Source organism: Streptomyces sp. NPDC001851, assembly GCF_040297165.1.
Taxonomy (GTDB): domain Bacteria; phylum Actinomycetota; class Actinomycetes; order Streptomycetales; family Streptomycetaceae; genus Streptomyces.
In genome coordinates, this window is sequence record NZ_JBEOYR010000008.1 from 281,548 (window position 1) to 337,061 (window position 55,514).

The following is a 55,514-nucleotide window of genomic DNA, read 5'->3' on the forward strand; positions in this document are numbered from 1 at the left end:
GAACGACTACAGCCAGTCGATCTACAACGACGCGAACGGCGGCCACCACAACTACGTGATCATGGGCTGCAACGTCAGGTACGCGGCGATGTTCCCGACCGAGGCCAGCCAGTCTGACGACGGCCCGACGGTGCAGGTCAACGGGTGACCCGACGCATCGCCACCAGCCTGGCAGCCCTCGGCCTCGCGACCGCCGGCCTTCTCGGCACGGGGGCCGGCTCGGCCCACGCTGCGGACCCGGGCTGCTCGGCCTGGGCCAAGACCGCGCACGGCGCGAGCTACCGCGTCTGCAAGGGGAGCAACGTCTTCTCCTGGCAGGTCATCACCGTGGGTGCGAGCACCGATGAGCGGTTCTACATCGGCGGCCACGACGACTGCGGGCACTCGTACTACCTCAACTGGAACGACCGCAGCCAGACGCAGCTCAACCAGTCGTACTGGGAAGCCGCCTGCAATATCACCTACGGCTACATCACCCCGACCGAGGCCACCACCGCGAACGACGGCCCTGAGGTCTACACCCCCTGACCCGATGCGTTTACCTGCCCGCCGACATCCACCGCACCGCGAAGGGCAGCACCATCTCCCTCGGCGCCTCTACTGTGGGGCAGACAGGCCACTGACAACGCCCCCCGAGGCCGGAGGGCGTTGTGGAAAACGGCTTTGGAGCAACGGAGGGAAGGAGCGGGGGGAGAGAACAGGGGGAGATCAGTGGCGCCCGGCGGCGCGCTCCTGCTTCTCCTTCTTCTGCTGCTTGACCCGCGCGCCTTCCTTGCGGACCTCGGCCTGCGTGGCGCGCTCCTTCTCCAGCCACTCGGGCCGCTCCTGCTTGAGCGCCTCGATCTGCTCGGTGGTCAGCGGCTCGGTGACCCCGCCGCGCGCGAGACCGGCGATGGAGACGCCGAGCTTCGCAGCGACCACCGGACGCGGGTGGGGGCCGTTGCGCCGCAGCTCGCTCAGCCACTCCGGCGGATTCGCCTGCAGCTCGTTCAGCTCGGCGCGCGAGATGACGCCCTCCTGGAACGAGGCGGGGGTGGCGGGGAGGTACACACCCAGCTTCTTCGCCGCGGTCGCGGGCTTCATCGTCTGGGTGCTCTGCTGCGAACTCATGGGGTCAAGGGTATCGGCCGCGTGCCGGCGGGCGGACCACGGCCGGTAACCTGGCCTGGTGACAGGCTCGGAGGAATCACCGTCGTTCCGGCTCGCGTACGTTCCCGGAGTGACGCCCGCCAAATGGGTGAGGACCTGGGGCGAGCGCCTGCCGGACATCCCGCTCACCCTCGTCCAGGTAGAGGCCGCCGAGGCGCCCGGGGTGCTGCGCGCGGGCGAGGCCGACGCGGGCATCGTACGGCTCCCCGTGGACCGTACGTTCTTCAGCGCGATCCCCCTCTACACCGAGACCACGGTGGTCGTCGTCCCCAAGGACCACCTGATCACGGCCGTGGACGAGGTGACCCTCGCCGACCTCGCCGAGGAGGTGCTCTTCCACCCCCTGGACGACGTCTTCGACTGGGACGGTCCGCCCGGGGAGCCCGCCTTCGAGCGTCCCGCGACGACCGAGGACGCGATCGAGCTGGTGGCCGCCAACGTCGGCCTCCTGGTCGTGCCGCAGTCCCTGGCCCGCCTGTACCACCGCAAGGACCTCACCTACCGCCCGGTCACCGACGCCCCCCAGTCGAGCGTCGCCCTGTCGTGGCCCGAGGAGGCCACCACCGACCTGGTGGAGGAGTTCATCGGCATCGTCCGGGGCCGCACCGTCAACAGCACCCGGGGCCGTACGAAGGCTCAGGCCCCCGCGCCGGCCGAACAGAAGCGGAAGCGTGCCGAGCCGGGCGGGACCCGGCAGAAGCCGGCGGCGAAGTCCGCGGGCCGCACGCCACGCGCGCGTGGGGCGGGAGCCAGGCAGACCCCCAAGCGGGGCAAGCCGCGCCGGAGGTCGTGAGGGCGAGAGCGGCACCACGCGGGAGAGCGCGGGCCGGCGAACGGAACCGTCCGGCGAGCCACGGTCACCCCAAGCCCCCCGGTTCTCCCAGCCCCACCTGTCTCGCGCCCCAGCTGCCCCGCCCCGCCTACGCCTCCTGCCGTGCAGGCTGCCTGGTCTGCTCGGGGTGGGGGCCGGCCCGGCGTTCCCGGAGGTCGGCGAAGGCCAGGCAGAGGGCCAGCAGGATGATGGCGACGCAGGTGAGAAGGCCGTACTGGAGTGCCGTGGCCGGGTCGCCGTGGTTGGCCAGGTGGGCGAAGAACACCGAACCCACCGCCGCGACACCGGCCGCCGAGCCGATGCGCTGCCCGGTCTGCAGCACCCCGCCCGCCGCTCCCGCCCGCCGCACGGGCACGAGGGTCAGGGTGAGCGTGGTGTTGGGGGAAGTCGTCAGGCCCGAGCCGATGCCGGCGAGCAGCATGGGAAGCGCGGCCGCCAGGGCCACGCCCTGGCCCGGTACCCAGTGGACGGCCGCGATGACGCCCAGAATCCCCACCGTCACCGTGCACAGCCCGGCGATGACCAGCTTGCGCCCGAAGCGCACGACCAGGCGGCCGCCGACCGCCGCACCCACCGCCGTGCCCGTCGCGAAGGGCATGGACGACAGGGCCGCCGCCAGCGCGCTGTAGCCCATTCCGTTCTGCAGGAAGATCGTGTAGACGAAGAACAGCGTCGTGAAGCCGCCGAAGTACACCAGGCTCAGCAGCGCGCCGAACGAGAAGGAGCGCAGCGCGAAGAGCCGCAGGTCGACCAGCGGAGCCCGGCCGCGCCGCTGCTGGCGCCGCTCCCACCTCCAGAACGCGGCCAGCAGCCCCGCGCCGGCCGGGAGCAGGGCCCACTTCAGCCGCCCGTGCCACTGCTGCTCCTGCACCAGGGGCAGCATCACGGCGAGCACACCCGAGCCGAGCAGCAGGACGCCCGGCACGTCGAAGCACTCGCGCTTGCCCGGTGAGCCGGGGGAGCGGGGCAGCAGCCGCAGGGCCGCGCAGAAGACGGCCACGCCGATGGGCAGGTTGACGTAGAACACCGAGCGCCAGCCGTCGACCCCGCTGGAGGCGTGGATCAGCAGACCACCCGCCAGGGGGCCGACCGCCGTGGAGACACCGATGGTGGCGCCCATCATGCCGAATGCGCGGGCCCGTTCAGCGCCCCGGAACATCTGCTGGATCAGCGCCGTGGCCTGCGGTGCGAGCAGCCCGGCCGACGCTCCCTGGACCAGCCGGAACAGCACCAGCCAGCCCGGGCCGGAGGACAGCCCGCAGGCCGCCGAGGCGAGGGTGAACAGGGCGAGCCCGGTCAGGAAGGTCTGGCGCTGTCCGTGCAGGTCGCCGAGCCGCCCCGCCGGGACCAGGACCAGACCGAAGGTGAGCGCGTAGCCGGACACCACCCAGGACAGGTCGGCCGGGCTGGCATGCAGCCCACGCTCCACCGAGGGCAGCGCCACGTTCACGATCGACGTGTCCAGCAAGGACATGAACGCCGCGGTCAGACAGACGGCGAGCGCCTTCCACCGGCGGTCGTCCTGGGCCGGCCCGGCCTGGTCTGTAGTCATGGGATCACGCTATGCAGCCGCCAGGTACCCCGCACGGCGGGAAGACGTGTTCCCTCCCCACCGGCCGGGTCCGCTCCCCGGCGGGTGACGTATGACGCCCTCGGTGCCGCCGCGACGTCCCCGACATGGACAAGCGGCGTGCCCTTGCTCCAATGGGGTGCCCCGGCTCACGCCGGGTCAGGCGCGGACCGCCCGGCCCACCGACTCCACCAGCGGCAGCAGCCGGTGCGGGACGCGCTCGCGCAACGCGACCTCCGTGCGGGTGCGCACGACGCCCGGCAGGCTGATGAGCTTCTGGATGACATCCTCCAGATGGGCGTTGTCCCGGCCCACCACCCGGGCGAGCAGATCCCCGCCGCCCGTGATCGAGAACGCCTCCACGATCTCCGGCACGGCGGCCAGCGCGTCCCCCACGTCGTCCAGATGCCCCTGGGTGACCTCGATGTGCACGAAGGCCAGCACCGGATGGCCCAGGGCGGCGGGGGAGAGGGAGGGGCCGGTGCCGGTGATCACGCCGTCCCGTTCCATACGGTCCAGTCGGGCCTGGAGCGTGCCGCGGGCGACGCCGAGGATGCGGGCGTACTCGCGCACGCTGGTGCGCGGCTGCTCCAGAAGCAGCCGCAGGATGCGGGTGTCGAGCTCGTCCACGGCCATGATGGACGACTGTACCAATGGCTCAGCGTGCTGGCGGCCGTGTGTGCCGTCCGACCTGGTCCGTTGGTATTCCGGTCGACATGGCCGCTCGCCCGGTGCTGTACCAATGGCTCAGCGATTCGGATCACACTTGAGCCAGTGACCTGGGTGATGCTCTCATGGAGCCGTCGATGGCGCTGCGGACCCCGCGGCGCCTTTTCTGTGCCGGTGTTCCATGGGGAGGGCAGCAGTGGTGAAGAGGATGTTCGTGGCTCCGGACCCGGGGCGGGCGCGGTTGCGCTTCGCCGCGCGGGCCGTCCTCGGCATCGGCCTCGCGGTCGTCGTCTGCCTCCTCGCCGGCCACTCCCTCGTCGGGGCGGTCACCGGAGGCCTCGCCGCGCTCCTCGCCCTGTTCACCGTCGCCGACCCGACCGTGCGCGGGCAGGCCGTCACCACCGCGCTGCTGCCCGCCGTGGGCCTGCCGGTGCTCGCCGTCGCGGCCGGGCTGCACGACGTCCCCGTCGCGCGCGACCTGGCCTTCCTGGGCGTCGTCGGCTCCGGGGTGTACGCGCGCCGCTGGGGACCGCGCGGGCACAGCCTCGGCGTGTTCGCCTTCATGACGTTCTTCGTGGCCCAGTTCCTGCACGCCACCCCGGCGCAGCTGCCCGAGCTGTACGCCGCCGTCCTGCTGTCCGTGCTCAGCGCGGCCGTGGTGCGCTTCGGCGTGTGGTGCTACGAGCGCCGGCTGCCCGCGGCCGCCGTACCGGCCCCGCCCGCCTGGCGCGGCCTGGCCCGGGTGACCACGCGGCAGGCCGTCCAGGCGACCGCGGGCGCGGGCTTCGCGCTCGTCGTGGGCCAGCTGGTGTCCGGACAGCGCTGGTACTGGGCCGTCGGCGCCACCTGGTGGATCTTCGTCAACACCGCCTCGCGCGGCGAGACACTGGTACGCGGCTTCCGCCGGGTCCTCGGCACGCTCATCGGTATCTGCCTGGGCTTCCTCGTCGCCGTCCCCGTGGCCGGCGCGCCGGTCCCGACGGCCGTCCTCGTCGCCGTCGCCGTCTTCGGCATCTTCTACACGGCCGCCGTCTCCTACACCTGGATGATGCTCTGGGTGACCCTGCTCGCCGAACTGCTCTACGGCCTCCTCGGCGTCCTCAGTCCCGGCCTGCTCGCCCTGCGCCTGGCCGAGACCGGCGTGGGCGCGCTGGGTGCCGTACTCGCCGTGCTGTTCGTCCTGCCGGTCACCACCCACGCCGTCACGGACGCCTGGATCCAGCGTGCCCTGCGCTGCGTGCACGCCTGCACGGCCGAGGCCGCGGCACGTCTCGCCGGCTCCCCGACGGCGGACCCGGCGCCCCGCGTGGCCGAACTGGAGCAGTTGCTCGGCCGGGTGCGGCTGTCGGTGGCCCCGCTGGTGCACCCGCTGAACCCGATGCCGGCCCGCAAGCGGCGCGCCCGCAGGGTCCTCGCCCTCCTCGACGACTGCGCCCGCGAGGTCCGCGGACTGGTGGCGGTCGCCGCCGATCCCGAGGCCTCCCACGACGCCCGCCTGGCCGCTGCCTGCTGGCGCGTCGAGACCGCGGTCGAGGCGCTCACCGCGGGCCGCCCGGAACCTGTCCCCAGCCCCGCCGACCCGCCGTCCGAACCTGCCCTGGCCCATCTGCACGGCCTGGAACGCGCCCTCGCCGAGCTGGCCGAACCCCTGCGGACACCGTCGGGTTCGCGGCTGGTGGGGGCGTGAGCGGTCACCTTCGGGGCTGACCGGCAGCGAGCCGAGCCGATCCCGGGGCGCGGCTGGTGGCCGCCCGAGTCCGTACACCTGAGGGACCCGAGTCCGTACCCCCTGAGGGAGGGGTGCGGACTCGGCGTGTTGAGGGGCGTGACAAGAACCCTCCAGCACGCCCGCGCCTCTTGGTCTAGACCGGCATGGTCGGCTGCTACCGTCGGGCCGGGACGGGCTCGACCGAGGACCGAGAGGGGACAGCGGTGGCAGAGGACGGCAGGCCCGGAAGACCCGGCAGGCGCCGGGCGTTCATCGGCTCGTTCACGGCAGCGGGCGGCCCCGGCCTCGTGACCGCCGAGGTCGCGCCGGACAGCGGCGCCCTCACCCTCGGCCCCGCCGTGAACGACGTACCCGACCCGTCCTACCTGGCCCTGTCACCGGACGGGGAGACCCTCTACGCGGTCAGCGAGACGGCCCAGGGCGCCGTCGCCGCCTACCGCGTCAACGGCGGCCGGCCGGTACTCACCGGCCCGCCCGTGCCCGTCGACGCCAGCGGACCGGCCCACCTCGGCCTCTACGCCGGACACGTGCTGACCGCCAACTACGGCTCCGGCACCGTCACCGCCGTACCCCTGCGCCCGGACGGCACGCTCGCCGCCAAGCCCTCCGGGCGGCTGCAGCACACCGGATCCGGCCCGCACGACCGGCGCCAGCGCGGCCCGCACGCCCACCAGGTGCAGGCCGACCCGAGCGGCAGATGGGCCGTCAGCGTCGACCTCGGCACGGACTCGGTACGGATCTGCACCCTCGCGGACGGCGCCCCCGCCCTGCACCGCGAGTTCGCGCTGCGCCCCGGCTCAGGCCCCCGCCATCTGGCCTTCCACCCGGACGGCGCGCACGCCTACGTCGTCAACGAACTCACCCCCACGGTGACCGTGTGCCGCTGGGACGCCGAGGCCGGCGCCCTCAAGCCGCTGACCGAGGTCCCCGTGCTGCCCGGTGCGCCCGCCGGCGACGCCTATCCGTCCGGCATCGTGGTCTCGCCCGACGGTCGCTTCGTGTGGACCGCGACCCGCGGCGAGGACGTCCTGTCCGTCTTCGCCGCCGAGGGCGAGACACTCCGGCTGACCGGCACGGTTCCGTGCGGCGGGCACTGGCCGCGCGCCCTCGCCGAGCACGACGGCTTCCTGTACGCGGCCAATGAGCGCTCCGGCGAGGTGACGTGGTTCGCCGTGGACGAGGCGACGGGGGTGCCCCGGTACGACGGTTCGGTGCCGGTCCCCGCGGTCTCCTGCATCGTCTTCGGCTGAGGGCTTCCCGGCGCAGGCGAAGGGCCCGCTCCGTGGTGCGGAGCGGGCCCTTCGCCGTACGGGTGCGGGTGCCGGCGGGTGGTCAGCGGACCGGCATGCCCTGCGGCTGCTGCGGGGCGATGCCCAGCGCCGTCGTGTACTTGGCGAGGGCGAGCTTGCCGATCGCCGGGTACGCGCCGAGCGCCTCGGCCGTGGCGCAGCCCGCCTCCTCGGCGGCCGCCGCCAGCAGCGCCGGGTCGATCTCCGGGCCGATCAGATACGGCGCCAGGGCCAGCTGCTGCGAACCCGAGGAACGCAGCTGCTCGGCCACGGAGGAGATCGAGCCCTCCTGGTCCAGGGCCGCCGCCATCACCGGCACCGCCAGGCGTGCGGCGAGCAGCATGCCGGTGATCCCGGCCGCCTGTACGGCCTCCTCGCCGCCCACGGACGCCAGGATGATGCCGTCCGCGGCGGTGGCCACCGTGAACAGGCGCGCGCGGTCGGCACGGGCCAGACCCGCCTCGGACAGCCGCACGTGCAGCGCCTCGGCGAGCAGCGGGTGCGGGCCGAGCACATCGGTCAGCTCGGCGGCGACCCGGCTGTCCATCACGGACTGGCGGATCTGCCGCAACAGGGCGCTGTCCGGTCCTGCCAGCAGCGGGACGACGACCGCGACCGGGCCGTCGGGCTCCTTGACCCCATCGAGCCCGGCGGCGACGGCCTGCTCGTAACGGGCCGTGCGCTCGTCGGCGGCGTGCGCGAGCACCGACCGGAGCGAGGGGAACTCGGCGTCGTCCCCGTCCAGGTATCCGATCCGGGCGTCCAGGCCGGGCAGCTCGGAGCGGGCGATGCTCACGACCTCTTCGGCGAGGGCGCGCGCGGCGGCGCTGGGCGCACCGGGCACCGCGAGGGCGAGCGCGGGCGCACCCTCGGGAGCCACCAGCGGTTCCGGTCGGCGGTGCCGTCCGGGCTGGCGGGGTCGCGGCATTCGTACTGGCAGGCCGGACTCGGGCCCAGTGGGGGTGCTCATGGCGCCGCATGTTACTGGCTTCGGGGGTTCCTCCGTTCGGGGAGGGTGCAGGTGAGCGGTTTCCGTCCGGTTTTGTCTGATGAGTGACAAGCGGATGACACATGTTCGGAGCACGTGCCGAGAACATGGGCTGACAAAAGGCCGGCAAGGGGACAGCAAGGGAGCGGCGGGGGAGCGGCAAGGGTGGGAGAAGGGAGCCATCCGCTGTCGCGGGAGTCCTCAAGCGGCTTGTGCCGGGACCACCAGGAGCATGGTCTTTTCACCCGGCAGGGTGAGCCGGCCGGCCGCCAGGTCGGCCGCGATCCTCACCGCGCCGTGCAGCGGATCGCCCTCGGCCGGCACCTGGCGGGCGTACGGCAGTCTGCCCGCCAGCTCCTCGCGCAGGGGGGCGAGGAGCGAATCGCCGAGGCGGAACAGACCGCCGGTGAGCGCCACTTGGGGCGTGCCGTCCGCCGGGCACACGGCCGCCGCGGACTCGGCCATGTGCCGGGCCGCCGCGCGCAGGATGTCCGCGGCGACCGGGTCCCGCGCGGCGCAGGCGGCCACCCGGGGTGCGAAGGAGGCCAGTACGGCGGGCCGGTCGGAGCGGGGGTAGAGCAGGCCGGGCAGACCGCGCACCGGCCCGAACTGCTCCTCCGCACAGGCCAGCAGCGGTGCGGAGCCGCCGTCCCGGCCGTCGTGGGCGCGCAGCGCCGCCTCCAGCCCGGCCCGCCCGATCCACGCGCCGCTGCCGCAGTCCCCGAGCAGATGGCCCCACCCGTCGGCCCGGCGCCAGGCGGTGAGGTCGGTGCCGACCGCGATCAGCCCGGTGCCCGCTGCGAGCACCGCGCCCGGGCGCGGCCCGAGGGCGCCGACGTAGGCGGTGACGGCGTCGGCGGCGAGCGCCACCTGCCGTGCACCCAGCTCCCGGGCGAGGGCGCCCGGCAGTTCGGCGCGCAGGGCGTCGCCCAGGCCGGCGAACCCGGCGGCGCCGACGACGGCCGTCTCCAGCCGGCTGATCCCGGCCTCGACGGCGGACGCCCGGGCCAGTGGGACGAGCTGGGCCATCAGATGGGCGGGATCGATGCCCCGCGCACCCGTGCGGACCGGTTCCCGTGACTCCCGCCGGGCGGCGGGCGCCCGGCCCGGCACGCCGACGGCGACCCGCAGACCGGAACCTCCGGAGTCCACCGCCACGTACCCGGGGACGCTCACAGCAGTCTCCGGTCCACCGGCAGCGGGCGTACCTCGGGCGCGACCGGGAAAGACGGGCGGTTCCTGACCACTGGACGGAACAAGCTCCCCTCCTTCCCGGTGACCGGCCCCGGTGACCGGCTGCCTTCCCGGTGACCGGCTGCGTGATCTGCTCGACCGGCTCGAAGATCTCGACGAGGAGGAAGGGTAGCGCCCGAGGGATGGCCCGGTACGGAGGCTTCCCGGCGTATGCGGGGTGCCTGTGTGTGCCAGTAGAGTGACGCGCCGTGGCACCACGACCCTTGCATGAACTTGTCGAACCGGGCTGGGCGAAGGCTCTTGAGCCGGTGGCCGAACGCATCGCCGCCATGGGGGACTTCCTCCGGGCCGAGATAGCTGCGGGCCGGACCTACCTGCCGGCTGGACCGAATGTCCTGAGAGCCTTTCAGCAGCCCTTCGACGACGTCCGCGTCCTGATCGTCGGCCAGGATCCCTACCCCACGCCGGGCATGGCGATCGGGTTGAGTTTCGCGGTCTCCCCCGAGGTGCGTTCGTTGCCGGGCAGCCTGGAGAACATCTTCCGGGAGATGCACTCCGACCTGGGGCTGCCCAGGCCGTCGAACGGCGATCTGACGCCGTGGACGCAGCAGGGTGTGCTGTTGCTCAACAGGGCCTTGACGACGGCCCCGCGCAAGCCCGGGGCCCACCGCGGAAAGGGGTGGGAGGAGGTCACGGAGCAGGCGATCCGGGCGTTGGCCGCGCGCGGCAAACCGCTGGTGTCGGTGCTGTGGGGGCGTGACGCGCGTAATCTGCGGCCGTTGCTGGGGGATCTTCCGGCGATCGAGTCCGCGCATCCGTCTCCGATGTCGGCGGACCGGGGCTTCTTCGGTTCGCGTCCCTTCAGCAGGGCCAACGACCTGCTGCTGCGGCAGGGTGCCCGGCCTGTGGACTGGCGACTGCCGTAGCACCACCGCCCCCGCCGCGCCCCAGCGGACCTGCACCCTCACTCACCGCAGACGCGAGCGGGTCGAGGGTGTGGTTCGTCGGAGGAATGCGGCCCGTCCACGCGGTTCAGCCGATCACCGCCGCCCGCACGCACAGCACATCCGGCAGATGGGCCGCCAGCTGCTGCCAGCTGTCGCCGTCGTCGGCCGAGGCGAACACCTCGCCGTTGCGGTTGCCGAAATAGACCCCCGCCGGTTCGGCGTCGTCGGTGCACAGGGCGTCCCGCAGCACCGTGCCGTAGTGGTCCTCCTCCGGCAGCCCCTTGGACAGCGGATCCCAGGTGCGACCCGCGTCCGTGGTGCGGAAGACCCGGCAGCGGTGCTCGGCGGGCACCCGGTCCGCGTCGGCGTTGATCGGGAAGACGTACGCCGTGCCGGCCCGGCGCGGATGCGTGGCCACCGCGAAGCCGAACGTGGACGGCAGATCCGCCCCGATGTCGGTCCAGTGCGCGCCCGCGTCGTCGCTTCGGTACACCCCCCAGTGGTTCTGCAGATACAGCCGGTCCGGGTCGCCCGCGTCCTTGGCGATCTTGTGGACGCACTGGCCGAACTCCGGGTTCGGATCGGGCAGGAACACCGCCGACACACCCGAGTTGGACGGCGCCCAGCTCGCGCCGCCGTCGGTGGAGCGGAACACCCCGGCCGTCGAGACGGCCACGGTCACCGCACGGGGATCGCGGGCGTCGGTGACCACGGTGTGCAGTCCCTCACCGCCGCCGCCCGGCACCCACCGGGAGCGCGTCGGATGCTCCCACAGCGGCCGGACCAGCGCGAAGCTCTCGCCGCGGTCCTCCGAGCGGTACAGCGCCGCGGGTTCCGTGCCCGCGTAGACCACGCCGGGCTCGGCGGCGGCCGGGTGCAGCTGCCAGACGCGCTCCAGGGAAGCGCCGGTGTCCTTGGGGAACTTGACGGCCGGCTGCGGCGGTTCGGTCCAGGTGCGGCCGAGGTCGTCGGAGTGGAAGACCGACGGACCCCAGTGCGCGCTGTCGCCGCCCGCCAGCAGCCGGGGCCGGTCCCCCCGGGTGTCGATCGCGACCGAGTAGACCGCCTGCGCGTTGAAATACGGACTGTCGTCGAACTCCCAGGCACCGCCGCTCCTTCGGCGCCCGATGAACAGACCTTTGCGGGTGCCCACCGCCAGCAGAACCTCGGTCATGCCGATCACCTCCGGGACGCCGTCGTCCAGGTAGTCGCGAGTCAGGTAGTCGTCAGTTATCGGCCAGTGTGCACCCCGCCACTGACACTCTTCCTCGAAGAGTGTGTTCGTGCAGGCCACAGCGGTGTCGTGAGCCCATGACGAAGATCGGCGGGGGCCCGTTGCGGCATGCGCCTGCGCGCACGGGGTGTCTCGTGCGACCGTCGGGAGACGGCTCGTCCTGAGCAACGGAGCGGTCTCCCGCGTATGGGAGGGCGGTCCGGCCGGTCGGTGCGCTCGTGAGGAGGATGCCTTTGAAGGCGTTCCGTGGTCCGAAGGTGTGGCTGTGGCGGTGGCGGCGCAACCCGCTCAAACGCCGGGCCGACATGGTGGAGGCCTGGGTCGTGCTCGGCGCCTGGCTGCTGACCGTCCTGGCCGGGGTCACGGCCGGACTCGTGGCGGCCCGGTCGGTGGAGCACGGACTCGCCGGGGAGCGGGCGGCCTCGCGCCTCGTCGTGGCCCGCGTCGAGGCACGGGCCCCGGGAAGCCCGCCCGCGCACGGCCACGCGTCCTCCGGTGATCAGGTCTGGGCCGAGGTGCGCTGGACGACGGCCGACGGCTCCGCCCGCACCGGTCGGGTCCGGGTCGAGCCCGGTAGCAAGGCCGGCACGCCGGTCACCGTCTGGACCGACCCGCAGGGCCGTCTCGTCAGCCGCCCCGCCTCCGCCGCGGAGGCCGCCTTCCGTGGCAGCCTGATCGGCTGCCTGGTGGGCGTGAGCACCGCGGCCGTCCCCTTCATCGGCGGCCTCGCCCTGCGCGCCCGTCTGGAACGCCGCCGCATGGACGCCTGGGACACGGAGTGGGCACGGCTCGGCCCGCAGTGGGGGCGCACGGTCTGACCAGGGCCGCAGGTCGGCTTCCGGTACGGCCGGGGATCCGCGCCGCGGTGCTGCCGCCGGGGGTCCGGGCCCGCGGTGCTGCCGACACCCGAGCCGGCGTGGCCGAGCCGCGCGTTGCGTCCGGCGCCGTGTTCCGCGCGTCCGCCGGGAGGACAGACGGGAGATCGGCCGACTCTCCGGCGTACGGGGCGAGCAGCCCGGCCCGGGTGAGGAGGAGGCGGCAGCGCAGCCCCCGACGGGCGGACCGCGTCGCCTGTGCCGCGACCACCCTCGGCGGGCGTGAGAGGCCCCCGGCGGCCCCGGCGCGGCACGGAACCCTCCGGGCGTCTCGGGTGGTTGGCGGCGATACGGCTCTGCAACCGAGTGTGGGGCAGGGGGCTCAGCCGGGCATCGCCTGCCGCCGGCATGCCGAGAGCAAGGGCGAGGCCGGGATCCATGTCGCCGACGCCGCCGATACGACCCTGAGGGGCCGACTGGGACCCCCGGATCGCCGCAGGGAACGGCCTGGCACCGCTCGCCGACGCCGATCCTTCCCGGACCCGTCGGCTCGGGCCTGTGCCTGCCCGGATCCCCTACATCGTCCCCAGCGCCTCCCGGCACGCTCTCAGCAGCGTCTCGTCCTCCGGTACGGCCTGGCCGCCGCGGCCTCCCGGTCGGGCCGGAAGGCGGCGCGGAGCGGCCAGTTCGGCCGCCACCAGGTGGCGTAGCGGGGCGGCGGCCGGACCCATCTCGGTGAGGCACCGCGCGATCGGGGCGCGGGTGTGCGGGGCGTCCACCCAAGCCGCCCGGAACGCCCGCAGGACCGGCTCGGGATCCGCGTCGACGCGCCACAGCGCGCAGGCGGCCGACACCCGCTCCTGCGCCGGCCACGAGCAGGCCATCCGGCGCAGCGCGGGCAGCGCGGAGCGCGCGGCCGGCCCCAGTCTGCCGAGTTGCCGGGCGGCCCGGCACCGGCGCTCCGGATCGGTGTGGGCCAACTCCCGCAGCAGCACGGGGAGTACGGCGGAGGCGTCCTGGTGCGCCGACCAGAGTGCGCCGGCCGCGGCGGCGGCGTGCCGGGTGTGCAGCAGTGCGCGCAGGACGGGTATCGCCTGCGCGGTGGCGCCCAGCGCCTCCAGCGTCTCGACGGCCTGGCCCGCGACCGCGTCCCGTGCTCTCAGGCTGTCGGGAGCTCCCGTCAGCAGCCGCAGCACCTCCGGAACCGCGTCCTCGTCCCCGATCGCGCCGATCGCCGCGAGCAGCGGGGCGGCGAGCCGGGCGGCGGAGGGAGAGGCCGGCGGGATCCGGCCGAGCCGGTGCCGTACCGCGGGGGCGAGGGGGGCCGCGGCGGCGCCGAGGCGGATCAGTGCGAACCCCAGGTCCACCGGCGCGGCCGGGCCGGCCAGTAACCGGGCCAGGGCCGGAACCGCGCGCGGATCGCCGCTCCCGGCCAGCGCCTTGAGCGGGCCGCCCAGCGTGGGGGAGCCGCGCTCGATGCGGTGCGTCCACAGGTCGGGCCGGGCGCACACCAGCGCGTGCAGCTCGTCCGCGGCGGGCGCGGCCAGCGGTCCCAGCTCCGCCAGGACCGCGACCGCCGCGTCCCGCAACCGGTCCTGCTCCGCGGCCAGTTGGACGCCGAGCAGCCGGACCGTCGCGCTGTGGTCGCCGCGCCAGCCGCGCAGCAGTGCCGCCGCCATCCACACGGCGTTGCACCGGTCCACCGGATCCGGGCTGGTCAACTGCCCGGCCAGGAGGGCGGTCCGGTCGTCCACGCGGTCGCCGAGCCCGGTGTGCAGGGTGCGCAGCAGCCGGGAACCCTCCTCGTCGGACGGGCGCAGCCGCCGTAAGCGCCCGACGAGCGTGTCGGCGGAGGGCTCGGGGATCACGGCACGGTGTGCGGAGCGCTCCCGGAGCAGCCGGACCGCCGTCGGCACCACATCGGCGGGCAGCCGGTCGGGCGCGACGAGCGCGAGCTGGCCGAGTGCGGCGAGGCGCAGCCCCGGGCCATACGGCGGCGCGCCCTGCTCGGCCAGGAGGTCCAGCGCGGCGTCGGCGTACCCGGGGTACCGGCGGACGAACAGGCCGAGCGCCTCCGTGAGGGCGGGCAGCACACGGTCGTCCCGTTCGGCCCGCAGCCGCTGCCGCAGCAGCTCCAGGACCCGCGTCGGTGCGGACAGGAAGTGCACGAGGGCCGCGGCGGTGGCCCGGCGCACCGCCGGGTCCGGGTCTGCGGCGAGCGGGACGAAGACCTCGGCGCCCGCGCACACCGCCTCCCGTGCGCGCGGGTCCCCGTCCGCGCTCTCCGCACCGATGCCGACCAGCAGGTCCACGACGCCGGACCGGTCCGGCAGCTCCTCCCGGGCCACGAGCGAGAGCAGGAAGGGGACGCAGGCCAGTGTCGAGTCGTACACGCGCCCCTGGTGGTGCAGCGCGCCGTACATCCCGTCGAGCGCGGTCGCCCGCTCGGCGGTGTCCGCGGACGCCAGGGCCCGTAACCATCCGGGCACGTCCTCCGCCGTGCCGTGCGCGTGCCGCAGCGAGGCCCAGTCGACCTCGTCGATCCCCGTGCCCACGTTGTCCTCCCCAGACGAGTGCCACCTGATCGCGAGTGTGCACCACGGCACTGACAACGGTGGGGAACCGCGCGCTGACTGTGTGCGATCCGTCGGCTGTCACCAGCCAGGGAGCGAGCGGTCGCCGGGGGCGCGCGGGCGGCCCGCGCGCCCCCGGCGGGAGGCGTCAGTTCAGGCCGGGCAGGGACCGCTCCAGGATCGCGTCGAGGCTCGCCCCGCCGGACAGGGTGCCGAACGCGTGCCCCCAGTCACCGCCCAGCCGGCTCGCGCAGAAGGCGTCCGCGACCGGGTGCGGGGCGTGCCGGACCAGCAGGGAGGCCTGGAGGGCGAGCGCCATCCGTTCGACCAGCCGGCGTGCGCCCACCTGGTCCGTTTCGGCCAACTGGGCCTTGAGCCCGGCGACGGTCGCGTCCAGGCGGGCGTCCGCCCCGCGCGCGAGGGCGAGTTCGGCGAACAGGGCCTCGGCCGTGTCCGGTTCCCGGCCGAGCGCGCGCAGTACGTCGAGCGCGTTGACGTTGCCCGAGCCCTCCCAGATCGACAGCAACGGCGCCTCCCGGTAGTGCCGGGGCATGCCCGAGTCCTCGACGTACCCGTTGCCGCCCAGACACTCCAGCGCCTCCGCGGTGAACGCCGGGCCCCGCTTGGTGACCCAGTACTTGCCGACGGCGGTCGCGATCCGTCGGAAGGCGCGCTCCCCGGCGTCCCCGCGCACCGCGCGGTCGGCGGCTCCGGCCAGCCGCAGCGTGAGGGTCGTCGCGGCCTCCGACTCCAGCGCCAGGTCGGCCAGGACGTTGCGCATCAGCGGCTGCTCGATCAGCCGGGCTCCGAACGCGCTGCGGTGCCGGGCGTGATGTCCCGCCTCGACCAGCGTCCTGCGCATCAGGGTCGCGGAGGACATCACACAGTCCAGCCGGGTGCAGTTGACCATCTCGATGATGGTCTTCACCCCTCGGCCCTCCGGCCCGACCAGCCAGGCCACCGTACCGTCGAACTCCGGCTCCGAGGACGCGTTGGACCGGTTGCCCAGCTTGTCCTTCAGGCGCTGGATGCGGAAGGTGTTGCGGCTGCCGTCCGGCAGCACACGCGGCACCAGGAAACAGGACAGTCCGCCGGGAGCCTGTGCGAGCACCAGGAAGACGTCGCACATCGGCGCCGACGTGAACCACTTGTGCCCGCGCAGTGTGTACACACCCGGCTCCGCGGTGGGCGTGGCCGCGGTGGTGTTCGTCCGGACGTCGGAGCCGCCCTGCTTCTCGGTCATGCCCATCCCCGCGAGCAGCCCCGGCTTCTCGGCCGGCACGCGCAGCTCGGGGTCGTACTCCCGGCTGGTGAGCAGCGGTTCGTAGACCTTGGCCAGATCCGGCTGGGCGCGCAGCGCGGGCACGGCGGCGTACGTCATCGACGTCGGGCAGCCGTGGCCCGCCTCCGTGTGCCCCCACACCAGGCCGCCCGCGGTACGGGCCACATGGGCGCCGGGCCGCTCGTCCGCCCAGGGCGCTCCGGCCAGGCCCTCGGCGACCGCCGTCCGCATCAGGTGGTGCCAGCCGGGGTGGAACTCCACCTCGTCGACGCGGTGGCCGTAGCGGTCGTGGGTGCGCAGGACCGGCTCGTGCCGGTTCGCCAGCTCGCCCCACTCCTGCGCCTCCACGCTGCCGGCGCGCGCCCCCAGCCGCCGGATGTCCTTCTCGGCCCACCCGGCGCCCTCCCGGCGCAGCCCCTCCAGCAGGGCCGGGTCGTCGGAGGAGTCGTACGGAGCCAGGGGCGGGGCCTGGTTGGTGACGTCGTGCGTGGCGTACTGCTGCCGGGACCGCGGCTGCGCAGGCGACTGCGCGGGAATCGAGACCATGGAAGCATGTTGCACTCTCGCTGCGGCCGTAGCAATACTGCAACAAGGAGGTGCACGTACAGTACGTGTCCATGCCCATGAACGTCTCGCCCGCGCCGGAGGAGGCAGGCCTGCGGCCGCTGTCCGCGCGGTCGGTCGTGCTGAGCCTTCTCCTCGGCGCGCACCCGGCGGAACTGACGGTGAAGGACCTGGTCCGGCTGGTGGAGCCGTTCGGTGTCGGCGGCTCCACGCTGCGCGCCGCGCTGAGCCGGATGGTCACCGCGGGGGACCTGCGCCGAACCGACGCCGTCTACCGGCTCAGCGACCGGCTGCTGGCGCGCCAGCAGCGCCAGGACGAGGCGCTGCGGCCCGGTACGCGCGCGTGGGACGGCGACTGGGAGATGCTGGTGATCACGGCCACCGGTCGCGGCCCCGCCGAACGCGCCGAGCTGCGCACCCGGTTGACCGCCCTGCGCCTGGCCGAACTCCGCGAGGGCGTGTGGCTGCGCCCGGCCAACCTCGACCGCGGCCTGCCGGAGCGGCTGCACTCCGTCGCCCGGACGTACACCGCGCGCCCCGACGAGCCCGGGCGGGACCTGGTCGCCCGGCTCTGGCCGCTGGAGGCCTGGGCGGCCACCGCGCGGACGCTGCTGGCGCACACGGCGGCGGCCCGCAGCCCCGCGGACCGGCTCACCGCCTACGCCGCGGCCGTACGCCACCTGCTCACCGACCCCGTGCTGCCCCCCGCACTCCTGCCGCCCGACTGGCCGGGGGAGGCCCTGCGCACGGCCTACGCCGGCTATCAGCGGGAGTTGGCCGCCTCGCTGGGACCCAGGGAGCGTGCCGCATGACGGCGCACGCCCTCGAACGGTTCCTGCGGGCCCGGTTCCAGGAGGAGGAGCGGGTGGCCCGCGACGCGACCGCGGGGGCGCCCGGCGCGGTCTGGGGCGTCATGGCGGACCACATCGAGCAGGTGCTCACCTCCCAGCACCGCGGGACCACACACACCCCGCTGGTGCAGTTCGGCGCCGAGGACCCGGTACGGCTGCTCACCCATGTGGCCCGCCATGATCCGGCGCGCGTCCTGCGGAACGTCGAGGCGGGCCGGGCGCTGCTGGCGGAGCACCGGCCGGCGGCGGACGGCCGCTGCCGCACCTGCGCCGCAACGGCCCGAGCGAGCCGGGCACCGGCCCCGTGCGCGACGCTCCGGCTGCTCGCGCTGCCGTTCGCCGGGCATCCCGAGTACGACGAGGCGTGGCGCCCGTAGCCGGCACCGCTCACTGCGCCGGCGAGAGGCCGGATGCGCGGCGGTGCGGGTGGCGCCGAGCCACTCCGAGGAGTTCCCTGGGAAGAGTGGCGCCCCCGGCCGGAAACGGGGGATGACCAGCGCGGTGGCGGGCACTCGGTGGGGCACGTAGGGCGAACTCACCCGAGGAGAGTCATGGCTGAGCAGAAGTCGTCGTCGGCCCTCATGGCGCCCGTGCACGGCGCGGCCTCGGTGCTGCGCAGGGTGCCCGGCGCCGGGATGGTGAGCAGGGCCGCCGAGGGGACGCTGGACAAGGTCGGCGCGGTGTCACCCCGTGGGCGGCGCATCGCCGTGTACGCGGGGGCCGGAGTGCTCGGTGCCGCGGGCGTGGTGGAGTGGCCCGTGGCCCTCACGGGCGCCGCCGTGGCCTGGCTCACCCAGCCCCGGCCCGCGCATCCGGCCGAGAGTAGGGCCGGGCAGGAGCCCGAACCAGCCCACGACCTCGGCACCGCGGCCCTCAGGTCCGGCCACGGCACCGGGTCGGAGGCCGCCGCGAGCACCGAGGCAACCAGTGGTGCCGGGACCGCGGCCGCCGGTGGTACCCGGGCGTCCGCAGGCCATGCGGCATCGGCATCCGGTGGCAGCCGGAGCCATGGCGGCAGCAGGTCGTCCGGCAGCGCGCGGACCTCCCGGGGGGCCGAGGGCTCGGAGGCCAAGCCGTCCCCCGGCCCGCTCGGTCCCACGGCGCGGCCCGACCGCACCACCCTCTGAGGAGGGACACGGTGCTCGGAGTGCTGGCGGCGCCCTCGGCCGCCGTACGACTGCTGCCCGCCGCGCCGCGGCTGCTGGCGCGGGCGGCCGCGCCCGCGGTCGGGATGGCCGCCGGTGCCGCCGCGGGAACGGCGCGCGCCGGAGTGCGCGGCGCGGACGCCGCCGTACGGGCGGCGCGGGTCGCACGCAACGCGCTGCCCGGGGACGACCACTGGCGGGCCGGCGCGCGCGCCCACCTGGCCCTGCGGCCCCTGGACCGGGGCGCGGGCGGCACGGCGCATCTGGCGCGCCGGATGGCCGAGACGCTGGCCGAGCGGCCCGACGTGCTCGTCGCCTACTGGGACCAGGGGCTCGCGCGCCTGGTGGTGACAGCGACCGGCGAGGAGGCCGCCGACCGGGTCGTGGAACACGCCGCCGAACTGGCCGAGCGGCACGGGCTGGTGCTGTCCGCCGACGATGTGGAGGAGACCACGCATCCCGCCGACCCGGCCGGGGTGCGCGCGGCCGTGGCCGCGCTCGCCGCCGACGCGGTGGGCATCGGCGCCGCGCTCACCGCCTACTCGCTCCGGCTGCCGCCCTCCCCCCGCGTGGTCACCGCGGTGGTGACGCTGCTGCGGGAGAACCCGCGCTTCCGCTCCTGGCTGCGCGCCCGGCTGGGCGACACCGGCATGGATCTGCTGCTGGCCTGCGCGAACGCCGCCGCCCACGGCGCCGGGCAGACCCCCACCTCGCTCGTGCTCGAAGGTGTCCTGCGGGCCTGCCAGGTGGCCGAGACGGTGGCCCGCGCCGCCGCCTTCGACGCGGTGCACGACCAGCTGTGCGCGCCGGGCCGCGTCAGCCTCCCGGCGGACGGCGCCGCCCGACCGCCGCTGCGGGAATCCCCGGCGCAGGAGTACGCCGCCCACGCCTCCGCGGGCAGTGTGCTGGGCGCCGCGGCCACCCTCCTGGTCAAGCACGACGGCAGCGAGGCGGCGGAGGCGGTCCTCGCCGGCTCGCCGAAGGCCGCCCGCTACGGCCCCGCCGCCTTCCACGCCGTCCTGAGCGCGGCGCTCGCCCGGACCGGCGTGCTGGTGCGCGCCCCGGAGCGGCTGCGCCAGCTGGAGATGGCCGGCACGGTCGTACTGCACCCCAGCGTGCTGCGCACCGAAGACGGCGAGGCGGACCCGTGGGCCGAACCGGTGCTGGACGCGGCACGCCGGGCGGGCCTGCGGGTGGTGCTCGTGGACGATCCCGCCCTGGAGGACTTCACCGGCCTCGCCGACCAGGTCGTGGACGCGCGCCGGCCGCTGGACGACGTGGTGTACGAGGCGCGCGGCGACGCGGGTGCGGTGCTCGCCGTCGCCCGGGTGCGCTCCGCCGACGAGCACGGGGTCCTGGCCGGGCTGCGCGCCGCCGACCTCGCCCTCGCCCTCACCGACCGGGACGGAGCGGTGGTCTGGGGCGCGGACCTGCTGGCCCTGCACGGGCTGCCCGATGTGTGGCGGGTGCTCACCGCGATACCGGCCGCCCGCACGGTCGGCCGGCACGCCCAGACCCTCGCCCGCTCCGGCGCCGCGCTCTCCGGTCTCCTCGTCGCCATCGGCGAGTCGGGCGGCGGTCACGGACGCCTGGCCGCGCTGCCGGGGATGCGGCACGCCCCCGTCGACGCCGCCGCCGTGTCGGCCCTGCTCTCCGGTGGCCGGGCCGCACTCGGGGTGGCGGCGGCCCGGCCACCGCACCCGCGTCCGCGCGTGCACTGGCACGAGCTGGACCCCGAGCAGGCCAGGGAGCGGCTGGAGCACGAACCGGACATCGAGACCACCGAGGCCGAGGGGCTGACCGCCCGCGTGCGCAACGCCGCCGCCGGGGTCGCCCGGCACCCGCTCGCCGCGCCCGTGCGCTGGTCCTACCGGCTCGGCGGCGCTGTCCGCGGCGAACTCCACGACCCGCTCACGCCGGTGCTCGCCGTCGGGTCGGCGGCGTCCGCGATCCTCGGCTCGGTCGTGGACGCCCTGCTCGTCGTCGGCGCCCTCGACCTGAACGCCCTGGTCGGCGGCGTCCAGCGGCTGCGCGCCGAACGGGCGCTGTCCGGACTGGTCGCCGAGCAGCAGCAGAAGGCGCGTCTCGTGCCGCCGGAGGGGGAGGCGCCGGCCGGCGGCACGCGCACCGTGGAGGCGGGCGAGCTGCATCCGGGTGACGTGATCCAGCTGAAGGCGGACGACGTGGTGCCCGCCGACGCCCGGCTGCTGTGGCAGGACGGTCTGGAGGTCGACGAGTCGGCCCTGACCGGAGAGTCGTTGCCGGTGGAGAAGCAGACGGATCCGACGCCGCACGCCCCGGTCGCCGACCGGCGCTGCATGGTCTTCGAGGGGACGACGGTGGTGGCGGGCCAGGCCCGGGCCGTCGTGGTCGACATCGGTGAACGCACGGAGGCCGCCCGCGCCGTCCACCTGGCCGCCCGTACGCCCCCGGCCGGCGGTGTGCAGGCCCGGCTGCAGGAACTCACCCGCAAGGCCCTGCCGTTGACGCTGGCGGGCGGCGCCGCGGTCACCGGACTCGCGCTGGTGCGCGGCACCCCCATCCGGGAGGCGGTCAGCGGTGGTGTGGCCGTGGCCGTGGCGGCCGTACCGGAGGGGCTTCCGCTCGTCGCGACGGTCGCGCAGCTGGCCGCGGCCCGGCGCCTCAGCCGCGGCGGCGTCCTCGTCCGCACCCCGCGCACGCTGGAGGCGCTGGGGCGCATGGACACCATCTGTTTCGACAAGACCGGCACGCTCACCGAGAACCGGCTGCGGCTGGTGCGCACCTCGGGCGCCGACGGCACGGTCCGCCCGGCGGACGACCCCGGGTCCGCCGGTGTCGTCCGGTCCGCCGCGCGTGCCTGCCCGCAGCTCAACGGAGGCAGCGACCGCCCGGTGCACGCCACCGACGAGGCGGTGCTGGCCGCGGCCGATCCCGACCCGGACTGGACCCAGCTCGCGGACCTGCCGTTCGAGGCGGCACGCGGATACGCCGCCGCCGTCGGCCGGAGCGGGGACGGCCCCCTCGTGCTCGTGGTCAAGGGCGCCCCGGAGACCGTGCTGCCCGCCTGCCCGGGTCTCCCGGAGCACGCGTCGGAGGCGGCCCACGCGCTGGCGGCGGACGGCCTCAGGGTGCTGGCGGTGGCCGAACGGCGATTGGACGCGGCCGATCAGGAGGCCGATGACGTGCTCGAACAGCCGCTGCGGGAGCTGGAGTTCACGGGTCTGCTGGCCCTGTCCGACGTACCGCGCGACACGTCCACCGCACTGGTGGAGGGGCTGAACGAGGCAGGCGTACGACCGGTCATGCTCACCGGCGACCATCCGCAGACCGCTCGGTCCATCGCCGCCGATCTGGGCTGGCCCGAGGATACGGTCGTGGTCACCGGGGACGAGCTGGCCGCGGCGGACCGGGCGGCCAGGGCCCGGATGCTGCGCGACGCGGGCGTGGTGGCCCGGGTGGCACCCGAGCAGAAGCTCCAGGTCGTCGAGTCGCTGCGGGACGCGGGCCGGGTCGTCGGCATGGTGGGCGACGGCGCCAACGACGCCGCGGCCATCCGCGCCGCCGACATCGGCGTCGGGATCAACGCCCGCGGCTCGGCCGCCGCGCGCAACGCCGCCGACATCGTCCTCACCGACGACGATCTGACGGTCCTCATCGACGCGGTCGGCGAGGGCCGGGCGCTGTGGCACAGCGTGGCCGACGCCATCGCCATCCTCATCGGCGGCAACGCGGGCGAGGTCGGGTTCGGCATCCTCGGCACCCTGCTGTCCGGCCGGGCGCCGCTGTCCACCCGGCAGATGCTCATGGTCAACCTCTTCACCGACCTGTTCCCGTCGATGGCGGTGGCGGTGACCGAGAAGGACGACGAGCCCGGCGGCACCGTACGCACCCGCAGCGGATCGCCCGAGGACGCCTCCGCCGTGCTCGGCGCGCCCCTGCTGCGGCAGATCCGGCACCGCGCGCTCACCACCTGCCTGGGCGCGGTGACGGCCTGGCTGATCGGCCGTTTCACGCCCGGCACCGCGCGCCGTTCCGGCACGATGGCGCTGTGCGGGGTGGTCGGCACACAGCTCGTGCAGACGTGGCTGGACCGGCGTGACAGCCGGCTGGTGCAGATCACCTGCCTGGGTTCCGCCGTGGCGCTGGTCGCCGCGGTGCAGATCCCGGGGGTCAGCCACGCGGTCGGCTGCACACCGCTCGGCCCCGTCGGCTGGACCGGTGTCCTCGCGGCGATCGCCCTGGCCCTGGCGGGCCAGCGGGTGCTGCCCCGCCTGGAGGAGACGGTCGGCCGCCTGCTGCCGGGCTGAGCACCCTGGGACACGGTCTGCCGACTGCGGCGCTAGCACCGGGAAGCCGGCCGGTCGGCCGGCACGGGGGTGGGCGGTGCGGGGCGGCGCCGGGCTGGGCGGTGGAGGGGCCGGTTTGCCGACTGCGGAGGAGGCGGGGGCCGGGGCCGACTGGTCGGCTGGGGCCGGGGAGGAGCCGGTCGGTCGGCTGGTGCCGGGTGGGGCGGCCGGGAGCTGGCCCGGCCCGCTGCCGGGCAGTAGCCGACCGGCCCGCTGCCACCCCGCAGTGGGGCAGGCCGTGGTCAGACCGACCTGTGGTACTGCTCCGGCACCCGTACCTCACCGCCCAGTTCGCGGGCGGCCTGCCGAGCCCAGGACGGGTTGCGCAGCAACTCGCGGCCCAGCAGGACGGCGTCGGCCTCGCCGTTCGTCACGATCTTCTCGGCCTGCCCGGCCTCGGTGATCAGCCCTACGGCCGCGACGGGCAGGGGGGTCTCGGCCTTCACGCGGGCGGCGAACGGCACCTGGTAGCCGGGGCCGGCCGGAATGGTCACACCGGAGGCATTGCCGCCGGTGGAGACGTCGAGCAGGTCGACGCCGTGGGCGTGCAGGTCGTGCGCGAAGCGGACCGTGTCCTCCGTGGTCCAGCCGCCGTCCTGGAGCCAGTCGGTGGCCGAGATGCGGAAGAACACCGGCTTGTCCCCGGGCCACACCGCGCGTACGGCGTCCACCACCTCAAGGGCGAACCGGGTGCGGTTCTCGTACGAGCCGCCGTAGGCGTCGGTGCGGTGGTTGGAGTGCGGGGACAGGAACTCGTTGATCAGGTAGCCGTGGGCGCCGTGGATCTCGGCGATCTCGAATCCCGCGGCGAGCGCCCGGCGGGCCGCGGCGGCGAACTGGCCGACGACCTCCTCGATCTGGGCCACGGTCAGTTCGGTGGGCACGGGGTGGCGCTCGTCGAACGGCACCGCGCTCGGAGCCAGCGGCTGCCAGCCGTACGCCTCCGGTCCGACCGGCCCCCCGCCCGTCCAGGTTCGGTCGGTCGATGCCTTGCGGCCGCTGTGCGCGAGCTGGACCGCCGGCACCGTGCCCTGGGCGGTGAGGAAGCGGGTGATCCGGCGGAAGGCCTCCACCTGCGTGTCGTTCCACAGGCCGAGGTCGTAGGGGGAGATCCGGCCCTCCGGCGAGACCGCGGTGGCCTCCACGATCACCAGGCCGGTGCCGCCCGTGGCGCGTGCCGCGTAGTGCGCGAGGTGCCAGTCCTGGGGGGCGCCCGTGAGCGGACCCTCAGGCTCGGCCGAGTACTGGCACATCGGGGGCATCCACACCCGGTTCGGGATGGTCACTTCGCGCAGGGTGATGGGCTCGAAGAGCGCGCTCACGACAGACTCCGTTCGTCACGGGACCGCTGATCGACTCGTACGATAGCCCTCGTACTACGAGAAATGTCAAACTACGAGGACCCTCGTACAATGCTGGCAGCCGAGGAGTTCCGCGACGAAGGGCAGCCGCCGTGACCGACACCGCCACCACCGGCCGCGCACTGCCGCACCCGGAGCGCGACGAGATCCGGCTGGAGTCCGTGCTGCACGCTCTGTCCGACCCGATGCGGCTGCTGATCGTGCGCGAACTGGCCACCACCGGGGCGGAGTTGACCTGCTCGCAGTTCGAGCTGCCGGTGACCAAGTCCACCACCACCCACCACTTCCGGGTGCTGCGCGAGAGCGGGGTCATCCGGCAGGTCTACCGGGGCACGGCCAAGATGAACGGCCTGCGCCGGGACGATCTGGACGGGCTCTTCCCGGGGCTGCTCGACAGCCTCCTGACGGCCGCCGACCGGCAGGCCGGCCGGCTCGGTGGCAGCGTCTGAACCAGCTTTCGCCGGAACGGAGTCGACGGCCGGAAGGCGGGTGGAGACGGTCTGCCGCTCATGTCACCAGTTCATGCCACCGAGCGGCCGGGCCGTGGCGCTACGCCGACCGGGCCGCCGTCAGCAGCGTGTCCCAGTCGGCCAGCTTGACCACGCTCCGCCCCAGTCGCGCGCCCAGCGCCGCCTCGGCCTGCTCGATCGCCAGCCACCCCGCCCAGGGCACCGGTTCGATCCCGGCCGCGCGGAGCGTCGTCAACGGATCCTCCGGCAGTTGCCTGCCGCTCAGTGCGGGAGCGTCCGCGAGCAGGGACGTCACCGTCTCCTTGGCGCAGGGCCGGTTGGTGCCGATGACTCCCGTAGGGCCGCGCTTGATCCACCCGGCGACGTACTCGCCCGGGCAGGGGACACCGTCGCGTACGACGCGCCCGGCCGCGTTCGGCACCGTGCCGCTCACCGCGTCGAACGGCAGCCCCTCCAGCGGTACTCCGCGATAGCCCACCGAGCGCAGCACCAACTGGGCGGGCACGTCCTCGAACCGGCCGGTGCCTGTCACCCCGCCGTGCCCGTCCGGTGCCGTCCGCTCGAAGCGCACGGCGCCGACCCGGCCCCCGTCCGCGAGCAGTTCCACGGGGCGCAGGAAGAACCGCAGGCCGACGCGCCGGACGGCACCGGCCGCGGGTCGGGCGGCCCAGTCGCGCAGCACCTCCAGATTGCGGCGCTGTACGGCGGGCAGCGCCGTCGGGTCGGCCGGATCCAGCGCCAAGTCGCCCGGATCCACGGTGACTTCGGTACCGGGCAGCGTGCCCAGCTCGCGCAACTCCTTGGTGGTGAAGCGGGCCTGCGCGGGACCACGCCGGCCCACCATGTGCACCTCGGTGATCCCGCTCGCCGCCAGCGCGTCCAGCGCCGCCTGCGGGATGTCCGTCGGGCGCAGCTCCGTGGCACTTCGGACCAGCATCCGCGTCACGTCCACCGCCACATTGCCCACGCCGATGACGACGGCCGACCGCACTCCGTGCAGGAAGCCCGTGTCGGCCGCGTCCGGATGCGCGCTGTACCAGGCCACGAAGTCGGTCGCGGACCAGCTGCCCGGCAACTCCTCGCCCGGGATCCCCAGCCGGCGGTCGGTGGCGGCGCCCACGCAGTACACCACCGCGTGGTAGGCCTCCCGCAGCCGCTCCACCGGCAGTCCGCCCGGGCCGCCCACCCGGACCCCGCCGAGGAAGCGCACCCGCTCGTGCTCCAGCACCGTTCTGAGGCTGCCCTGCAGCGACTTGATCTTCTCGTGGTCCGGAGCGACGCCGTAACGGACCAGGCCGTAGGGGCACGGCAACCGGTCCAGGACGTCCACGCACACTCCGGGGTCCCCCTGAACGAGGGTCTGGGCGGTGTAGCACCCGCTCGGCCCCGAACCGACGACGGCGACACGCAGCACGGCGGTACTCCTTGCCCGAAGGAGGGGTGTGCGGACGGCTCCAGCATGGCATCCCCGGGCCCGTGGCGGCAGGGGCCGGCGGGGTGACGCCGACGCGTGTCCGTTCGTATGGAATGCGATCATGCGGTTACGTTGCGTGTGTGCTAGAAGCATCCTTTCTTGATCTTTCTGATCGGAACGCGGAGGACGGCGCCGTATCCGTGTGGCCCGCGTGGAAGGTGCGGGAGCACGGCGGCACGACGTCCTGGTACCAGGTCCTGCTGGCCTTCCCCGACGGCGCCCGCGTCGAGGCCCTGGCCGTCCTGCGCGACGGGCGCGTCTCCATCGAGGACGTCAGCGCACAGCCGGCCCTGTCCCTCACCGACCTGGCGGTCCTCGCGAAATGGATCGAGGCGCCGCTGCTGGAGTCGTGCGGGGTGGCGGCGGAGCGGTCGTACGAGGGCGGCGGCGACCGGCGGCCGGACGAGCGGGAAGCCGCCGGCACGGCACGCGCACCACAATCGGCCGCCACGGAGCCCGTCCCGGAACCCGGCGGCATGGAGCGAGACCCGCACGCCGCCGCGACGGCGCCCGTCCCGAGAGCGGGCGGCATGGAGCCCTTCCCGCACGCCGCCGGCGCGGCGCCCCTCCAGCAAGTCGGCGGCACGGAGCACTCCCCGCGCCCCGCCGCCACGGAGCCCGTCCCGGAACCCGGCGGCATGGAGCGAGACCCGCACGCCGCCGCGACGGCGCCCGTCCCGCAAGCCGACGGTATGGAGCCCTTCCCGCACGCCGCCGGCACGGCACGCGCACCACAATCGGCCGCCACGGCGCTCGCCGCCGCCACAGCGCATGGCGCCGCCACGGCGCACGCCCCGGCAGTCGGCGGCATGGAGACCTTCCCGCACGGCGCCGCCACGGCGCACGCCCCGCACCCCGGCGGCATGGAGCGTGCCCCGCACGCCGCCGCCACGCGGCACGCGCCCGAAGCCGACGGCATGGAGAAGGCGCGGCCGGAAGCCGTTGGCGCGGAGCGAGGCCGGGGCGCCGCCGTCACGGAGCGCGAACCGCGAGTCGACGGCAAGGTGGGGCGTGAACCAGCAGCCGACGGCCAGCAGGAGGACGCGCTGTACTACGCGGGGCAACGCCGCGCCCGGCCGGGCTGGCCGCGGGGCAACGAGGGCCGGCGGCTCGTCGCGCAGGAATACCGCGCCGCCCAGGAGCAGGGCGCCGACCCGGTGCTCGCCGTGATGAGCGCGACCGGGCACAGCCGTCGCCGCTCCCTCAGGCTGATCGCCCAGGCACGGGACGCCGGATACCTGACGCCACGCCATGTGCGCCGCGGCTGAGGCGAGTTGACGCAGCCTCAGGGCTGACCGGGACGGCTCGGACGCTCTTCCGTGGCGAAGAACCGGGACAGGTCCTGCTCCCGGGCCTCGCCGCCCGGCACGCTCTCCGGCGGCACCCCCGACTCCCAGTCGAGCCCGTACCGCTGGAACAGTTCGGCCCGCAGCGCCGGAACGGGCATCGGCACCCCCGGGATCAGCGCCGAGTACACCGCGCCCATCAACAGGGCCCGCAGCAGCGGATAGTCGGCGAAGACGTCCTCGGAGCCGTACCGGGTGACGGTGTCGCGGAGCAGCTCCGCCAGCCGGCGTTGCTCCGGGCACTGCACGAAGCCCTCGGCCTGCAGCAGCCCGGCCATGTGCTGGCGCATCAGCACCGGCCGGTCGCGGGCCAGCCCCAGGATCGCGTCGATGGCCCGGGCCAGCCGCTCCCGGCCGTCCTCGGTGCGCGGTTCCCGCTCCAGCGCCTCTTCCAGGGTGCGGTGCATCAGCCGGTGCACGGCGGACTGCACCAACTGGCGCTTGCCGGGGAAGTAGTACGACACCAGCCCGCGCGCCGATCCGGCCCGGTCCGCGATGTCACCCAAGGTCGTCGCCTCGTAGCCGCGCTCGTCGACCAGTTCCACCGCGGCCTGCAGCAGCCGCTCCCGGGAACGTCGCCGCAACTCTTCATTGACCGAGGCGCTGCGCGGGGACATCCTGTAACTCCTGCGTTGACTGGCTGCCAGCCAACTATACTCATCGCAGGGGGCGTCGCCCTGCGCGGGGCGCCCTGTTCCAGGGTTGCCGGCCGTCTGGGGCGACGCGGGGGATCGTCTCAGACGGCCGGCACGGGAGCCAGCCTTTTTCGCCGCGTTCCAGCGCCTTCTGTTCGATGCCCAGACGCCGGGGCGGCCGCAGCGCGCATTCGACCAGGGTGAGGAACGCCGGGGCCGACCGCTCCGCCGACGCCCTCCGGGCCTCAACCCACCAGGTCCAGCACGGGAAGCAGCGCGTCGGGGCGGTCCGTCACCGGCAGGTGGTCGACGAAGTGCACCCGGCAGCCGAGCGCGGTCGCGCCACCGTCAGCCTCCTTGCTGTCACCGACCATCAGCACCTGCCGCGGATCGGCGCCCAGCGCCGCGCAGGCGACGGAGAACAGCCGCTGGTCCGGCTTCTGCACGCCGTGCTCGTACGACAGCACATACGCGTCCACATACGGGTCCAGGCCGTGCTCGCGGAACACCGGCCGCAGGTCCCAGCCGATGTTGCTGACCACGCCCACGCCGATCCCGCGCTCGTGCAGCGTGCGCAGCACCTCGGCGGCGTCCGGGTACGGGGCCCAGGCGGCGGGTGTCATGTGCCGTTCGTACAGCGCGTCGTGCAGCCCGGGGTCGGGCAGCGGCACCCGCCGGGACAGTCCCGTGTAGGCGGCCCGGTGCAGCTCCGCGCTCTCGTCCCGCACGGCCCAGACCTCGGCCAGGTCCTCCGGCAGCTGCACCGGGTCCGCGCCGCCCGGGAGCGCGCCGGCCTCCTCCAAGGCCCGTGCGGCAGCCAGCAGTTCGGGTCGCGGCAGGGTGTGCCCCGTCTCGGCCAGCACCGTACGCAGCCAGGACTCGGTGGACTCGACGCGGAACAGTGTCCCGGAGAAATCGAACAACACGGCAGTCATGCGCCCGACCCTATCCGGGCCCGCCGACCGGCGTACCGGGGGAGTGGCGGCGGTCCGACCACTCGTGCACCACCACGGCCAGGGTGACGAGCAAGGCCCCGAACAGCCAGCCGCCGAGCACGTCCGAGGGCCAGTGGACGCCCAGCCACACCCGGGTGACGCCCACCCCCGCCACCGAGACCACGGCCGCCGCCACGGCCGTACGCCACCGGCCACGGCCCGCGCCGAAGCGGCGCAGCAGCCACAGCAGCAGTCCGCAGACCACGGTGGCCGTCATGGCGTGACCGGAGGGAAAGGCCGCGTAGTGGGCGGAGTCCACGGGGTCCGGCCACACCGGGCGCGGCCGGCCGACGGCGTCCTTGACCGTCTGCTGCACGATCCCCGCGACGGCCACGGTGGCCGCCAGCCACAGCGCCGTCCACCAGGCGGCGTACCGGCACACCAGCCACACCGCGGCCACCGCGCCCACCAGACGCATGGTCAGCGGGTCCCAGACCCAGTCCGTCAGCACCCGGAAGACATGGGTGAGAACGTGGTCGCGGACCGCCCAGCGGTGGGTCGTACGGGAGATGTCGCCGTCCAGGCCGAGCAGCGGGCGCCAGTGGACGACGACCAGAACCGACAGCAGCCCGCAGCACATGCCGAGGGCGGCCGCGACGAGCGCCGCGGTGCGCGCAGTACGTGCGCGGGGCCGGAGCGGGGCGGAGTTGTGGCGCATACCGCGATCCTCGTCGATCGGGCGGCCCGTGGCCATCAACCGGCCGGCTCGTGCTGCGTCGCGTACGGCCGGGCTCAGCCGAGCGCCCGCAGGCCGGGAACCAGGGCCACCACCACCGGGATCGCCGGCACCAGTGCCGCGACCGCCGTCAGACGCAGCCGGCGCAGTGCGGGGAGCCGGTCCGGGGCCGTCAGCAGTCGGTGCACACGCTGCGGCACATGGGCCTGCGGGGTGGGGCAGGGTCCGAACACGCCCCGGTCCTCGTTGAGTTCGACCAGCGCCAGCGCGGTCGTCAGCCGGCCGAAGCGCCGGGAGGCCATGTCGTCGGCGGCGAGCTCGACCAGCCGGTGCATCTCGTCGCGGAACGCGGCGAACACCGGCACCTGCGGGAACCCGTCCGCCAGCGCGGCCGAGCAGTGCAGCAGCCAGTCGTGCCGGGCCTGCGCGTGGCCCTGCTCATGAGCGAGGAGCGCGTCCAGCCGACGCCCCTTCAGGCGGCGCAGCGCGGCCGTCGTGACCACCAGCCGGGGTGCCGCACCGGGCAGCCACCAGGCGTCGGGCCGTTCGCCCTCCAGCACCACCAGCCGGCCGCCGGCCGGCTCCTCGCCCGGCAACAGCGGGGCCCGCACGAGGAGTTCGGCCCGCCGTGCGCGGCGCCGGGCGCGGGCCCGTACGACCTCGCGCACCAGCATCGCGAGGCTCCACAGGCCGCCGGCGGCGAGCAGGACGGCGGTGGGCGCCGCCCAGGAGCCGGCCGTGCCCAGGGCGTAGGCGTCCACGACGGCGCGCGGAGCCCGGGCGAACACCTGCCCGCGCACCGCCTGCCAGGCCGCCGACGCGCTGAGCGTCATCGACAGCAGACAGCACAGCAGCACGGCCGCCACGACGCACTGCCACACCCACAGGGCGACGACCGGTTCGCGGTCCGGCCAGTCGGCCCGGGCGAGCAGCCGCGGGGCGACGACGGCGGTCAGGGCGCCGAGCAGCAGCAGGGTCGCGGGGACCATCATGGTCAGCACCCTATGAGCGCGAGGCAGCTCACGGGTACGGTCCGCGCCACCGAAGTGACGCAGACAACGCACCAGCCCCAGCACCCGCACCCGCGCGGACGCGCATGGCTCACCTCGCTCACAGGGTGAGCAGCATCGCCACCATTCCGATCCCCATGGACAGCCGGCAGGCCCGCGCCAGCTCCGGCCGGTCGCCCCAGCCGGCCGGGCCGCCACCCGCCCCGGCCACCGCGACGGCGGCGGGTACCAGACGGGCGCCGGCGAGCAGGACGTACCCCGTGAAGTACGCGAGCAGCGTGCCGGTCAGCACGGGCACCCCGGTGCCGCCGTGCGCGTGGTGTGCGCCGGGCGGGGCCGCGGCCATCGCCGCCGCCATGTAGGCCATGGCGGCGGCGCCCACCAGGTGGTGCAGATGGTGCCGGGCGGCGCGCGCCGTCCACAGCGCGCGCAGCGCCGCCGCGCCGAACACGGCCGCGTACACCGGCCACGCCCACCTCGGGGGAGTGAACACCGCCGCCGGTACGGCCATCACGGCCATGCCGAAGCCCATGAGCGCCTCGCCGCCCGCGGCCCGGCGCTGCTCCTCTACACCGCTGCGCATCCGCAGCAGGCAGTAGGCGCCGGTCGCGGCGCACAGTGCGACCAGCAGCCACGCTGCCGGCACCGGTCCGTGCACACGCACCTCCCCGCTCGACGGTGGGTCGAGGATGCGATGCCCACGCCACGCGGAGCGCACGCGAGCGCAAGGGTGTACACGGGGAGCACTCCCGGGAGCGAGGCTGCTGAACGGGCTGCGGGGGGTGCCGTGGAGCAAAGAATTTTATAAGTAAAACACATGCTAAATTGATGGTATGAGCAGCGCGACCCCCCACCGACTCCCGCTCGCCGGAGTGCTCCGCCTCCGGCGGCCCTCCGACATCTGGTTCAAGCCCGCGCTGAGCGTGGTCGCCGCGGTCGCCCCGCCCAACCTGATCCTGCTGGCGCTCGGCCGCCTCGACCTCGCGATGTACACGATGGCCGGATCACTGTGCGCTCTGTACGGCCACCACCGGCCCTACGCCGCCCGCGCCCGCGTCCTCGCCTGGGTGGTGCTCGGCATGGTCGGCGGCCTCGCCGTCTCCCTGCTCGCCGCGTCGCTCACCTCCGATCCCTTCGTCCTGGTCACCGTCGGCGCCGTCATGGCGGCCGTCCAGAAGACGGCGTGCGACGCCACCCGGCTCGGACCGCCCGCGAACGTGGTCCTGACCTTCATCAGCTCCGCCTCGCTGTTCGCACCGCAGACCCTGGGCCAGGTGCCCGGCCACCTCGGGCTGGCCCTGGCGGCCGGCGCCTGGGCCTGGCTGGTCGGCATGGCGCCCGGACTGCTCCGCCCGAACGGCCCCGAGCGCCGTGCCACCGCGCAGGCCCTGAACGCCGCCGCCGGGTACGCCGGCACGCGCGGCGTGGCCGACGACCACGACCACGACCGGGCCCGGGACGCGGCCGCCGCCGCGATCCACGCCGCCTGGCAGTCGCTGCTCGCCGCCGGCGCCCGGCCCGACCGCACCCGGCGCGCCCTGGAACGGCTCCTCGTCCGCGCCGAGGTCGCCCTCGCCGCCCCGGCCGACACCGACCCCGCACGGCTGCGCGCCTGGGCCCGCGCCCTGCGCGGCACCGGCAGGGTGCCGCGCGTCGACTCCCCGCGCGAGTCCGCCGGTGAACTCCTCGGTGCGGACACCGGACTCGCCCTGCCCCGCCCCCCGCTGCGGCACCGCCTGACCCCCCTCGCCCCGATCGCCGCGCGCACCGCGATCGGCTGCGCCCTCGCCGGATACGCCTCCCTCGCGCTCGGGGCCGGCCGCCCCTACTGGGCCCTGGTCACCGCGGCCTCCCTCTACCAGGCCAACGTCACCCTCACCTTCAGCCGCGGCGTCCAGCGTGTCGTCGGCAACGTCGTCGGTGTCCTGCTCTTCGCCGCACTCGCCCCGCTCGCCCACCTCCACCCGGCCGCCCTGGTGCTGTGCACCCTGGCCCTGAACTTCGGCGCCGAGGCGCTGATCGGCCGCAACTACTGGCTGGGCAGCGTCTGCGTCACGCCCATGGCCCTGCTCGTCACCGAGTTCGCCCGCGCCCAGAACCCGGCCGAGCTGATCACCCAGAGGGTCGTCGACACCCTCGTCGGCGCGCTGGTCGGCTGCGTCGCGGCCGTCGCCGTCACCAACCGGCGCGCGGGCGACCGCCTCGACCACGCGCTGACGGCCGCGGAACGCGCCCGCGAGCACGCCGCCCGGCTGCTGGCCGAGCCGCACCCGGCCCCCCACGCCCTGGAGTCCGCGCGGCGTGCCCTCGCCGCCGCGCTCGTCGACCTGCGCGCCACGGCCGACGCCGCGTCCGGCGAGTGGTGGCAGCGCGCCCTGCCCGAGGAGCGGGTCGTGCTCGCCGAACGGTCCGGACACCGTACGCTCGCGGCGACGGTACGACGCCAGGGGTTCGTGCCGCGGATCCAGGACCAGGAACGGAACCAGGACCAGGAGCAGGGCCAGAACCCGGGCCGGTACGGGGACCAGGGCCGGGCTCAGGGCAGGACGACGGAGGACATACGGCCATGACGGCGACGAACGGCGAACGGACACCGGCGGACGACGCGTCCGGCACGGGCCCCGCTCCCGGCGGGCCCACGCCCGGGGCCGCCCCCCGCACGGGTACCGGCAGCGGCGCTGACACCGCCGGCCGCCGTGACACCGTCGCCGCCGTGGTCCGGCAGTGGCAGGCCGTCCACCCCGAGCTGGACACCGGGCCCATGGAGGTCATCGGCCGGATCAACCGCTGTGCCGCGCTGCTCCAGCAGGCCGAGGACGCGCCGCTGCGCCGGGCCGGGCTCAGCCGTCCCGAGTTCGACCTGCTGGGGGCGCTGCGCCGCACCGGGCACGAGCTGACCCCGGGGGATCTGGCCCGGGAGACCTTCTCCTCGGGGGCCGCCGTCACCAAGCGGGTCAAGCAGCTGACCGAACGCGGTCTGGTCGAGCGGCGCGGCGACACCCGCGACCGCCGCGTCGCCCACGTCCGCCTCACCGACACCGGCCGCGACCTGGTCGACGGCATCATCCCGGAGCAACTCGCCTACGAAACCACCGTGCTGTCGGTGCTGGCCCCGGAGGTCCAGGCGGAACTCGCGGGCCGGCTGGCCGAGTTGCTGAGCCGCCTGGAGGGCCACATGGGACCCGCGTGGCGGGCGGGCCGACGCGCCTAGAGCACGTCGTGCGCCGTACGCCGATACGTCGACCGGCGGTCCCGGATGTCCGGCCAGCGGTCGCCGTACACGTTGCGTGTGACGGGCGGCTCGCGCAGGAAGTCGTGCGGGAAGCCCAGCGGGACCGCGCTCACCTCGTCCAGCCGCTTCATCGTGTCCGCGTCCAGCCGTACCCCGGTGCTCGCGAGGTTGTCGGCCAGCTGCTCCGGCTTCGTGGCGGAGATGACCGGTACGACGTTCCCGGGCCGGCCCAGCAGCCAGGCGAGGGCCACCTGCGCCGGGCTCCAGCCGCCCTGCTCGGCGACGTCCAGGACGACGCTGATCACGTCCTCCTCCGCAGCCGTCGGCCGCTCCCCCAGCACATCCAGCCGGCCCCGCTCCCCACGCCGGTACTTCCCGGTGAGACTGCCCGCCGCCAGCGGTGCCCAGGCGAACACGGCGAGGTCGAAGGCCCGGGCCTGCGGGAGCAGTTCACGCTCCGGGGTGCGCTCCAGCAGGCTGTAGCGCAGCTGCGAGCCCGCGAAGGGCGTCCAACCCCTCAGTTCGGCAAGGGTGTTGGCCTGGGCGATCTCCCAGGCCGGCCAGTCCGACACCCCCACGTAGAGCACCTTGCCGGCGCGCACGACGTCGTCCAGGGCGCGCATCACCTCCTCCACCGGGGTGAAGTGGTCGCGGGCGTGCACCCACAGCACGTCGAGCCGGTCGGTGCGCAGTCGGCGCAAGCTCTCCTCGACCGACTGCACGAGGTTCTTGCGGTGGTTGCCCGCGGCGTTGGGGTCGCCGTCGTGGGTGCCGCAGGTGTACTTGCTCGCCAGCACGAACCGGTCGCGGCGTCCGGCCAGCAGTTCGCCGAGGATCCGCTCGGAACCGCCCGACGTGTAGTTGTTCGCGGTGTCGACGAAGTTGCCGCCCGCGTCGGCGTACGCGTCGAGGATCCGGGCGCAGGTGTCGCTGTCGGCACCCCAGCCCGATTCCTCCCCGAAGGTCATCGTGCCGAGCGCCAGCTCGCTGACGCGCAGACCGGTCCGTCCGAACAGTGTGTACCGCACGTGTGTCTCCCTTTCCGGCAGGTGGTGCGTGCGAAGCTATGAGCTGGAGCGCTCTCGAAGGCAAGGGCGCCGCCCAGCCCTCCGCACCGGCCCGCCCGCGCCGCGGCCCGGGCCGGGGGACCACGGGCCGGGTGCCCGAGGACGGGGCCGAGCGGCAGGGTGTCAAGGAAGGTCCTGGATCCCCGGCCGGTATCGCAGCGGATGGTCCGAAGGGACCTCGACCAGGACGATGCGGGTGCCGTCCGGGTCGGCGATCCACATCTCGACCAGGCCCCACGGCTCCCGCACCGGCGGCCGGACGATGCCGACGCCCTTCGCGCGCAGCTCCTCGTGCGCGGCCGTCACGTCGTCCACCTGCAACCACAGCCGTACCGCGGGTGACGGCGGCGTCTCGGACCTCCCCGAGACCTCCAGGAAGCCGCCGCCGAGGAAGTAGACGGTCCCGCGCTCGGGACCCGTACCGAACTCGCGGTAGACGGCGAGCCCCAGCCGCTCTCCGTAGAACGCCCGGGAGCGCTCGGGGTCGGTGGGGGTGAGCAGGGTCCGGCTGCTGAGTACGTGCACCATGCAGGCGGAGCCTAGGGCAGGGTTACGCTCGACCCTGGCTCAGCCACGCCCGAGACCGAAAGGCCGCTCATGGAAACCGCCCCCACCCGACCCGCCTTCCGCGACGCGACCGACGCCGACGTCGACGCGCTGGTCGCGCTGATCGAGTCGGCCTACCGCGGGGACGCCAGCCGGGCCGGTTGGACCACCGAGGCGGACATCCTGGAGGGGCAGCGCACGGACCCCCAGGGCGTGCTGGACGTGATCAAGTCGCCGGACAGCCGGCTGCTGACGGTGGAGCAGGACGGCCGGATCGTCGCCTGCTGCCAGCTCGAACACCGTGGCGACCACGCCTACTTCGGCATGTTCGCGGTCAGCCCCGCCCTGCAGGGCGCGGGCCTCGGCAAGACGGTCATGGCGGAGGCCGAGCGCCGGGTCCGCGAGATCTGGGGCGTCACGGAGATGCGCATGACGGTGATCTCCGTGCGTGACGACCTGATCGCCTGGTACGAGCGCCGCGGCTACCGCCGTACGGGAAAGATGAGCCCCTTCCCGTACGGCGACGAGCGTTTCGGTATCCCGCAGCGCCCGGACCTGCAGTTCGAGCTGCTGGTCAAGAGGTTCGGGTGACCGTCAGGCCGTGAAGCGCGCCGTGCGCTTGATCTCCGGGAAGTCGGTCGTCGCGCCGTCCAGCTCCAGGGCGCGCACCAGCCGCAGATGATCCTGGGTGTTGACGACCCAGCCGATGATCCGCAGCCCGGACGCGCGGGCGTGCTCGACGACCTCCAGGGTGAGCCGGCGGATGTCGAGGCAGACGGTCGCCGCGCCGACGGCGACCGCGCGCTCCACCACGTCCGTGCCGTAGTGGCTGGCGACCAGCGCCGTGCGCACACCCGGCACCAGCCGCGCGATCTCGGCGACCGCGTCGTCATGGAAGGACGCCACCTCCACGCGCCCGACCAGGTCGCGCTGGTGCATCACCGTCGCCAGGGCCCGGGCCGCCGCCACGTCCTTGATCTCGGCCTGCAGCGGCGTGCGCACCGCGTCCAGCACCTCCTCGAACACCGGCACCCGCTCGCCGCGGCCCGCGTCCAGGGCGCGCAGCTCGGCCAGGGTCTTGTCGGCGATCGGTCCGGTGCCGTCGGTCGTACGGTCCACCTCCGCGTCGTGCATGACGACCAGGGCGCCGTCCTTGCTCAGATGCAGATCCAGTTCGATCAGGTCGAGGCCGGCGTCCTGCGCGGCGACGAAGGAACGAAGGGTGTTCTCGGGCTCGACACCCATGACCCCGCGGTGACCGATGGTAAGGAAGTTCAAGGTTCAACTCGCTTCCGTCGACGGCGGCTCGGCGCGCGCGGGACGGGCGGACGCCGTCGTCCGCGCGGGCAGAGTCGCAGCCTAATGGCCGGGCCCCGCGATGAACCCGCATGTGCACAAGGCATCCGGGTTGTCGGGTCGCTGGCGGCTGGCCGGTATCCGCCCCTGCCGTCACCCTGTCGTGGGCGAGTCCCCGCACCGTTGACCGCCCCGCTCCGCCGCGCGCGAGAGGCGGGCGCTGCCGACGGAAGTGAGCGCCGTCACGGTGTACGGCAGGAAAAATGTCGGCGTCGAAGGGTGGAGGCAGAATAATTTCCTGAGCTTGCCTCTTGCTGGCTGAAACGGGGTATGCATACGGTGTCCTTACGCGAGCTTCTCCCGTGGAGGATGGGACATGACGGAAATTCTTGTGCAGGCGGGTGCGGAGGGACAGGTTTCTTCGCTGACCAGGGTGGTGGAGCACCCGGCCTGGCCCGTGCTCAAGGATGCCGTGGAGCAGATCCGGCCATGGCAGTCCAAGGACGGATCGATCGACTTCGAGGCCGAGGGCGCCCCGGCCCCGGCGGACGTCGAGGCCGCCGTACGGCGTGTCGTCGACGCGGTCGAAGAGCTGTCCCCGCTGCTCCCGCACGACGAGGCCTACCACCGGGCCCTCGTGAAGGACCTGCACCGCTGGGCCGACGGCGGCTTCCAGGTGCCGGACTTCCTGGACTCCCTGCTGGCCTTCCAGCCGGCCGCCAACCGTGCGGACGGCCTGCAGCACCTGGTCGTCTTCCCGATGTACACGCAGAACGGCAACCTGGACCGCAACCTGGAGGCGGTCGTGCTGCGCATGGTCTGGCCCGACTGGCTGGCCGAGCTGGAGCGCACCCGCTACGACAACCCGCTCTTCTGCGGCATCACGTTCGAGGACTTCACGGCCGGGTACGACACCAACTCCGCCGTCCTCTTCCCGGAGACCATCGCCGTGCGCGAAGCGCCGGAACGATTCTCCTGGGGTGGCATCTTCTGCGACCGCGAGGCCGCCCGCTTCCGCCGGGTCACCGCCGCGGCCGTCGACATCCTGGGCCTCCAGCTGCCCGAGGACATCGCCGCCATGGTCCACGACCAGAAGCGCTGCGAGGAGGCCTTCGTGCTGTGGGACATGGTCCACGACCGCACCCACAGCCACGGCGACCTGCCGTTCGACCCGTTCATGATCAAGCAGCGCCAGCCGTTCTGGATGTACGGCCTGGAGGAGCTGCGCTGCGACCTCACCGCCTTCAAGGAGGCCGTGAAGCTCCAGGCGGACGGCGTCCCGCAGGCCCGTGACGTGCAGTACGCGGTGCTCTTCGACCGCATGTTCCGCTTCCCGGTCACCGGCGACCGCAACCGCAACTACGACGGCCTCGGCGGCCAGCTGCTCTTCGCCTACCTGCACAAGCACGACGTCCTGCGCTGGACCGACAACAAGCTCTCCATCGACTGGGAGCGCGCCCCGCACGTCACCAACCAGCTGTGCGCCGAGATCGAGAAGCTCTACAAGGACGGCATCGACCGCCCGAAGCTGGTGCACTGGTTCGCCGGGTACGAACTGGTCCGCACCTACCTCGCCCCGCACCCCGGCTCCAAGTGGGCCAAGGGCCCGGAGGCGCTGGACCTGACCCAGCCGCCGCGCAAGCTGGTGGACGACGTGCTTCCGGACGAGTTTCCGCTGAGCATGTTCTACGAGGCCCTGTCCAAGAAGCTGAAGAATGTGATCGCCTCCACCAAGGGCATCACGGCGGACAGCGCCGAGCCGGTCGCCGCGTGAGCGACCGCGTGCGGAACACTGCTTCACGCGTCCAGAACACTGCTGCAGAGGGGAAGAACATGGGGAACGGGGCGAACGGGCCGCTCAGCGGTGCGGTGATCGCGGTGGCCGGCGCGGGCGGACCCGCCGGGCGCGCGACGCTGCTGCGTCTGGCCGAGGCCGGGGCGACCGTGGTCGGCGCGGACAACGACCCGCAGCGGCTGTCGGAGGCCGTGGACGCGGCCCGGTACGCCTCCGGTGGCGCCACCGTCACCGGCGACACGGTGGACCTGCTCGACCTGCAGTCCACCCGGGACTGGGCCGCCCACGTCGAGAAGGACTTCGGTCGCGTCGACGGCCTGGTGCACCTGGTCGGCGGCTGGCGCGGCAGCGAGACCTTCACCAAGACCAGCCTGGACGACTGGGACTTCCTGGAGCTGCTGCTCGTCAAGACCGTGCAGCACACCTCCCTCGCCTTCCACGAGGCGCTGCAGCGCAGCGAGCGGGGCCGGTACGTCCTGATCAGCGCGGCCGGCGCGAGCAAGCCGACCGCGGGCAACGCCGCGTACTCCGCCGCCAAGGCGGCGGCCGAGGCGTGGACGCTGGCCATGGCCGACTACTTCCGCAAGGCCGGGGGCGAGGGGGGTCCCACGTCCGCGGCTACGATCCTGGTGGTGAAGGCGCTGGTGCACGACGCCATGCGCGCCGAACGCCCCAACGCGAAGTTCGCGGGCTTCACGGACGTCAAGGACCTCGCCGAGGCCATCGAGGGCGTCTGGAGCAAGCCCGCCGCCGAAGTGAACGGAAACCGTCTGTGGCTGACCGAGAAGCCGTGAACCCTCCCAAGACCGACGCGCGTCGCCACCACGACCCGCAGGTCCGCGGTTTCGCCAGTGACAACTACGCCGGAGCCCACCCGGAGGTGCTGGCCGCCCTGGCCCTGGCCAACGGCGGCCACCAGGTGGCGTACGGCGAGGACGAGTACACCGAGAACCTCCAGCAGATCATCCGCAGCCACTTCGGGGCCACCGCGGAGGCCTTCCCCGTCTTCAACGGCACCGGCGCGAACGTGGTCGCGCTGCAGGCGGTCACCGACCGCTGGGGTGCGGTGATCTGCGCCGAGAGCGCGCACATCAACGTCGACGAAGGCGGCGCGCCCGAGCGCATGGGCGGTCTGAAGCTGCTCACCGTCCCCACGCCCGACGGCAAGCTCACCCCCGAGCTGATCGACCGGCAGGCCTGGGGCTGGGAGGACGAGCACCGCGCCATGCCCCAGGTGGTGTCGATCACCCAGAGCACCGAGCTGGGCACCCTCTACACACCGGACGAGATCCGCGCGATCTGCGAGCACGCGCACGCCCGCGGCATGAAGGTGCACCTGGACGGCTCCCGGATAGCCAACGCGGCCGCCTCGCTGAACGTGCCCATGCGGACGTTCACCAACGCGGTCGGCGTCGACCTCCTCTCGCTGGGCGGGACCAAGAACGGCGCCGTCTTCGGTGAGGCGGTCGTGGTCATCAACCAGGACGCGGTGCGGCAGATGAAGCACCTGCGCAAGATGTCGATGCAGCTGGCCTCCAAGATGCGCTTCGTGTCGGTGCAGCTGGAGGCGCTGCTGGCGAAGGACCTGTGGCTGCGCAACGCCCGGCACGCCAACGAGATGGCCCAGCGCCTCGCCGAGGGCGTGCGCGCGGTGCACGGCGTGGAGATCCTCTATCCGGTGCAGGCGAACGGCGTCTTCGCGAAGCTTCCGCACGATGTGAGCGAGCGGCTGCAGAAGCGTTTCCGGTTCTACTTCTGGGACGAGGCCGCCGGGGTCGTGCGCTGGATGTGCTCCTTCGACACCAGCGAGGAGGACGTCGACACGTTCGTGGCCGCGGTCAAGGAGGAGATGGCCCGCTAGCCGGGACAGGGACGCATGGATGTGCGGCCGGTCGAAAGTCATTGACTGTCGATCGGCCGCATTCCTCTTCCTCCGTCGCGGGGCACGGCGACTGGAGCAACGCGTGACCTCCTTGGACGGGGTCCGCAACCCCCTGACGACGACCGCGCGCTGCGCCGGCGAGGCGGCCGACTGCGCGGTCAGCGGCTCGTCGGAGATCCCGGGCCTCGGCGCGGCTCAACAGCGCGGGCTGCTCAAGGCCTTCGCCGAGGACCAGGCCGAGCGGCGCGGCTGCTCCGGCCCGCGCATGACCGGCTGACACCCGGCGGCCCGGCCTCACGGCGCCCCGTACCGGAAAGCTTCAGGCAGGCGTCGTCGAGGAGTTGCCGCAGGGCCGACGCCCGGCCGGCCGGGACCTTCCGGGCCCGCGTCCAGGCCTCCACGGTCGGGGAGATCTGGCGGCGTTCGTCCATGAGGTCGCCGTGCGGGGGCCGCTCGCCGGCCGGCGGGCGATGCCGGCCATCCGGTATCGGCACCCTCCCGCACGTCAGGGCGGACGGCGTCCGGCATGGTGACATAGCCGACCTCGGCTCCTTCGGCTCGGTCGTGCGCCGGCACACCCGCGGCCTCTGCCTGCCGGCCCCGGAACAGGTTTCCAGCAGGCCTGCAGTGGGCCAGGTAGGCCCGCTCCGCGTCGTACCGGATCGCGAACGCCTCCGGGTCCCCGCGCTCGAAGAACGACCGGTCCGGGGCGCCCTCGGGCACCGTCAGCGGTTTGGCACCACAACCCGGGTGCCGTGAGGCGGAGCCGAGGTCCGGGCAGCGGAGCGGGAAGCTGGAGGTCACCGAATGCGTCGACGAATCCCGGCAGGCCCGCCGGCATAGGGGGCAAAGCGGGAGAATCCCTGTCACGGGAAGAGGAAGAGGAACTCGCCGTCCTGGTCGTCCCGCCCGGTGCAGGCGGTCGTCCGCACCACCGGCGTGGCGTCACCGCGGCCCTCGAAGTGCGGGCCGCAGCCGTAGTCACCGGGCCCGGGGGGTGCCGTGGTGTCGGCCTTCGTGAAGTGGCCGCCGCCGGCCGCGAGATGCCGCACCGGTGCGGAGGGGAGCGCGCCGTCGCAGGCGGTGCGCACCAGCCACCAGTCCTTCACACAGGGCGCGCAGAACCAGCCGGCCACAGCCCGGCCGCAGCCGCCCACGTCACCCTCCATCAGCGCCGCATCGTCGAGCCGCCGTACAGCGGTCGGCACACGAGGGCCACCCGGCGCTCCCGCCACGATCGCGAACCCCAGCGGCAGCCCCCTGTCCACCGGCCTGCAGCCGGCGAACGCAATGCCGGCCCCCCGCATCCCGCTCGAGTGAAGCGCCGCAGGTCACCGCGCCTGGGCCGTGCGCAGCTGCTCCGCCGTCGGTGCCGTACCGCCCAGGTGGGCCGGCAGCCACCAGGAGTCCTCGGAGTTCTTGGGGCGGCCCGGGTAGGCGCGCTGGGCGGCCTCCAGCAGCTCCTGGACGGCCTCGCGCAGCCGGCGGGTGATGGCGCCGGCGTACTGGTCGCGGGGTGCCTCGACCGCTTCGCCGACCCGGATGGTGACGGGCAGGTGGTCGCGCTTGAAGTTGCGGGGCTGGCCCTTCGTCCACAGCCGCTGGGTGCCCCACACCGCCATCGGGACCAGCGGGACACCGGCGTCCTGGGCGAGGCGGGCCGCACCGGACTTGAAGCTCTTCAGTGTGAACGACTGCGAGATGGTGGCCTCCGGGAAGACCCCGATCACCTCGCCGGAACGCAGCGAGTCCAGCGCGTGCGCGTAGGCCGTCTCGCCCTGTCCGCGGTCCACCGGGATGTGCTTCATCCCGCGCATCAGCGGCCCGGAGATCCGGTGGCGGAAGACGGACTCCTTCGCCATGAAGCGCACCAGGCGCTTCTGCGGCAGGGCGGCCAGGCCGTTGAAGATGAAGTCCAGGTAGCTGATGTGATTGCTCACCAGCACGGCGCCGCCCGAGCGCGGGATGTTCTCCGATCCCTGACAGTCGATCTTCAGGTCCCAGGCTTTGAACAGCGTCTTGGCGAGACCGATGACGGGGCGGTAGACCAGCTCTGCCATGGGCGGGGTGGACCCTTTCTGCTCTGCTCGGGAAAGGGGGCTCCCGGCGGAAAAGTTACGCAGCCGTAGGTTTACGGCGTCTCGCAGATCGTGCCCGAAGAACGGACGGGTAGCCAGTCCTGGTGCCCCGCGGCGGCGAGATCCTCGTCACGTCGGCCCACACCCCACCTTGGATCTTTAAGTCCCCTTTACTCCGTCTGCTCCGCATGGACCGTGGCCCTCTTCAGGAGCAGGAACAACTCGCAGCCCAGGCAGTACCCGAACGCCGCGTTCAGAAACGCCGCGGCGAGCGCCGCCCCCGTCGCGACGAGTCCCAGCCACTGGGGTCCCACCGTGAAGCCGACCAGTCCCAGCCCCGCGAAGAGGAGACCCACCGCCTGCGCGAACCGCGGCGGCTCCGGCGCCTCGAACTCCTTCGGGGGTCCGAGCCGTGGCCGTACGGCCGTGCGGAACGCCCAGCCGTACGGCGAGTGCTGTACGCCCGCGGCGGCGCCGAGCGCGAACGCCGCCGTCTGCCAGCCCAGTACCCAGGTGTTCTGAAGGCTCAGCGCCACGGCCAGAACGGCCGTCGTCACGGCCGCTCCGAAGCGCGGCCCCCTCACATCGATGTCCATGAATCAAGCATTCCGCAGCGGAAACTCCGGCGGGAGTCGGGAATCTTTGCAGTCTCATGAATGCTTGTGCAGATGATGACCGGACTGGTGGTGTGCGTGGCGGTGCTCGTCATGGCGAGCGCCTTCGGAGTGCTGCACAAGCGGCGGAGCGGGAGAGTGCGGGTGCGCGGGCGGGACGAGGGCAAGCGGATGGGCGCGGCCGAGCTGGGCGGCGATCTCGGTGAACGGGCCACGCTGGTCCAGTTCTCCAGCGCCTTCTGCGCCCCCTGCCGGGCCACCCGGCGCATCCTCGGCGAGGTAGCGGAGATGGTCCCCGGGGTGGCCCACGTCGAGATCGACGCCGAGGCCCGTCTGGACCTCGTACGCGAACTGGAGGTCCTGAAGACGCCCACCGTCCTGGTCCTGGACGCCGACGGCCGCGTGGTGCGGCGCGCCACCGGACAGCCCCGCAAGGCCGATGTCATCGCGGCCCTGGGGGAGGCCATATGAGGGGGCCTCAGCCGGCGGCGTGGTGCCTCCCGGATCCCGGAATGTGCTTGACTGTGCGCACCATCGATCGTCAGCCTGATCGTATGCCGATCGAACTCCTTCTCCACGGGCGGGTCCACGTCGACCTCGTCCGCACCGCGAGCGCCACCTGTCCGGGCCGGTGAGCACCTACGGCCCCGCTCGCGACCTCCAGCAGAAGGACGACTCCATGACGGCCTCGCCCGACCTCGGCACCGTTCAGCTCGCTTCTCCCGACCTGTTGCGCTCCACCTTCCGCCGGCATGCCGCCGGTGTGGCGGTGATCACCGCCCGCGGTGACGCCGGCCCGGTCGGCTTCACCGCCACCTCCCTCACCTCCGTCTCCGCGGAGCCCCCGCTCGTCTCCTTCGGCATCGGCACGGGGGCCTCCAGCTGGCCCGCCGTCGCCGGGACGGAGCACATAGGCGTCCACATACTCGGTGAGCACCAGAGCGAGCTGGCCGCCACCTTCGCCCGCAGCGGCGCCGACCGCTTCGGCGCGCCGACCGCGTGGCGCGAGGGCCCGGAAGGCGTACCGGTGCTCGACGACGTCCTCGCCTGGCTGGTCTGCCGGATCGTCGGCCGGGTGCCCGCCGGGGACCACCGCATCGTGCTGGCCGAGGTGGTCCTGGGCGATCCCACGGGCGCCGGGCGTCCCCTCCTCTACCACCAGGGCCGCTTCAGCGGCCTGCGGGATTGATCACGCTTCCCGGTCCTGCGCAGCCGTCGGGTTCCGGTTACGCTGCGTTGCGAAGGTCACAGTTCAAAGCGCTTGCTTAGCGGGCGGGGACTGGGTGTACTGACGAGTAATATTTCGGTCGGAGCGCGCGGACGCCCCGACCGGGATCGGCCGCTTGAGGCGCCTATGCTGCCTGCAAGAGGCAGCCCGGAAATGACGATGCAGTAGGAGAGCCGGCGTGAGCTTGAGGATCGTTGTCACTGTGAAGTACGTGCCCGACGCCACTGGCGACCGGCACTTCGCCGATGACCTGACCGTCGACCGCGACGACGTGGACGGTCTGCTCTCCGAGCTGGACGAGTACGCGGTCGAGCAGGCGCTGCAGATCGCGGAGGACGCGGACGACGCCGAGGTCACCGTCCTGACGGTCGGCCCCGAGGACGCCAAGGACGCGCTCCGCAAGGCCCTGTCCATGGGTGCCGACAAGGCCATCCACGTCGAGGACGACGACCTGCACGGCACCGACGCCATCGGCACCTCCCTGGTGCTGGCCAAGGCGATCGAGAAGGCCGGCTTCGACCTGGTCGTCTCCGGCATGGCCTCCACCGACGGCACCATGGGTGTCGTACCGGCCCTGGTCGCCGAGCGTCTCGGCGTCCCGCAGGTCACCCTGCTGTCCGAGGTCTCCGTCGAGGACGGCGTGGTCAAGGGCCGCCGGGACGGCGACGCCGCCAGCGAGCAGCTGGAGGCCTCCCTCCCGGCCGTCGTCTCCGTGACCGACCAGTCGGGCGAGGCGCGTTACCCGTCCTTCAAGGGCATCATGGCGGCCAAGAAGAAGCCGGTGGAGTCCTGGGACCTGTCCGACCTGGACATCGAGGCCGAGGAGGTCGGCCTGGACGGCGCGTTCACCAAGGTCGAGGCCGCGAACGAGCGCCCGGCGCGCACGGCCGGCACCATCGTCAAGGACGAGGGCGAGGGCGGCAAGCAGCTCGCTGAGTTCCTCGCGAGCCAGAAGTTCATCTGAGGCTCGCTTCCGCTGACCGCCCCTCAACTTCGTTACGCAGGAGAGCAATCCCATGGCTGAAGTCCTCGTCTACGTCGACCACGTGGACGGCGCCGTCCGCAAGCCCACCCTGGAGCTGCTGACCCTGGCCCGCCGCATCGGCGAGCCCGTCGCCGTCGCCCTCGGCAACGGCGCCGCCGACACCGCCGCCACGCTCGCCGAGCACGGCGCGGTGAAGGTCCTCACCCACGACGCCTCCGAGTACGCCGAGTACCTGGTCGTGCCGAAGGTGGACGCCCTGCAGGCCGCCTACGAGGCCGTCTCCCCGGCCGCCGTACTGGTCCCGTCCTCCGCCGAGGGCAAGGAGATCGCCGCCCGTCTGGCGCTGCGCATCGGCTCCGGCATCATCACCGACGCCGTCGACCTGGAGGCCGGCGACGAGGGCCCGGTGGCCACCCAGTCGGTGTTCGCCGCGTCCTTCACCACCAAGTCCCGGGTCATCAAGGGCACCCCGGTCATCACGGTCAAGCCGAACTCGGCCGCCGTCGAGGCCGCCCCGGCCGCGGGCGCCGTCGAGGCCCTGTCCGTGACCTTCTCGGACAAGGCGACCGGCACGAAGATCACCGGCCGTACGCCGCGTGAGTCGACGGGCCGCCCGGAGCTGACCGAGGCCGCGATCGTGGTCTCCGGTGGCCGTGGCGTCAACGGCGCCGAGAACTTCTCGATCATCGAGGCGCTGGCCGACTCCCTCGGCGCGGCCGTCGGCGCCTCGCGTGCCGCCGTCGACGCCGGCTGGTACCCGCACACCAACCAGGTCGGCCAGACCGGTAAGTCGGTCTCGCCGCAGCTGTACATCGCCAACGGCATCTCCGGCGCGATCCAGCACCGCGCCGGTATGCAGACCTCGAAGACCATCGTGGCCGTCAACAAGGACGCCGAGGCCCCGATCTTCGAGCTGGTCGACTACGGCGTGGTCGGCGACCTGTTCGACGTCGTCCCGCAGCTGACCGAGGAGATCAAGGCCCGCAAGGGCTGAGCACCTCCCGGCGCGACGAGGCCCCCGTGACCGACGCGGTCACGGGGGCCTCGGTGCATCCTGGTGACGGCCGGCCGGCCGGCGACCAGGTCCGGACGAGGTGTTGACCAGCGAGAACCGCACGGATAACTTCGTTCTACGGATTGTTGATTCCGTACAGCGGAAAATTGGAGGGTGTGGGATGGGTCAGCAGGAGAAGGTGGCGACGAGCCTCGCGGGCGCCGTCAGCGAGGAGATCAGCGCCTCCCTCGCACCGGTCGACGCGGAGCTGGAGCGCCGCTACCCCGGGGACCCCGGCACCCGGCAGCCCGTCCACACCGTCTACGTCCCCGGTGACGCCTTCGCCGCCGACACCATCCGCTCCTGGGGCGACCAGGCGCTCGCCGCCCTCGACGCCCACGCCCCGGACGCCGCCTCCTTCGCGGCGGTGCTCGGCCTGTCCGACGAGCTGGCGGAGCCGGTGCACGCCCGAGTCCGCGCCAAGCTGGAACGCGAGCCCGTCGAAGACCTGCGCGTCGACTTCGAGGACGGCTACGGCCCCCGCCCCGACGCCGAGGAGGACCAGGCGGCGGCCCGCGCGGCCCGGCTGATCGCGGAAGCCTACGAGAACGGCACGGCGGCGCCGTACATGGGCATCCGCATGAAGTGCATGGAGGCGGCGGTACGCGACCGGGGCATCCGCACCCTCGACGTCTTCCTCACCGGCCTGATCGAGGCGGGCGGCCTGCCCGACGGTCTGGTCCTCACCCTGCCGAAGGTGACGTACCCCGAGCAGGTCTCCGCCTTCGTCCGCCTCCTGGAGGCCTTCGAGAAGGTGCACGGACTCGACGCCGGCCGGCTCGGCTTCGAGATCCAGATCGAGACCAGCCAGTCCATCCTCGCCACCGACGGCACCGCGACCGTCGCCCGGATGATCCAGGCCGCCGAGGGCCGCGCCACCGGGCTGCACTACGGCACCTTCGACTACAGCGCCTGCCTGGGCGTCTCCGCCGCCCACCAGGCCAGCGACCACCCCGCCGCCGACCACGCCAAGGCGATCATGCAGGTCGCCGCCGCGGGCACCGGCGTCCGCGTCTCCGACGGCTCGACGAACGTCCTCCCGGTCGGCCCGACCGCCAAGGTCCACGACGCCTGGCGCCTCCACTACGGCCTCACCCGCCGCGCCCTTGCCCGCGCCTACTACCAGGGCTGGGACATGCACCCCGGCCACCTCCCCACCCGCTACGCCGCCGTCTTCGCCTTCTACCGCGAAGGGTTCGAGCAGGCGGCGGGCCGCCTCGCCCGGTACGCCAACCACGCCGGCGGCGACGTGATGGACGAGCCCGCCACCGCCAAGGCCCTCAGCGGCTACCTGCTGCGCGGACTGGACTGCGGCGCCCTCGACATCGCCGAGGTCGCCCGCCTCACCGGCCTGACCCGCAAAGACCTGGAAGGCTTCGCGGCACCCCGGCGCGGCGACCTGACGGCCTTCGCCAAGTAGCCGTCAGGGTCCGGCCGGCCGGCCGTCGGCGTACGGCTCCAGCCCCGACTCCGTCACCCACTTCTGCTCGGCGAACAGCCGCGTACCTCGCGCACACAGCGCGGCGTCCCGGCGCGCCCGCGCGCAGAACTCCTCGGGCGTGACCCCGAACAGCTCCCGCAACGGCGCCGATCCCCCGAGGAGTCCGGTGATCAGTACGCGCTGGTCACCGGGGTGGCGGCGGGGCGCGGCGGAGCCGTTGTGCAGCACCCCGTGCCGGTTGACGTAGGCGTAGGCCCCCGGGAGTACGGAACCGTCCGGCAGCTCGATCCGCACGTCCGGCGCGGGCAGCCAGGCCCGCCGGAAGTTGCCGTCGCGCAGCGGCACGCCCTCGCTGGCGTCGATCACCTCCAGCTGGCGCAGGTCCGGCCAGATGACGAACAACTCGCGTAAGCAGCGGGGGGACCTGACCGGCGATGCCGAGACGTAGCCCAGCCGGCTGACGTGCGCGGAGACACCCACGTCGAGGCCGGTCACCCGGGTCCGCACCATGGGCAGCGGGGAGCCGATCCCGAACTCCGCCATCTTGTGGCGCAGTTGGCCGGGGCAGGCGTTGGAGCCGACGGCGAGGACCGGCACCCGGTCGTCGTACACCAGGTGCTCCAGCGGCAGCATCCGGTCGCCGTGCAGCACCCCGGAGTCGGCCGGCCAGGCGCCGGGGTAGGACAGCGGATGGTCGCGGGGGGCGTCGGCCAGGCCGAGTTCCTCCAGGGTGCGGCCGGTCACGGGCGGCTCAGTCGGCCGGCGGCAGCTCGCCCGAGCCGCGCGTGATCAGCCGGGTGGGCAGCTCGATGCGCTCCGGTGCGACGAGGCTGCCGTCCAGCTGACGGAACAGGCGCTCGGCGGCGGTACGACCGAGGGCGGCCGCGTCCTGGGCGACGACCGTGACGCCCGGCTGGAGCAGATCGGCCAGCTCGATGTCGTCGAAGCCGACGAGGGCGACCGGGCGGGCGTGCTCGGCGAGGACCCGGATCACGGTGACCGTCACCCGGTTGTTGCCCGCGAAGACCGCGGTGACGGGCGCGGGCCCGGAAAGCATCTCCTCCGCCGCCCGGCGCACCCGCTCCGGATTCGTCTGCCCGAGGGACATCCAGGCGTCCTCGACGGGTATCCCCGCGTCCTCCATCGCCGCCCGGTAGCCGCGCAGCCGTTCGGCGGCGGTGTGGATGCGCGGCATGTCGCCGATGAACCCGATCCGGCGGTGGCCGTGCGCGATCAGATGGGCGACGCCGTCCCGGGCACCGCCGTAGTTGTCGGAGAGCACCACGTCGGCGTCGATCCGCCCGGCCGGCCGGTCCACGAACACCGTCGCCACGCCCGCCCTGATCTCCGGTTCGAGATAGCGGTGGTCGTCCCCGGCCGGGATCACCACCAGACCGTCCACCCGCCGTGCGCACAGGGCCAGTGCCAGCTCCTGCTCACGCTCCGGGTCCTCGGCGCTGGAGCCGTTGATCAGCAGGGCGCCGTGGGCCCGGGCCACCTCCTCGACGGCCCTGCTGAGCGGGCCGTAGAAGGGGTCGGCGAGGTCCTCCAGGACCAGGCCGATGCTCGCCGTACGGCCCTTGCGCAGCACCCGGGCGCTGTCGTTGCGGCGGAAGCCCAGCGCCTCGATCGCCTCCTGCACCCGGCGCTCGGTGTCCGGGGTGACGCCGGGCTCGCCGTTGACCACCCGGGAGACCGTCTTCAGGCCGACCCCGGCCCGCGCCGCCACGTCCTTCATCGTCGGACGGTTGCCGTAACGGGTGCCGGGAAGGCTGTCTGCGCGGCGGGTGGTCTCGGGCACGATGCGGCGTCCTGTCCTGTCGTACGACTTGTACACGAGGTGGTGCGTCGATCCTCGGTTTGTATGAGGATGTGGCGTCGAGCATAGAGCCTGGACAACGTTGTCAGGTGCGAGAGACACTGTCCACCGCTGTCTCCGGCCTGCGCCCCCACCGCTTGACCGGCCTGGCTTTTCTTGGTTTGCAAGCTTCAACGGGGAGTCTGACTCTGATGTACACCGACCTCGTGGCGGCCCTGGACATCGGCGGTACCAAGATCGCCGGCGGTCTGGTGGACGGCCATGGACGGATCCTGGCCCGAGCCCAGCGCGCCACCCCCGCCCAGCAGGACGGCGAAACGGTCATGCGGGCGGTGGCGGACGTACTGGGCGACCTCGCCGCATCGCCGCTGTGGGGGCGGGCGCACTCCGTCGGCATCGGCAGCGCCGGACCGGTCGACGCCTCGGCGGGCACCGTCAGTCCGGTGAACGTGCCGGGCTGGCGGGACTTCCCGCTGGTCGAGCGGGTGCGCGCGGCCACCGGTGGGCTCCCGGTCGAGCTGATCGGCGACGGCGTCGCGATCACGGCCGCCGAGCACTGGCAGGGTGCCGCCCGCGGCCACGACAACGCGCTGTGCATGGTGGTGTCGACCGGCGTCGGCGGCGGGCTGGTGCTGGGCGGGAAGCTGCACCCCGGGCCCACCGGGAACGCCGGGCACATCGGACACATCAGCGTCGACCTCGACGGCGACCCGTGCCCGTGCGGTTCCCGCGGCTGCGTGGAGCGGATCGCGAGCGGGCCCCATATCGCCCGCCGCGCCCTGGAGCGGGGCTGGCGCCCCGGCCCCGACGGCGACACCTCCGCGGCCGCGGTGGCCGCCGCGGCCCGCGAGGGCGACCCGGTCGCGGTGGCCTCCTTCGAGCGGGCGGCCCAGGCGCTGGCGGCCGGCATCGCGGCCACCGCGACCCTGGTCGAGATCGACATCGCGGTGATCGGCGGGGGCGTCGGCAAGGCGGGCGACATCCTGTTCACACCCCTGCGCAAGGCACTCACCGACTACGCGACGCTGTCCTTCGTGCGGCGGCTGACGGTCGTACCCGCGCAGACGGGGACGGACGCGGGGCTGGTGGGTGCGGCAGCGGCGGCGCTGGCGCGTAGGCCGGACGCGGCGGGGGTCTGAGCCCGAGGTCCGGTGCCGGGCAGGTTGGCCGCGGCCCCGCGCCCCGCAAGAGGCGCGGGGCCGCGCGTGGGCGCCGCCCGTCAGCAGCTGAGGCTCGCGTTCGCCCAGTCCGCATGGTCGGAGTCGTTGCCGTCTCCGGCGTCGGTGACGACCAGGTCGATCGTCTGGGCACCGGTGATGTCGGCGGTGAGCGGCTGGGCCGGCAGCGCGTTGGTCAGGACCCCCGTCGAGGCGACCTTCCTGCCGTCCGCCCAGATCTCGAAGGCGACGGTGCCCTTGGTGCCCTTCTCGTCGTCGACGCCGACGTCCGCGGTGACCTTCGTACAGGCCTTGCCGGTGTAGAAGGAGACGTCGCTCGGTGCGTGCGCCCCGAGCCCCTTCGCGTACACCGCGCCGCCGATGGTGATCGGGTGGCCGTCGCCCGCGGCGCTCTCCCCGTTGCTGGTGTCGCGTTCCACGGGCCCCCAGCCGCTCGTCGCCGACAGCCACGCCAGGTCGCTCAGGTACGACGTCCCGGCGGGCGGCCGTACCACGACGGACGCCGTCAGCGGGAGGGTGCTGGTGACGTTCTCTCCGGCCGGTGAGCGGTAACTCGCCCGGAGCGTGAGGCCGTAGGGCCCGGTCCGGGTGCCGGGCGGGACGGTGACCCGCCAGGCGGTGCGCAGGGTCCGGCCGGTGGCGAGGGCGGTGGCCGTGGCCGGTGAAGCCGGCCGTACGGTCCAGCCGTCGGGGCCGGTCAGGGACATGGACACGTGGCGCGCGGAGGTACGGCCGAGGTCGGTGACGGTGCTGGTGAGCGTGGACGGGGTGGCGGCCTCCAGCCACGGGCTGCCGTCCAGGCCCAGTTCGACGGCGGGCGGACGCGCGGCCCAGTGCGGGTCGGCCGAGACGCGCAGCAGGACCGTGCCGTGGGCGGGGACGGTGGCCGCGATGGTGCCGGCGGTGTTGTAGTCGCTGTGCTGCCACAGGTCCCGCAGGGTGTAGGCGGCGGCACCGGGCAGCCCGACCGCGGCCGCGGTGGTGGCGATCCGCTGGGCGGTGCCCGACTCGTTGAACAGGGCCACCGCGCGGCTGCCGTCCTTCATCTCCTTGGCGATGACCCAGCGACCGCCCGCGGAGGAGACGACCGTGCCCTGCTTGCCCAGCGGGTCCTGGTCGACGGCGATGACGTCCTTGTTGTCCAGGATGCCGAAGGTCGCGGGTGAGGCCTTGCGCAGATCGGTGCCGATGAGCAGCGGCGCGGCCATGACCGACCAGAGGGAGAAGTGCGAGCGGTACTCGGTGTCCGTCATACCGCCGTTGCCGACCTCCAGCATGTCGGGGTCGTTCCAGTGACCGGGTCCGGCGTACGGCGCGAGGGGGAGGTTCTGCTTCAGGATGGAGAGCATCGAGCCCCAGCTGTCGCTGATGTCACCCGTGGTGCGCCAGAGATGGCCGACGCCCGACGCCCACTCCCAGGGCTTGTTCTGGCCCCACTCGCAGATGCTGTAGACGATGGGCCGCCCCGTCGCCTTCAGCGCGTCCCGCATGGTCGTGTACCGCTGTCTGGCGTCGACGCCCTGGTTGTTGCAGTTGTCGTACTTCAGGTAGTCCACGCCCCAGTCGGCGAACTGCCGCGCGTCGCTGTACTCGTGGCCGAGCGCGCCGGGGAAGCCCGCGTTGTTGCAGGTCTTGGTGCCGGCACTGGTGTAGATGCCGAGCTTGAGCCCCTTGGAGTGGACGTAGTCGGCGACGGCCTTGATGCCGTTCGGGAAGCGGGCCGGATCGGGCACCAGCTTGCCGGCGGCGTCGCGCTGCGGCAGCGCCCAGCAGTCGTCCAGGTTGACGTACCGGTAGCCGGCGTCCTTCAGGCCCTTCGCCACGAACAGGTCGGCGATGCCCTTGACCATGTTCTCGTTGAAGTCGGCGCGGCACTGTGTGGAGTTCCAGTTGTTGAAGCCCATCGGCGGAGTGAGGGCGAGGCCGTCGGCGAGGCCGGGGGCGGCGGCACGGTCCTGTGCGGGGGCCGCCAGGGCCGGGGTGGCGAGGCCCGCCGCGCACAGCAGTCCCGCGGTGAGTGCTCCGACCACTCTTCGGCGGGTTGTGCGGGTGTGGGGGTGACGCATCGTTGACGTTCCTCCGACTCGCGAAAGGTGGATGACGGCATGCGACGCCCAGGGCGGCATGTACGTGTCATCGGTGCGCGTTTACGGTAGGACGTGTCGGACTCTGTTGGAAAGAGCTGTGCGCCGACTGGGGGCGACCCGTCAAATCCCTTGATGATCAGGAGATTTTGGCTTCTCTGTGGCCAGCGTGCGTTCGGATGTGTGCGCTTCCGCGGCTCACGCGCCGTCGTCGACGCGGCCCCAGCCGGGCAGCGGCGGCGGAGGCCACGCGGGCGGGCGCGGCAGCAGGTGCGCCGGGCGGTCGGCCGTCAGCGCGCCCGCCGGAGTCCGTCCGCTGAGCCAGCCGAGCACCTGGTGCCCGGCCCCGGCGACCGAGGGGCCGTCCGCCGACACCGACCAGCGGCGGCCGAGGTCGACGGCCTCCACCGAGGCGAGCGGGAAGCCCCGGGCGCGCAGTGTGGCGAGGGTGTCGTCCAGCGCCCACGAGACATATCGGTCCGGCCACTGCTCCGTGCCGTGGCCGACGCCCAGGTCGAGGTGGTGTGTCTCCAGCTCCCGCAGACAGCGCAGCAGCAGATACCAGGCCGGGTGCCGCCAGCCGGCCAGCGCCGGCACCAGACGGTCCCAGGCGGGGGCGGGCATCGTGCGCGCCTTGGCCGCGAAACGGTCCAGGCTCGCCCGGAGCCGGGTCGCGAGCCCGTCGGCGGACAGGGCCGCGTCGCGCTCGACCGCCTCGGACAGTGCCGCCGCGTCCGCGCGCGGGCCCGGTGCGCGGCCGGTGTGCGCGAGCCGCAGCAGCCACACATAGGCGTCGACGCTGTGCACGACATGGGCGAGCACATGGCCGCGCGTCCACCCGGGCAGCCCCGACGCGGCGCGCACCCCGGCATCGGACAGACCGGCCGCGGTGCGCACGAGCCGGGCGCCCGACCGTACGACGTCCTCGACAGGGTCGTCCGCGGTGCCGAGGGCCGGGCGTCCGCTCACCGGAACTCCCGCACGACCTCGATGCGGCCGACGATATGGGCGTTGAACTCGTCCAACTCCTCGGCGGGCACCCACAGTTCCAGAATCGTCTCGCCACCGGCCTGCCGTACCGGATACCGGCCGACGAACTCGGTGTCCACCTCGAAACGGGTCACGAAACCGGCGCCGTCGTGCTTGACGTTCCAGTCCCGGGCGATGCGGACGGCGTAGTCCTCGTTGAGGACCGGGTAGAAGATCGGCTGTTCCGGAAGCCGGGGCGGCCACGCCCGCCAGTCGAGCGCGCGGACCAGCTCCAGCTCCTTGGGGCCGGTGGGGCGCCACAGGGTCGTCGTGGGGCGGCTCGTCATGATCTCGCTCTTCTGTTCCTGGCCTGCCGCTGGAGCGGGCTGGGCGGGATGCCGGACGATACCGGTGCCCGGCGGGAGCGGGCCAGCGGGTTTAGGCGTGGCCGGCCCGCTCGCGGGGCCCCGAAGTGCCGCGCCGGGGGTGGCCGTTCGCGGTGGAGGGCGGCTGCCCGCTGTGCCCGGGCCCGGTCTGTCTGCCGTGCCGCGAGCACGCCGGTGACCGGCGCCAGCGGCTCGCCGACCGGCTCGGCCGGCTGGCCGGCCTGCCCGGACCGACCGCAGGCCCGGGGTCCTTCCGGTCTGCTCGCGGGTACCCGCGTGACCCCCGGGCGGGTCCGGCAGTTGACCAGCGCATGAAGAAGCGCAGCATGCTCGCCATCGCCAGCCTGGCCACCGGATTCGTCGTGGCCGCCGTCACCCCCTCGCACGGGGCGGGCGACCGCCCCGTCGACGACCTCAAGGTCTCGGACACCGTCGACTCGGCCGGTCACCCGGTCGGGGACGGCCCCGCCGCCGATGAGGCCCCCGGCCAGGAGTAGGCCCGACCATCCACGGCGTGTGTGCCGGTGTCCCCGCCGCAGGGGGCACCGGCACTCCCGTCCGGCGCCCTCACGGGGGCGGGGTTTCCGTGGCAGGGTGGAGCGGGCAAGCCTCAGGGGGCCAACACAAGAGGGGGAGTCCGTGACCGTCGTCTGGATCAACGGCGCGTTCGGTGCGGGGAAGACCACCACCGCACGGGAACTGATCGAACTGATCCCGCACAGCACGCTCTTCGA

The 55,514-nt window shown here is 73.7% G+C and carries 54 protein-coding genes and 2 pseudogenes (2 of these 56 only partly in view); 30 read left to right on the forward strand and 26 right to left on the reverse strand.

Annotated features, from left to right (window positions below):
• Positions 1 to 148 carry the final stretch of a hypothetical protein gene (locus tag ABT171_RS14625; RefSeq protein ID WP_351243448.1) on the forward strand. The gene continues 266 nt to the left of window position 1, outside the view, so only the last 148 of its 414 coding nucleotides appear in the window; its start codon lies off the left edge, out of view; it ends in the stop codon at positions 146 to 148.
• On the forward strand, positions 145 to 528 hold the full coding sequence (locus ABT171_RS14630) for a hypothetical protein (protein WP_351243450.1): 384 nt from the start codon (positions 145 to 147) through the stop codon (positions 526 to 528). Before ABT171_RS14625 ends, ABT171_RS14630 begins: the two co-directional genes overlap by 4 nt.
• Positions 529 to 708: 180 nt before the next feature.
• On the opposite strand, the gene ABT171_RS14635 is transcribed toward ABT171_RS14630, so the two are convergent.
• A complete protein-coding gene (locus ABT171_RS14635; RefSeq protein ID WP_351243452.1) occupies positions 709 to 1,110 on the reverse strand; it encodes a DUF5997 family protein in 402 nt (133 codons plus the stop codon).
• Between the two features lie 58 nt (positions 1,111 to 1,168).
• Between ABT171_RS14635 and ABT171_RS14640 the strand changes: the two genes are divergently transcribed.
• A complete protein-coding gene (locus ABT171_RS14640) occupies positions 1,169 to 1,942 on the forward strand; it encodes a LysR family transcriptional regulator substrate-binding protein (RefSeq protein WP_351243454.1) in 774 nt (257 codons plus the stop codon).
• Between the two features lie 127 nt (positions 1,943 to 2,069).
• On the opposite strand, the gene ABT171_RS14645 is transcribed toward ABT171_RS14640, so the two are convergent.
• A complete protein-coding gene (locus ABT171_RS14645; protein ID WP_351243456.1) occupies positions 2,070 to 3,533 on the reverse strand; it encodes an MFS transporter in 1,464 nt (487 codons plus the stop codon).
• 177 nt (positions 3,534 to 3,710) lie between these two features.
• Positions 3,711 to 4,187: an Lrp/AsnC family transcriptional regulator gene (locus ABT171_RS14650; protein ID WP_351243458.1), complete on the reverse strand. Its 477-nt coding sequence runs from the start codon at positions 4,185 to 4,187 to the stop codon at positions 3,711 to 3,713.
• 229 nt (positions 4,188 to 4,416) lie between these two features.
• On the opposite strand from ABT171_RS14650, the gene ABT171_RS14655 reads away from it, so the two are divergent.
• Together ABT171_RS14655 and ABT171_RS14660 are read left to right on the forward strand one after the other, a co-directional pair.
• Positions 4,417 to 5,907, forward strand: a complete 1,491-nt coding sequence (locus ABT171_RS14655; protein WP_351243460.1) for an FUSC family protein — start codon at positions 4,417 to 4,419, stop codon at positions 5,905 to 5,907.
• 245 nt (positions 5,908 to 6,152) lie between these two features.
• Positions 6,153 to 7,199 (forward strand): lactonase family protein, encoded by a 1,047-nt coding sequence (locus ABT171_RS14660; RefSeq protein WP_351243462.1) that lies wholly within the window; start codon positions 6,153 to 6,155, stop codon positions 7,197 to 7,199.
• Positions 7,200 to 7,281: 82 nt separating this feature from the next.
• Here ABT171_RS14660 and ABT171_RS14665 read toward each other — a convergent pair whose 3' ends face one another.
• Positions 7,282 to 8,208 carry a sirohydrochlorin chelatase gene (locus ABT171_RS14665; protein WP_351243464.1) on the reverse strand — a complete coding sequence of 309 codons (927 nt, stop codon included), beginning with the start codon at positions 8,206 to 8,208 and terminating at the stop codon, positions 7,282 to 7,284.
• 219 nt (positions 8,209 to 8,427) lie between these two features.
• Complete coding sequence (locus ABT171_RS14670; protein WP_351243466.1) at positions 8,428 to 9,402, reverse strand: N-acetylglucosamine kinase; 975 nt, start codon at positions 9,400 to 9,402, stop codon at positions 8,428 to 8,430.
• Between the two features lie 266 nt (positions 9,403 to 9,668).
• Between ABT171_RS14670 and ABT171_RS14675 the strand changes: the two genes are divergently transcribed.
• Positions 9,669 to 10,346 carry a uracil-DNA glycosylase gene (locus ABT171_RS14675; protein WP_351243468.1) on the forward strand — a complete coding sequence of 226 codons (678 nt, stop codon included), beginning with the start codon at positions 9,669 to 9,671 and terminating at the stop codon, positions 10,344 to 10,346.
• 106 nt (positions 10,347 to 10,452) lie between these two features.
• Here the strand turns inward: ABT171_RS14675 and ABT171_RS14680 are convergent, their stop codons facing one another.
• Positions 10,453 to 11,541 (reverse strand): WD40/YVTN/BNR-like repeat-containing protein, encoded by a 1,089-nt coding sequence (locus tag ABT171_RS14680; protein ID WP_351243470.1) that lies wholly within the window; start codon positions 11,539 to 11,541, stop codon positions 10,453 to 10,455.
• 287 nt (positions 11,542 to 11,828) lie between these two features.
• Here ABT171_RS14680 and ABT171_RS14685 point away from each other — a divergent pair, with 287 nt between their 5' ends.
• Positions 11,829 to 12,419, forward strand: a complete 591-nt coding sequence (locus ABT171_RS14685) for an Rv1733c family protein (protein WP_351243472.1) — start codon at positions 11,829 to 11,831, stop codon at positions 12,417 to 12,419.
• 572 nt (positions 12,420 to 12,991) lie between these two features.
• On the opposite strand, the gene ABT171_RS14690 is transcribed toward ABT171_RS14685, so the two are convergent.
• Positions 12,992 to 14,971 carry a HEAT repeat domain-containing protein gene (locus ABT171_RS14690; protein ID WP_351243474.1) on the reverse strand — a complete coding sequence of 660 codons (1,980 nt, stop codon included), beginning with the start codon at positions 14,969 to 14,971 and terminating at the stop codon, positions 12,992 to 12,994.
• A 166-nt stretch (positions 14,972 to 15,137) separates the two neighbouring features.
• A complete protein-coding gene (locus tag ABT171_RS14695; protein WP_351243476.1) occupies positions 15,138 to 16,817 on the reverse strand; it encodes a DNA alkylation response protein in 1,680 nt (559 codons plus the stop codon).
• A gap of 71 nt (positions 16,818 to 16,888) precedes the next feature.
• Here ABT171_RS14695 and ABT171_RS14700 point away from each other — a divergent pair, with 71 nt between their 5' ends.
• From ABT171_RS14700 to ABT171_RS14715, 4 genes are all read left to right on the forward strand, one after another.
• Entirely contained in the window at positions 16,889 to 17,647 is a 759-nt protein-coding gene (locus tag ABT171_RS14700) for a PaaX family transcriptional regulator C-terminal domain-containing protein (protein WP_351243478.1), read from the forward strand.
• The gene (locus ABT171_RS14705) at positions 17,644 to 18,063 is read left to right on the forward strand and encodes a DUF6221 family protein (RefSeq protein WP_351243480.1); all 420 of its coding nucleotides are present in this window, start codon (positions 17,644 to 17,646) and stop codon (positions 18,061 to 18,063) included. Before ABT171_RS14700 ends, ABT171_RS14705 begins: the two co-directional genes overlap by 4 nt.
• Before the next feature lie 174 nt (positions 18,064 to 18,237).
• Complete coding sequence (locus ABT171_RS14710) at positions 18,238 to 18,813, forward strand: hypothetical protein (protein ID WP_351243482.1); 576 nt, start codon at positions 18,238 to 18,240, stop codon at positions 18,811 to 18,813.
• Between the two features lie 104 nt (positions 18,814 to 18,917).
• Positions 18,918 to 23,120, forward strand: coding sequence for a cation-translocating P-type ATPase (locus ABT171_RS14715; RefSeq protein ID WP_503075235.1), 4,203 nt, complete (start codon positions 18,918 to 18,920; stop codon positions 23,118 to 23,120).
• Between the two features lie 281 nt (positions 23,121 to 23,401).
• Here the strand turns inward: ABT171_RS14715 and ABT171_RS14720 are convergent, their stop codons facing one another.
• On the reverse strand, positions 23,402 to 24,481 hold the full coding sequence (locus ABT171_RS14720; RefSeq protein ID WP_351243486.1) for an NADH:flavin oxidoreductase/NADH oxidase: 1,080 nt from the start codon (positions 24,479 to 24,481) through the stop codon (positions 23,402 to 23,404).
• 131 nt (positions 24,482 to 24,612) lie between these two features.
• Between ABT171_RS14720 and ABT171_RS14725 the strand changes: the two genes are divergently transcribed.
• A complete protein-coding gene (locus ABT171_RS14725) occupies positions 24,613 to 24,969 on the forward strand; it encodes an ArsR/SmtB family transcription factor (RefSeq protein WP_351243488.1) in 357 nt (118 codons plus the stop codon).
• Between the two features lie 100 nt (positions 24,970 to 25,069).
• Here the strand turns inward: ABT171_RS14725 and ABT171_RS14730 are convergent, their stop codons facing one another.
• Complete coding sequence (locus ABT171_RS14730) at positions 25,070 to 26,404, reverse strand: FAD-dependent oxidoreductase (RefSeq protein WP_351243490.1); 1,335 nt, start codon at positions 26,402 to 26,404, stop codon at positions 25,070 to 25,072.
• 113 nt (positions 26,405 to 26,517) lie between these two features.
• Here ABT171_RS14730 and ABT171_RS14735 point away from each other — a divergent pair.
• Together ABT171_RS14735 and ABT171_RS14740 are read left to right on the forward strand one after the other, a co-directional pair.
• Positions 26,518 to 26,802: pseudogene (locus ABT171_RS14735) on the forward strand (DUF6214 family protein); the annotation flags it as partial.
• A gap of 699 nt (positions 26,803 to 27,501) precedes the next feature.
• Positions 27,502 to 27,732 (forward strand): annotated as a pseudogene (locus tag ABT171_RS14740) (DUF6214 family protein); the annotation flags it as partial.
• A gap of 17 nt (positions 27,733 to 27,749) precedes the next feature.
• Here the strand turns inward: ABT171_RS14740 and ABT171_RS14745 are convergent.
• From ABT171_RS14745 to ABT171_RS14765, 5 genes are all read right to left on the reverse strand, one after another.
• Complete coding sequence (locus tag ABT171_RS14745; protein ID WP_351243492.1) at positions 27,750 to 28,427, reverse strand: TetR/AcrR family transcriptional regulator; 678 nt, start codon at positions 28,425 to 28,427, stop codon at positions 27,750 to 27,752.
• A 263-nt stretch (positions 28,428 to 28,690) separates the two neighbouring features.
• A complete protein-coding gene (locus ABT171_RS14750) occupies positions 28,691 to 29,380 on the reverse strand; it encodes an HAD family hydrolase (protein WP_351243494.1) in 690 nt (229 codons plus the stop codon).
• Positions 29,381 to 29,390: 10 nt separating this feature from the next.
• Positions 29,391 to 30,098, reverse strand: a complete 708-nt coding sequence (locus ABT171_RS14755) for a phosphatase PAP2 family protein (RefSeq protein WP_503075206.1) — start codon at positions 30,096 to 30,098, stop codon at positions 29,391 to 29,393.
• Positions 30,099 to 30,172: 74 nt separating this feature from the next.
• Entirely contained in the window at positions 30,173 to 31,108 is a 936-nt protein-coding gene (locus ABT171_RS14760) for a M56 family metallopeptidase (RefSeq protein ID WP_351243496.1), read from the reverse strand.
• 118 nt (positions 31,109 to 31,226) lie between these two features.
• Positions 31,227 to 31,784: a DUF5134 domain-containing protein gene (locus ABT171_RS14765; protein WP_351243498.1), complete on the reverse strand. Its 558-nt coding sequence runs from the start codon at positions 31,782 to 31,784 to the stop codon at positions 31,227 to 31,229.
• A 175-nt stretch (positions 31,785 to 31,959) separates the two neighbouring features.
• Here ABT171_RS14765 and ABT171_RS14770 point away from each other — a divergent pair, with 175 nt between their 5' ends.
• Positions 31,960 to 33,696: an FUSC family protein gene (locus ABT171_RS14770; protein ID WP_351243500.1), complete on the forward strand. Its 1,737-nt coding sequence runs from the start codon at positions 31,960 to 31,962 to the stop codon at positions 33,694 to 33,696.
• Positions 33,693 to 34,337 (forward strand): MarR family winged helix-turn-helix transcriptional regulator, encoded by a 645-nt coding sequence (locus ABT171_RS14775; RefSeq protein WP_351243502.1) that lies wholly within the window; start codon positions 33,693 to 33,695, stop codon positions 34,335 to 34,337. The genes ABT171_RS14770 and ABT171_RS14775 overlap by 4 nt, the downstream gene beginning before the upstream one ends.
• On the opposite strand, the gene ABT171_RS14780 is transcribed toward ABT171_RS14775, so the two are convergent.
• A complete protein-coding gene (locus ABT171_RS14780) occupies positions 34,334 to 35,386 on the reverse strand; it encodes an aldo/keto reductase (RefSeq protein WP_351243504.1) in 1,053 nt (350 codons plus the stop codon). The genes ABT171_RS14775 and ABT171_RS14780 overlap by 4 nt on opposite strands.
• Before the next feature lie 162 nt (positions 35,387 to 35,548).
• Positions 35,549 to 35,953: a VOC family protein gene (locus ABT171_RS14785; RefSeq protein WP_351243506.1), complete on the reverse strand. Its 405-nt coding sequence runs from the start codon at positions 35,951 to 35,953 to the stop codon at positions 35,549 to 35,551.
• A gap of 69 nt (positions 35,954 to 36,022) precedes the next feature.
• On the opposite strand from ABT171_RS14785, the gene ABT171_RS14790 reads away from it, so the two are divergent.
• A complete protein-coding gene (locus ABT171_RS14790) occupies positions 36,023 to 36,562 on the forward strand; it encodes a GNAT family N-acetyltransferase (protein ID WP_351243508.1) in 540 nt (179 codons plus the stop codon).
• A gap of 3 nt (positions 36,563 to 36,565) precedes the next feature.
• Here ABT171_RS14790 and ABT171_RS14795 read toward each other — a convergent pair whose 3' ends face one another.
• Complete coding sequence (locus ABT171_RS14795) at positions 36,566 to 37,249, reverse strand: glycerophosphodiester phosphodiesterase (RefSeq protein WP_351243510.1); 684 nt, start codon at positions 37,247 to 37,249, stop codon at positions 36,566 to 36,568.
• 394 nt (positions 37,250 to 37,643) lie between these two features.
• Here ABT171_RS14795 and ABT171_RS14800 point away from each other — a divergent pair, with 394 nt between their 5' ends.
• The 4 genes from ABT171_RS14800 (at position 37,644) to ABT171_RS14815 (ending at position 41,221) form a co-directional block, all read left to right on the forward strand.
• Positions 37,644 to 39,041: a DUF6421 family protein gene (locus ABT171_RS14800; RefSeq protein WP_351243512.1), complete on the forward strand. Its 1,398-nt coding sequence runs from the start codon at positions 37,644 to 37,646 to the stop codon at positions 39,039 to 39,041.
• A gap of 59 nt (positions 39,042 to 39,100) precedes the next feature.
• Positions 39,101 to 39,856, forward strand: a complete 756-nt coding sequence (locus tag ABT171_RS14805) for an SDR family NAD(P)-dependent oxidoreductase (protein ID WP_351243514.1) — start codon at positions 39,101 to 39,103, stop codon at positions 39,854 to 39,856.
• Positions 39,853 to 40,923, forward strand: coding sequence for a threonine aldolase family protein (locus ABT171_RS14810; protein WP_351243516.1), 1,071 nt, complete (start codon positions 39,853 to 39,855; stop codon positions 40,921 to 40,923). Before ABT171_RS14805 ends, ABT171_RS14810 begins: the two co-directional genes overlap by 4 nt.
• A gap of 103 nt (positions 40,924 to 41,026) precedes the next feature.
• A complete protein-coding gene (locus ABT171_RS14815; RefSeq protein WP_351243518.1) occupies positions 41,027 to 41,221 on the forward strand; it encodes a hypothetical protein in 195 nt (64 codons plus the stop codon).
• Positions 41,222 to 41,810: 589 nt separating this feature from the next.
• Here ABT171_RS14815 and ABT171_RS14820 read toward each other — a convergent pair.
• From ABT171_RS14820 to ABT171_RS14830, 3 genes are all read right to left on the reverse strand, one after another.
• Positions 41,811 to 42,152: a hypothetical protein gene (locus ABT171_RS14820; RefSeq protein ID WP_351243520.1), complete on the reverse strand. Its 342-nt coding sequence runs from the start codon at positions 42,150 to 42,152 to the stop codon at positions 41,811 to 41,813.
• A gap of 123 nt (positions 42,153 to 42,275) precedes the next feature.
• Positions 42,276 to 43,004 (reverse strand): lysophospholipid acyltransferase family protein, encoded by a 729-nt coding sequence (locus ABT171_RS14825; RefSeq protein ID WP_351243522.1) that lies wholly within the window; start codon positions 43,002 to 43,004, stop codon positions 42,276 to 42,278.
• Between the two features lie 188 nt (positions 43,005 to 43,192).
• Entirely contained in the window at positions 43,193 to 43,618 is a 426-nt protein-coding gene (locus ABT171_RS14830) for a DUF4395 domain-containing protein (protein ID WP_351243524.1), read from the reverse strand.
• Between the two features lie 75 nt (positions 43,619 to 43,693).
• On the opposite strand from ABT171_RS14830, the gene ABT171_RS14835 reads away from it, so the two are divergent.
• The 6 genes from ABT171_RS14835 to ABT171_RS14860 all read left to right on the forward strand — a co-directional run bounded on the left by ABT171_RS14835 (position 43,694) and on the right by ABT171_RS14860 (position 48,323).
• A complete protein-coding gene (locus ABT171_RS14835) occupies positions 43,694 to 44,107 on the forward strand; it encodes a TlpA family protein disulfide reductase (protein WP_351243584.1) in 414 nt (137 codons plus the stop codon).
• An 83-nt stretch (positions 44,108 to 44,190) separates the two neighbouring features.
• Entirely contained in the window at positions 44,191 to 44,271 is an 81-nt protein-coding gene (locus ABT171_RS14840) for a putative leader peptide (RefSeq protein WP_351243586.1), read from the forward strand.
• A gap of 44 nt (positions 44,272 to 44,315) precedes the next feature.
• Complete coding sequence (locus ABT171_RS14845) at positions 44,316 to 44,825, forward strand: flavin reductase family protein (RefSeq protein ID WP_351243588.1); 510 nt, start codon at positions 44,316 to 44,318, stop codon at positions 44,823 to 44,825.
• Positions 44,826 to 45,042: 217 nt separating this feature from the next.
• A complete protein-coding gene (locus tag ABT171_RS14850; protein ID WP_351243526.1) occupies positions 45,043 to 45,828 on the forward strand; it encodes an electron transfer flavoprotein subunit beta/FixA family protein in 786 nt (261 codons plus the stop codon).
• Positions 45,829 to 45,880: 52 nt separating this feature from the next.
• Positions 45,881 to 46,843 (forward strand): electron transfer flavoprotein subunit alpha/FixB family protein, encoded by a 963-nt coding sequence (locus tag ABT171_RS14855; protein WP_351243528.1) that lies wholly within the window; start codon positions 45,881 to 45,883, stop codon positions 46,841 to 46,843.
• 181 nt (positions 46,844 to 47,024) lie between these two features.
• Positions 47,025 to 48,323: a DUF6986 family protein gene (locus ABT171_RS14860; protein WP_351243530.1), complete on the forward strand. Its 1,299-nt coding sequence runs from the start codon at positions 47,025 to 47,027 to the stop codon at positions 48,321 to 48,323.
• A gap of 3 nt (positions 48,324 to 48,326) precedes the next feature.
• Here ABT171_RS14860 and ABT171_RS14865 read toward each other — a convergent pair whose 3' ends face one another.
• Entirely contained in the window at positions 48,327 to 49,088 is a 762-nt protein-coding gene (locus ABT171_RS14865) for a hypothetical protein (RefSeq protein ID WP_351243532.1), read from the reverse strand.
• 7 nt (positions 49,089 to 49,095) lie between these two features.
• Positions 49,096 to 50,145 (reverse strand): LacI family DNA-binding transcriptional regulator, encoded by a 1,050-nt coding sequence (locus tag ABT171_RS14870; RefSeq protein WP_351243534.1) that lies wholly within the window; start codon positions 50,143 to 50,145, stop codon positions 49,096 to 49,098.
• Between the two features lie 209 nt (positions 50,146 to 50,354).
• Between ABT171_RS14870 and ABT171_RS14875 the strand changes: the two genes are divergently transcribed.
• Positions 50,355 to 51,302, forward strand: coding sequence for an ROK family protein (locus tag ABT171_RS14875; RefSeq protein WP_351243536.1), 948 nt, complete (start codon positions 50,355 to 50,357; stop codon positions 51,300 to 51,302).
• Positions 51,303 to 51,382: 80 nt separating this feature from the next.
• Here ABT171_RS14875 and ABT171_RS14880 read toward each other — a convergent pair whose 3' ends face one another.
• From ABT171_RS14880 to ABT171_RS14890, 3 genes are all read right to left on the reverse strand, one after another.
• The gene (locus ABT171_RS14880) at positions 51,383 to 53,407 is read right to left on the reverse strand and encodes an NPCBM/NEW2 domain-containing protein (RefSeq protein ID WP_351243538.1); all 2,025 of its coding nucleotides are present in this window, start codon (positions 53,405 to 53,407) and stop codon (positions 51,383 to 51,385) included.
• Positions 53,408 to 53,623: 216 nt separating this feature from the next.
• Positions 53,624 to 54,394 carry a maleylpyruvate isomerase family mycothiol-dependent enzyme gene (locus tag ABT171_RS14885; protein ID WP_351243540.1) on the reverse strand — a complete coding sequence of 257 codons (771 nt, stop codon included), beginning with the start codon at positions 54,392 to 54,394 and terminating at the stop codon, positions 53,624 to 53,626.
• Positions 54,391 to 54,741, reverse strand: a complete 351-nt coding sequence (locus ABT171_RS14890) for a hypothetical protein (RefSeq protein WP_351243542.1) — start codon at positions 54,739 to 54,741, stop codon at positions 54,391 to 54,393. The genes ABT171_RS14885 and ABT171_RS14890 overlap by 4 nt, the downstream gene beginning before the upstream one ends.
• Positions 54,742 to 55,091: 350 nt before the next feature.
• Between ABT171_RS14890 and ABT171_RS14895 the strand changes: the two genes are divergently transcribed.
• Both ABT171_RS14895 and ABT171_RS14900 read left to right on the forward strand, forming a co-directional pair.
• Positions 55,092 to 55,277: a hypothetical protein gene (locus tag ABT171_RS14895; protein ID WP_351243544.1), complete on the forward strand. Its 186-nt coding sequence runs from the start codon at positions 55,092 to 55,094 to the stop codon at positions 55,275 to 55,277.
• 142 nt (positions 55,278 to 55,419) lie between these two features.
• Positions 55,420 to 55,514, forward strand: partial view of an NUDIX hydrolase gene (locus ABT171_RS14900; RefSeq protein WP_351243546.1) — the start only. The gene runs 949 nt beyond the window's last position; only the first 95 of its 1,044 coding nucleotides appear in the window; its start codon is at positions 55,420 to 55,422; its stop codon lies beyond the right edge, outside the window.

Excerpts from the sequence above, each read along its gene's own strand:
- ABT171_RS14880 (WP_351243538.1), bottom strand. The coding sequence starts at position 53,407 with ATGCGTCACCCCCACACCCGCACAACCCGCCGAAGAGTGGTCGGAGCA.
- ABT171_RS14665 (WP_351243464.1), bottom strand. The coding sequence starts at position 8,208 with ATGAGCACCCCCACTGGGCCCGAGTCCGGCCTGCCAGTACGAATGCCG.
- ABT171_RS14710 (WP_351243482.1), top strand. The coding sequence starts at position 18,238 with ATGGCTGAGCAGAAGTCGTCGTCGGCCCTCATGGCGCCCGTGCACGGC.
- ABT171_RS14800 (WP_351243512.1), top strand. The coding sequence starts at position 37,644 with ATGACGGAAATTCTTGTGCAGGCGGGTGCGGAGGGACAGGTTTCTTCG.
- ABT171_RS14830 (WP_351243524.1), bottom strand. The coding sequence starts at position 43,618 with ATGGACATCGATGTGAGGGGGCCGCGCTTCGGAGCGGCCGTGACGACG.
- ABT171_RS14825 (WP_351243522.1), bottom strand. The coding sequence starts at position 43,004 with ATGGCAGAGCTGGTCTACCGCCCCGTCATCGGTCTCGCCAAGACGCTG.
- ABT171_RS14700 (WP_351243478.1), top strand. The coding sequence starts at position 16,889 with ATGCCCATGAACGTCTCGCCCGCGCCGGAGGAGGCAGGCCTGCGGCCG.
- ABT171_RS14695 (WP_351243476.1), bottom strand. The coding sequence starts at position 16,817 with ATGGTCTCGATTCCCGCGCAGTCGCCTGCGCAGCCGCGGTCCCGGCAG.
- ABT171_RS14635 (WP_351243452.1), bottom strand. The coding sequence starts at position 1,110 with ATGAGTTCGCAGCAGAGCACCCAGACGATGAAGCCCGCGACCGCGGCG.
- ABT171_RS14840 (WP_351243586.1), top strand. The coding sequence starts at position 44,191 with ATGCCGATCGAACTCCTTCTCCACGGGCGGGTCCACGTCGACCTCGTC.
- ABT171_RS14790 (WP_351243508.1), top strand. The coding sequence starts at position 36,023 with ATGGAAACCGCCCCCACCCGACCCGCCTTCCGCGACGCGACCGACGCC.
- ABT171_RS14755 (WP_503075206.1), bottom strand. The coding sequence starts at position 30,098 with ATGCGCCACAACTCCGCCCCGCTCCGGCCCCGCGCACGTACTGCGCGC.
- ABT171_RS14745 (WP_351243492.1), bottom strand. The coding sequence starts at position 28,427 with ATGTCCCCGCGCAGCGCCTCGGTCAATGAAGAGTTGCGGCGACGTTCC.
- ABT171_RS14760 (WP_351243496.1), bottom strand. The coding sequence starts at position 31,108 with ATGATGGTCCCCGCGACCCTGCTGCTGCTCGGCGCCCTGACCGCCGTC.
- ABT171_RS14680 (WP_351243470.1), bottom strand. The coding sequence starts at position 11,541 with ATGACCGAGGTTCTGCTGGCGGTGGGCACCCGCAAAGGTCTGTTCATC.
- ABT171_RS14845 (WP_351243588.1), top strand. The coding sequence starts at position 44,316 with ATGACGGCCTCGCCCGACCTCGGCACCGTTCAGCTCGCTTCTCCCGAC.
- ABT171_RS14785 (WP_351243506.1), bottom strand. The coding sequence starts at position 35,953 with ATGGTGCACGTACTCAGCAGCCGGACCCTGCTCACCCCCACCGACCCC.
- ABT171_RS14835 (WP_351243584.1), top strand. The coding sequence starts at position 43,694 with ATGACCGGACTGGTGGTGTGCGTGGCGGTGCTCGTCATGGCGAGCGCC.
- ABT171_RS14805 (WP_351243514.1), top strand. The coding sequence starts at position 39,101 with ATGGGGAACGGGGCGAACGGGCCGCTCAGCGGTGCGGTGATCGCGGTG.
- ABT171_RS14650 (WP_351243458.1), bottom strand. The coding sequence starts at position 4,187 with ATGGCCGTGGACGAGCTCGACACCCGCATCCTGCGGCTGCTTCTGGAG.
- ABT171_RS14770 (WP_351243500.1), top strand. The coding sequence starts at position 31,960 with ATGAGCAGCGCGACCCCCCACCGACTCCCGCTCGCCGGAGTGCTCCGC.
- ABT171_RS14705 (WP_351243480.1), top strand. The coding sequence starts at position 17,644 with ATGACGGCGCACGCCCTCGAACGGTTCCTGCGGGCCCGGTTCCAGGAG.
- ABT171_RS14685 (WP_351243472.1), top strand. The coding sequence starts at position 11,829 with ATGCCTTTGAAGGCGTTCCGTGGTCCGAAGGTGTGGCTGTGGCGGTGG.
- ABT171_RS14860 (WP_351243530.1), top strand. The coding sequence starts at position 47,025 with ATGGGTCAGCAGGAGAAGGTGGCGACGAGCCTCGCGGGCGCCGTCAGC.
- ABT171_RS14890 (WP_351243542.1), bottom strand. The coding sequence starts at position 54,741 with ATGACGAGCCGCCCCACGACGACCCTGTGGCGCCCCACCGGCCCCAAG.
- ABT171_RS14645 (WP_351243456.1), bottom strand. The coding sequence starts at position 3,533 with ATGACTACAGACCAGGCCGGGCCGGCCCAGGACGACCGCCGGTGGAAG.
- ABT171_RS14715 (WP_503075235.1), top strand. The coding sequence starts at position 18,918 with ATGGCCGCCGGTGCCGCCGCGGGAACGGCGCGCGCCGGAGTGCGCGGC.
- ABT171_RS14855 (WP_351243528.1), top strand. The coding sequence starts at position 45,881 with ATGGCTGAAGTCCTCGTCTACGTCGACCACGTGGACGGCGCCGTCCGC.
- ABT171_RS14895 (WP_351243544.1), top strand. The coding sequence starts at position 55,092 with ATGAAGAAGCGCAGCATGCTCGCCATCGCCAGCCTGGCCACCGGATTC.
- ABT171_RS14875 (WP_351243536.1), top strand. The coding sequence starts at position 50,355 with ATGTACACCGACCTCGTGGCGGCCCTGGACATCGGCGGTACCAAGATC.
- ABT171_RS14750 (WP_351243494.1), bottom strand. The coding sequence starts at position 29,380 with ATGACTGCCGTGTTGTTCGATTTCTCCGGGACACTGTTCCGCGTCGAG.
- ABT171_RS14775 (WP_351243502.1), top strand. The coding sequence starts at position 33,693 with ATGACGGCGACGAACGGCGAACGGACACCGGCGGACGACGCGTCCGGC.